Here is a 57,671-nt window from a genome sequence, read left to right as displayed (position 1 = left end):
CGCGCCCATCGGGTCACCGGCTAACTCGCCACAAATACAAACAGGTAATTGATATTGCTTACAAGTATCATGAATTTGTTTTAATGCCATGATCACCGCAGGGTGCATTGATTCATAGACATCGGATACTCGTGAATTGTTCCGATCAACCGCTAATAAATATTGGGTTAAGTCGTTGGTACCGACTGAAACAAAGTCGACCTTATGCGCAATCAGCGGCAGTATGTACAGCATGGATGGCACTTCAATCATGATACCAACGCGAGGCATACGCACTCGGTTATCAAGCTCATGCACTTCATCATACGCTTGTTCAATCAACTGTAGCGCGTCATCCAACTCCTGTGCACCAGAGATCATCGGCAGCAAAATACTCAAGTTATGGCTTTCACAGCTCGCACGTAGCATGGCACGTAACTGAATAATAAAGATGTCAGGATGATCGAGCGTAAACCGAATACCACGCCAACCAAGGAATGGATTGTCCTCTTCGATAGGAAAATACGGTAAGGCCTTATCACCACCGATATCGAGTGTACGCATCACCACTTGTTTCTCTGGGTAGCTTGCCAGTACAGAACGATACTGCTTGAATTGTTCATCCTCTGACGGGAATCTTTGCTGCAACAAGAAAGAAATTTCAGTTCGATACAGCCCTACGCCATCAACGCCTTGGTTGATAGCGATGTTAGTGTCTGCACTTAAACCCGCATTAAGCAGAATTTCGACTTGCTTGTTGTCTTGCGTTTTTGCCGGTAGGTACAGCTCGCGATTGACCATAGAGGAGAGCTCACTCTCTTCTAGAATCAGCCCTCGATACTCTTTGAGCAGGCTTTTAGTCGGCTCAATAAAGATCTCACCGCTATACCCATCAACAATCGCTCGCTTGCCATTAGCTTGAGCTAGGTTGAGGTTTACCCCCATGACGGAAGGTATGCCAAGCGCTCGAGATAAAATCGCTGCGTGCGAGTTCGCCGCCCCTTCCAAGGAAATCACCGCTAAGAGCTTTTCTTTGGGAATAGACGCTAATACCGAAGCGGTTAACTCACGAACCACTAGGATAATCGGCTTATCTAACGTGCGAAGTTCATGTTCAGAGTTGTGGAGGAAATAGAGCAGCCTTTGTCCGAGCTCTCGGATGTCTTGTGCTCTCTCACGAAGATACACGTCCGACATACGAGCAAAGCGATTAGAATAACTCTCTACAACCTGTCTTAGTGCCCAATCGGCTTTATCGCCTTTCTGGATTTGGCTTTTTAGATCCTTACGCAGCATAGGATCGTTGAGTAAGTGAGTAAACAGGTCAAAGATCGCCAACGCATCTTTATTGATTTCGCTATCTAAGCGCTTTCGCATGCGCTTAAAGTCATTGAGGGCGTTTTCAACCGCTACCGCCAACAACTCATGCTCTCTCTCTATATTGAGCGTCGAAGCAGGATAAACATCGGTGAGTTCAGGCTGAGTGTTGTCCCACCATAAGTCACCAATCGCCACGCCCGATGAAGCTGCAATACCTTTAGTAGCCGGTAGCTTCTGTTGCTCTAACAGCCAATGGCCTTGAGTTTGGGCGTGCGCCACAATAACGGCAAGTTGTGCAGAGAGCGTGACAAGGAAGGATTCTTCCATCTCACTAAATAAACGTGGGGTCTTCTGTTGAATGACCAATACACCGAGCACTTGCTTGCGGTGGATAATCGGAGTACCGAGAAAAGAGTGATAGACGTTTTCTCCAAGCTCTGGAAAAAACTTATAAGCAGGGTGAGCAGACGCTTGTGCAAGGTTGATAGGTTCAGCACTTCTTTTAACAAGGCCAACCAGACCTTCGTCAAAACCAATGTGAATGCTATTGCCTTTGAAGATCAGGCCTTGAGTTGCCATCAACTCAAGGCGCTGCATATCATTATTTGCCAAATATACGGTGCAACATTCCGTCTGCATCGCACTGCATGTCTCTTTAACCAAAATATCAAGAGCCGTCGACACATCTTCAACTCTTGATACGTGTTCAACTATTTCCCTTAGTTGACTGAGCATGCTTAACCTCTACGCAATTTGCGCTTTCCTTTTATTTTTCGCTCTTTAAACGGCATTGCTAAAGATGCGAACTCTTTCATCGCTCGACGGTAAACATCTCGCTTGAAAGAAACAACTTGTCGAACTGGGTACCAGTAACTCACCCAACGCCAACCATCAAACTCAGGTGTACTTCCACGCTGCATATTGATATGCGATTCATCGCAATCTAAGCGCAAAAGGAACCACTTCTGTTTTTGTCCAATACAGACAGGTTTAGAATCCCACCGAACCAGTCGTTTGGGTAGCTTGTAGCGTAACCAATGACGACTTGTCGCGACGATCTTTACATCCTTTTTAGTAAGGCCAACCTCTTCATACAACTCGCGGTACATTGCCTGTTCCGGAGTCTCACCTTCATCTATTCCCCCTTGAGGGAATTGCCATGAATGTTGCCCGTATCGTTTAGCCCAGAAGACCTGACCATGGTTGTTACAGATTACAATACCAACATTTAATCGGTAACCATCGCCATCTATCACTGGCCAACCTCTATCTAAATTTTTAATTACTCTGATTTTTCCACATATCCCCAATCGGAGCAAACTTAGTGACGTGATAAGCGCTATATTTATGAATAATAACTAGGAATATGGATAAGTTTTGCTCAAATTCTAGTTACCCACACAATAGTGAGACATAGACCACATTTATTCACCTTTTCTGTGAATAACTATGTGAAGAATTACCCGCAATCGTTTTTTTTAATCCATAGATTCATCAACACCAAAAACAACAAATCAGTCAAAATAATTTTATTATTATATAAATCAGTAAATTAAAATAACATTCTAGTTTTAAAAAACATTAGAAATGTAAAAGATCTTTCAGAAACCTGACATGGTTAAAGATCAACCACTCCGATGTTTATCCACACTACTAAGTGAAAGATTCATTTTGAACCCCATTTGGCAAGCATTTTATCCACCATAAACCCCTGTTTATTTATCCACTAAATTAATATTTCAATTAATTACCTTTATGTCCTGTGGATAACCCTGAGTTTGATCCCTTCTCTCGCAAGGAGATCATTTCTTAACCAGTCGTCATTTGGTGATAACTTCTGATAAAATCATTTTTTTGATCATGCCTTTTATTATGAAACCAGAACCACAAACACAACAAGAGCTGTTAGAGCGCGCGTATGCCATCGCCGGAATGACCTTTAAAGAGCTCGCTGACGAAGCTGAGATGGTGATGCCAAACGACCTTAAGCGTGATAAAGGCTGGGTTGGGCAGCTATTGGAATGGCACTTGGGTGCACCTGCAGGCAGTAAGCCAGAACAAGATTTTGCCAAGCTCGGTATCGAGCTAAAAAGCATTCCGATTAGCTACTCTGGCAAGCCACTCGAAACCACCTTTGTGTGTGTTGCTCCTTTGATGGGTGTGCAAGGCATAACTTGGGAAACCAGCCACGTTCGAAACAAGCTGTCTAAGGTGTTGTGGATCCCTGTCGAGGGAGAAAGAGAGATCCCGCTAGCAGAGAGGCATGTAGGATCCCCATTATTATGGACACCTAGCCAAGCTGAAGACGAACTCTTGAAGCGAGATTGGGAAGAACTGATGGAGTTGATCGTTTTAGGCAATGTTGAACAGATAACAGCAAGACACGGTGAAGCACTGCATTTACGTCCGAAGGCTGCTAACAGTCGTGTGTTAACGGAAGCTTACGGTGCAAGCGGAAAACCTATCAAAACTAAACCACGTGGTTTCTATCTGCGAACTCAATTCACCCATAAATTACTGACAACACATTACGCATAGATCGTTTAATCGAGCCTCGATAGCCAAAACTATCAGTGCGTTAAAAAACAGTCTGGAATTAGAATCAATATCTCGCTACCAACGCCTCTTAATGAGGTTTGAGCGCCAGTTCAATATCACAGTAGCTTTGGCTTGGCTCATTACCAAACTCATCATAGGCGTTGTGTAAGCGAAGATACGCCTTTTCAAAGCCGAGCCGGAGTAACTCCTCTTTCACTTGATCCAAGGATCCAAAGTGAAGCGGCTCGCCGTCTTGCTTTACCGGTTCTAGCTTATGTTTGTACTCCACCGCCAATAGATATTCTGAAATATCAGAACAGCCAATAACGTACACTTTGGGTGTTTGATAAGAGTCTTTGTGCTCTCCATGTAACCACATGTCTAACTGATGCTTTTGCATAACCGGCCTCCCTTGCTCTCTATAGCTTAGTAGAACTCTATTTCTTTACTAGGGCACGTTGATTTTTCTCGATTAAAAAAACAAAAAAGAGAAGCCAATGCTTCTCTTTTTTGTCCAGTTCTAGTTCAAAAGCGCTCACTTTTGACACCTAACTATCACCGTCAATGATTTAGGGGGTTGAAAGGTGCGATCAACCCCGCAGATTACGTCGGTATTCGCGCACTTAAGACACGACGAAGGTGACGTACTCGACGTTCAATCGTGACGACTTCTGGTTCAGAAAAACCAATCGGTCGACCGTCAGCTTCAAGACCAATATCTCTTAGTAAGTGAGTATTGTTCCATGGTAGATCATATGAACTGCGACGAACTTTTCGTTGCCATTCACGCTCTTCACGACGAAGGTCTGCACGGATAAGGACTGTTGCTAATTTTAAATATACTGAGTGACGCATAATAACTCTCCAGTTGTTGAATAAACTGAGGAAAAATAGCGTGTTAGATCGTATGAGGGTTTCTCACTTAGCTGCTATTTTTCCGCAGCCAAATAAGGATACGGATCTATTAGTTAGGTTTATCTTGGGTGTTTCGATCGGCCATGGCTGATGTTTGTGACATAACAGTCACCATGTCAGAACACGGATCAAACGACGCGCAAATATGCTGTATAAAATCGAAATGTTTCATTTGCGCCTCCAAGCTAACTAAGAAATCCAAAAAGAAATGGGGTAGTGAAAGCAGACAAGTCTTTGTTAAAACGCTGCTTTCACGGTTAAAGTCTAACCAAGTGAGTATATTATTCAACCGCTAATTGGCTCACATTTTTAAAACAATGCATTCACCTGGAATATCAGTTGCATATTCATTTATATATAAGATATTCACTATTATTATATAAAATCACAGAACATATCTCTTAGTGACCTAGGGGGCATCTCTCAATTGTTCGAATGTGAACACAGCGACTAACAACAAAAAGAGCCACGCATGATGCGTCGCTCTTAAATTTACATTAACAGATTGAATCACTTAGCAAAGAATTCTAAATAACGCCCTCAGAAATAAGGCTGTGTTTATTCAATAAACGGTACATCGTTGCTCGTGATACTCCGAGCTCCTTAGCAGCCAACGAGACCTGTCCACCGTAAGATTCCAATACAATCAACAATGCATCGCGCTCTGAACGCTCACGAATGCTTTTCAAACTGCGACGTTCATCATTCTGTTTTGGTAAATCAAGTTGGTGATCTTCTATGATCACGGCATCCGACATCAGAACAACACGCTTTATCTGATTCATCAGCTCACGAACGTTGCCTGGCCAGTGGTAGCGATTCATTGAACGAATAGCATCCTCTGAGAAACTCTTAGCCTGAGCATTAAACTCTTTCGAGTACTCACGTAAGAAATGATTCGCTAACACAGAAATATCGCTCACACGTTCTTTTAAGCTTGGAACATGAATACGCAGAACATTGATATAGTGATAAAGCTCTTCATTGAAGTCGCCCTCGATCAACGCCTTCTCGATATCAGAGGAGTTCGCGGCCAGAATACGCACATCGACAGATTTAGGTCCATTCGCAGTTTCAATCTTACCTTCTTGTAGAAAGCGCAACAGGTTCAGTTGTTGATTGCGTGGCATCGCTAAAACATCATTAAGCAAGATGGTTCCGCCATCGGCTTCTTCCAACATACAAGGCGCAGTCGCTGACTGTGCTGATATGCCAAACACCTCGGCCTCTATTCTCATTTCAGACAAGGCACGACAGTTAACCGTTAAAAATGGTTTCTGTGCTCGCGACGAATTTTGATGAATCGAGCGTGCAATCGTCTCTTTACCAGCCCCACTCTCGCCATAAATCAAGATACTGACATCAGTCGGCCCAATACGCTTTACTTGGTCTCTCAAGCGCTTCACGGCCACAGAATCGCCTAGCAGTCCCATGTTGTTATTGATGCCGTAGTTTGGCCATACCTTCTGCTCAAGCTTAAGCATACCCAGTTGGTGACCAATGGTACTCAGCAATTGAGCATCTGGGATTGGTGCCGTGAAAAAGTCGATACAGAAGTTGACGATAAACTGGCAGATCGTATCAGAGCTTAATTGAGATTCACGGATAAAGGCGAGCCATCTCACCTGCTTGTTATTGCTCACAAGGTTAGCAATACCGTTAAGACTGAACTCATCATGACTAAGATCGACAATACCAATACATGGGCCAATATCAGCAATCAAGGCATCGGCTTTTCGTAAATCTGCACACTGGGTACACTGCCAACCCACTTGTTCTAACACTGATAACCAGGGTTCGTACGCACCACCAACGACGATAAGAGAACCTGGTAAGGAATCCATCTTAAATTGAGTTCCCATCCTTCTTCCTTATTCTATTTTTATTTAAATCAGACTAATACGAGTCACTGCTTCATCGTTCGACAAAATGCCGCGAGAGCGTATTCAGCGCAGAGACGTATAGTAGTGAGACTATCTTAGATTTTATGTCTCAATAGTAAGACTATGTCAGAAATAACGATTTTTCGAATCAAGAGTGCGGTACAGACTAGGTTTTGAAGCCCCAAAACAGAAAAAGCCACCCGAAGGTGGCTTTTTAATTACATAGGCTGTTACGCCCTATAAGCGAGAATTACGCCTGTGGACGCATTGCCGGGAACAAGATCACGTCACGGATTGTGTGCGTGTTTGTAAATAGCATCGCTAGACGGTCGATACCGATACCTTGACCCGCTGTTGGCGGTAGGCCGTGCTCTAGTGCAGTAATGTAGTCTGCATCGTAGTACATCGCTTCGTCATCACCCGCGTCTTTCGCGTTAACTTGCGCTTTGAAACGCTCGTCTTGGTCTTGTGCATCGTTAAGCTCAGAGAAACCGTTCGCTACTTCACGGCCACCGATGAAGAACTCAAAACGGTCTGTGAAGAATGGGTTGTCATCGCTACGACGTGCTAGAGGAGAAATGTCCGCTGGGTAGCCAGTGATGAACGTTGGTTGAATTAGCTGAGGCTCAGCCGTTTCACCAAAGATCTCTTCTAGAAGCTGACCACATGTCCAGAACGTTTCTACGTCTACGTGTACAGATTTTGCGATAGCAACCATCTTCTCACGGTCTTGTAGATCTGCTTCTGTTAGCGCTTGAATCTCAGCGTGCTCAGGGTTGTAGTTTTTGATTGCATCGAACATGCTCATGCGAGCGTAAGTACCACCGAACTCAACCGTTTCGTCACCGTAAGGCATAGAAGTAGAACCAAGAACGTCCATTGCTGCCGTGCTTAGCATCTCTTCTGTCAGATCCATAAGGTCTTTGTAGTCAGAGTACGCTTGGTAGAATTCCATCATAGTGAATTCTGGGTTGTGACGTGGAGATAGACCTTCGTTACGGAAGTTACGGTTGATCTCGAATACACGGTCAAAACCACCCACCACTAGACGCTTAAGGTAAAGCTCTGGTGCAACACGTAGGTACATGTCGATGTCTAGTGCATTGTGGTGAGTGATGAATGGACGTGCAGTTGCGCCACCCGGGATCACGTGCATCATTGGCGTTTCAACTTCTAGGTAGCCTTTCGCGCTCATGAAGTTACGGATTGAAGATACAAGCTTAGAACGCACGATGAATGCATTGCGAGAGTCTTCGTTCACGATTAGGTCAACGTAACGCTGACGGTAACGCATCTCTTGGTCAGTGAGACCGTGGAACTTCTCTGGTAGAGGACGAAGTGCTTTAGTCAGCAATTCAAACTCTTCCATGTTCACGTAAAGATCGCCTTTACCCGATTTATGAAGCGCACCTTTAACACCGATGATGTCACCGATATCTAGGCCTTGGTACTTCTCTTTCAGTACTTTTTGTACGTCTTTCGCTGCGTATGCTTGGATACGACCAGAAGTTTCTTGAATCGCAAGGAATGGACCACGCTTCGCCATAACACGACCAGCGATCGCAACGATGTGGTTAAGCTCTTCTAGCTCTTCCTTAGTCTTCTCACCGAATTCCGCTTGAAGATCGCCAGCTAGGTGCTCACGACGGAAGTCATTTGGGTGACCGTTAGCTTTGCAGTTTTGGCGGATGTGATCCAGCTTGCTGCGGCGCTCAGCGATTAGTTTGTTCTCTTCAGGTGAAGAAGCTTCTTGTGCGTTTTCGTTTTGAACAGCATCAGTCATTAGAGATGTACCCTGCTTTTAAAATTTGGACCGCTATATTTTTGCAAATATAGGCATTTTTACCAATATTATTGGTAAAGCTTAATAGTTGATAAAGCTTACAGACCTGATTTCAGGCTAGCTTCAATAAACTTGTCTAAGTCACCGTCAAGAACCGCTTGAGTATTACGGTTTTCGATGCCGGTGCGTAAATCTTTGATACGAGAATCATCCAGCACGTAAGAGCGGATTTGACTGCCCCAACCGATGTCTGATTTCGTCTCTTCGCTCGCTTGTTTTTCAGCATTTTGTTTTTGAATCTCAAGTTCAAAAAGCTTAGCACGTAGCTGCTTCATCGCTTGATCTTTGTTCTTATGCTGCGAACGGTCATTCTGACACTGAACCACAGTGTTAGTCGGAACGTGAGTAATACGTACCGCTGATTCCGTGGTGTTTACGTGCTGACCACCAGCGCCAGAGGCACGGTATACGTCAATACGTAGGTCAGAAGGATTAATGTCGATCGTAATGTTGTCATCAATCTCAGGATAGATAAACGCAGATGCAAACGAAGTATGACGACGACCACTTGAATCAAATGGTGACTTACGAACTAGACGGTGAACACCAGTCTCTGTGCGTAACCAACCGTAAGCATACTCACCAGAAATACGTACCGTTGCGCCTTTAAGGCCAGCAACATCACCATCCGACACTTCGATAACTTCAGTCTTGAAGCCTTTCGAATCTGCCCAACGTAAGTACATGCGCAACATCATTGAAGTCCAGTCTTGAGCTTCTGTACCGCCCGAACCTGACTGTAAATCGATGTAGCAATCTGATGCATCGTGATCACCAGAGAACATACGACGGAATTCCAGCTTCTCTAGCTTAGCTTCAAGCTCGGCCAGTTCTGGTTCAATTTCATCGAACGTTTCTTGATCTTCTTCTTCAACCGCAAGCTCTAATAGGCCATCAACATCCTCAACACCTTGGTCAAGTTGGTCGATCGTTTCTACTACCGCTTCCAATGCAGAACGTTCTTTACCTAGCGCTTGAGCACGCTCAGGTTCGTTCCATACATCCGGTTGTTCTAATTCTGCGTTTACTTCTTCTAGACGCTCTTTCTTAGCGTCATAGTCAAAGATACCCCCTCAGGATATTTGTGCGCTCAGACACATCCTGCAGACGGTTTTTTATAGGATTGATTTCAAACATTTTAGCTCATCATTTATGAGTAGAATTTAACCGAAGAATTGTACTCAAAAGTGTGACGGAGATACAGAATTTTTTAGAGTGGTGAACCAAGATTCAACAACTTAATGGGATATAAAATTGACAGGCATAAAAAACACGTAAATTTTGTAAGGACAGGAAGGAAAACAAGCCCTGTTTTTGAACAGAGCTTGTTGAATTTGGCACTATATGATGAGCATTATTGAGCCCAAAATCACTATTTGGCTTCGATATGATCAATCATCAGCTGCAAAGATTGGTTGCCACGAAACTCGTTAATATCGAGCTTAAATGCAAGGTGCACAGTTTTCACCGAAGCATCAGGCCAGCGGCGTAGGTCCACATTAAAGGCGATACCATCAATCATCACATTGGTCGGGTGACCTTTGTAGAGCGGCTCCAACATCAACTTAAGATGTTTTTCACCCACCAACTTTTGATGCAGTACTTTAAATTCACCATCGAAGATTGGCTCAGGGAAAGCTTGTCCCCACGGGCCACCTGAACGCAGCGTTTCAGCGGTGTGCATCGAGAACTCTTCTGGTAACAGCTCACCATCAGACAAGATAATGCCCTTCAGTGCTGTTTCTCCAAGTTCATTCTTCACCACATCATTGAACAGCTTGCTGAAGCGTTCAAAGTCCTTTTCCATGATGGTTAAACCAGCCGCCATTGCGTGGCCACCAAATTTAAGAATCAAGCCAGGGTTTTGAGTATCAATTCGGTCCAATGCATCACGCATGTGCAGACCCGGAATTGAACGACATGAACCTTTGATACTGCCTTCGCCGCCATCTGCAAACGCAATCACTGGGCGGTGGTATTTGTCTTTGATACGCGAAGCCAAAATACCAATCACACCTTGGTGCCAATCACGTTGGAATAGTGCCAAGCCAGAAGGTAGGTCGTCTTTACCAAATTCAAGGCGCTCACAAAAAGCCATCGCTTCTTGCTTCATACCCTCTTCGATCTCTTTACGTGTTTGGTTCAAGCCATCTAACTCACTCGCCATTCGACGAGCCGCATGGATGTTGTTACTCATTAGCAGCTCAACACCAAAAGACATGTCGTCTAATCGACCAGCTGCATTGATACGAGGACCAAGAGCAAAGCCAAAGTCAGACGCCACCAAACGCTTAGCGTCTCGCTTAGCAATTTCGATCAAGGCTTGAATGCCCGGACGAGCTTTACCCGCACGAATACGTTGCAAACCTTGATGAACTAAAATTCGGTTGTTTTCATCGAGTGGAACCACGTCGGCAACCGTACCCAGCGCCACAAGGTCAATCAGTTCCATCAACTTAGGTTCTGTCATGCCGCGCTCTGCAAACCAACCCAATTTACGCATGTGAACACACAATGCCATCATCAGGTAAAAAGCGACACCAACTCCCGCTAGGGCTTTCGAAGGAAAAGCACAACTTTCAAGGTTTGGGTTAACCATAGCATCGACCATTGGCAGTTCATTGCCCGGCAAGTGATGATCGGTAACCAGAACCTCTAGCCCTTTCTCTTTAGCAAAGCGAACACCTTCAATTGAAGATACACCGTTGTCGACCGTCATGATCACTTCAGCACCAAGCTCGATTGCCTGTTCAACAACCTCAGGGCTCAAGCCATAACCATCTTCAAAACGGTTTGGTACCAGATAGTCGACGTTAGAGCTGCCGAGCATACGTAACGCTAAAACAGACAGCGCCGAGCTGGTCGCGCCATCGGCATCAAAGTCACCAACAATGATGATGCGTTTTTGCTGCTGAATAGCTTTGAACAACAGCTCAACCGCAGCATCAATGCCGCCCAGTTTTTGATAAGAGTGCAAGCCTTTCGCTGCTGTCTCTAGTTGGTCGGCACTGTCGATTCCACGACTCACATAAATGCGCTTTAACAAGTCAGGTAAGTGAGCAGGTAAGACTGAAATGTCGACCTCAGGACGGCGTTGGATCTCTATCATATAAAAATGGGCCCGCTATCAATCAGGCCACTCCTTAAATCAAAAACATGGGGGATAAATTGGCAATACAGAAAACGAGATTATTGCTCTAAACGTTGAAGAAGTTGTGCTGGCGGTAAGTAACCACTCACCAACTCACCACTTGCTAGCACGATAGCCGGTGTGCCATTGATGCCAAGCTCACGACCCAGTTGGTATTGTTTAGCAATGATCTGCTTTTGCTCTGCTAGGTCTTTACCAGACGCTGGCATTTGACGGTTTACTTTAGCGTCATGCATCGCTGTTTTTGGATCATCTGACGCCCAGATTGCTGCCATTTGATCGGCAACTTGCCCTGTCGCACCTTGGCGTGGGTAAGCCATGTAACGAACGGTGATACCCAAATCGTTGTAGCCTTGCATTTGGCTGTGCAGACGAACACAGTAGCCGCACGTAATGTCAGTAAATACCGTCACAACATACTTTTCGTTATCGGCTTTGTATTCAATAACCGTATCCGACATCGCTGCCACTTTTTCAGCATTCAGCGGAGCTTGACGCTCAGCCAAAACATCACTGAACTTTCCGTTTTCATCCAAAGAGTAAAGAGTGCCGGCTAGAAAGTGATCGCCCTCTGGAGAAGAAAAGATAATGCCGCTGTTGGTTTGAACTTCTAAAAGACCATCGATATCCGAAGGCACAATCTTATCGACCTTAATACCGATTTTTTCAAAACGCTTAGTTAACGCAGCTGTATCAATAGCTTGAGCTGGAGCAGCTTCTACGGCTGTTGATGTTGTTTCTACTTTCGCTTCTGATGCATTACATGCAGTAATCATAAGAGGAAGCGCTAGTAGAGGAAGACGGCGTAATACGCTCATTAAGTTCACCTTAAAAATAAATGGATTTAAGCACGTGGGTGATGCTGCGCGTGAATTTGCTTCAGCCTTTCAGTCGCCACGTGAGTATAAATTTGGGTTGTCGATAAGTCACTATGCCCAAGTAACATCTGTACGACCCTGAGATCTGCGCCATAGTTCAGTAAATGCGTCGCAAAAGCGTGTCTCAATACGTGTGGTGACAACAGCTCTGTATCGATCCCAGCGACGACCGAGTAGTGCTTAATACGATACCAGAACGTCTGACGGGTCATTTGCTTGGCGCGTTTACTCGGAAAAACCACATCAGAACTGTTTTCGCCAAGTAGATGTGGACGACCTTGTTCAATAAAAGTCTCTATCCAATCCACCGCATTTTCGCCCATTGGTACTAAGCGCTCTTTGCCACCCTTACCAATAACACGCACCACGCCCTGTCTTAGGCTGATGTTTTCCATCGTCAAGCTAACCAGTTCTGTCACACGCAAACCGGTTGCATAGAGTAACTCAAGCATCGCCTTATCGCGAAGCTCAATCGGATCGTTCGGATCTGGCGCATCGAGCAAAGCATCAACCTGCTCTTCGCTCAAATCTTTCGGCAAGCGTTGCGGCAGCTTCGGGCTGATCAACAAGGCACTTGGATCATCGCCTCTGATTTTCTCGCGGTGCAAATATTGGAACAAGCGACGAATCGCCGACAACATACGGGCACGAGAGGTCTGCTTAAAATCGGCGTCGGCTAACCAGCCTTGATAATCCTGTAAACCTGAAAGGCTAATGAAGTCGAGGCGGTAATTGTTCTTTTCCATCCACGCTAATAACTTGGACAAATCGGTACGGTACGAGACAAGCGTATTCTCCGATAATCCTCGCTCCATCCACATAGCATCTAAAAACTGCTCAACGAGACCGTGGTCTGCGCTCTGCCCTTGAGGCGACTGCATAGTGTTACTCACAATATTGGAAACTGTTTTGAGAGTATGCCAGAGCAAATATGAATGCCATAAAAATTACGACTTGAGCGGATAATCGCTGCAATCGAAGTCGATTTATGGTTAGAATTCGCCATCTGAAATTAAAATCGAACGTTTGCTATGAAAATTGGATTATTTTACGGCTCAACCACCTGCTACACAGAAATGGCAGCAGAGAAAATTCGCGGCATTATTGGTGAAGACCTAGTTGATATCCATAACGTGAAAGAAAGCCCTCTTTCATTGATGGCGGACTACGACCTTTTATTGCTGGGCATCTCGACTTGGGACTTCGGTGAAATCCAAGAAGATTGGAATGAACTGTGGGAAGACATCGCAACCACGCCTATGAAAGGCAAGGTTGTGGCTCTGTTTGGTTTGGGTGACCAAGAAGGCTACGGCGAATGGTTCCTAGATGCGATGGGTCTATTGCATGATGAACTGAAAACCGCGGGTGCAGAGTTTGTTGGCTTCTGGCCAAACGATGACAGCTACGAGTTCGAAGCGTCTAAAGCGTTAACCGAAGACAAATCTCAATTCGTTGGTTTGGCGCTTGATGAAGATTCACAATACGAGCTAAGCGACGACCGTATCGCAAGCTGGGTTGAGCAAGTACTGGTTGAGTACAGCGAAAAGCTATAACCAAACAGAAGTACTCCCGGCTAAGTAGCTAACCAAGTAACTAGCTGGATATAAAAAGACCACAGAATACAAAAAGGCCTCATTACTGCGAAGTAATGAGGCCTTTTCTATTTCATCTCGAAGGACAATCTAATCTCAACGGAAGATTAAACAGTCTCTTCAGCCATCTCTTGTTCTGTTGACTTGCCAACAAAGAACATACAGATGATTGCAGCCGTTGTTGGAAGCAACCAACCCATACCGATCTCAAACAGTGGCAGCATCTCAAGTGCAGACACGTCTACACCCGCTACTTTAGCGCCATCAATAAGAGCAAACAGCAGTGACACTAATACCACTACGCGGTAAGCCGCTTTTGGATTAGGGAAACGGCTACGTAAGAATGTCAGAGCAACCAACGCGATAGCGACTGGGTACAGTGCAAACAGTACTGGAACAGACAGAGAAATCAGTTGAGAAAGACCAACGTTCGCAACGGTTGCACAAGCTACACCATTGATGATTACCCAAGTCTTGTAAGACAGAGGCGTTAGCGAGCTGAAGTAATCAGAACATGCTGACACAAGGCCAATCGCCGTAGTTAGACATGCTAATAGTACGATCACAGAAAGCACTAGCTGACCAGAAGGACCAAACAACGATTGAACGTATAGGCTTAAAATAGCACCGCCATTGTCTGCACCAGCTGCGACTGTTGCACTTGTTGCGCCTAGGAAAAATAGAGAGATGTAAACAAACGCCAGACCCGCTGCGGCAATACAACCCGCGCTAATTAGGTACTTAGTCGTCGCTGCACGGTCAGTAATGCCCTTGCTACGAATCGCATCAACAATCAGCATACCAAACATCAAAGAAGCAAAAGTATCCATGGTGTTGTAGCCTTCAAGGAAACCTTTGGTTAGTGGTTGAGTGATGTACTCACCGTGAGCCGCAAGAATATCGCCTTGAGGGTTAACGAATACAGCAATCGCCAGCACAACCAAACCAACGAACAGTGCAGGTGTTAGCACCTTACCAATGACGTCAATAAGCTTACCTTGCGACCATGAGAAGAACATCGCTACTGCAAAAAATGCAATCGAAAAGAGAGTTAGGTGAGCTTGAGAGGCATCGATGAAGAACGGTTTCACCGCCATCTCATAGGCAACAAGGCCAGTACGCGGTGCAGCAAATGCAGGACCGATAATGATAAAGATCAGTACAGCCATGATGGTTGCTGCTTTCTTAGGAAGATCTTTAGTTAAGTGACCCCAAGAGCCACCAGCCACTGCGACCGCGACGATAGTGATTAACGGCAGACCAACGGCAGTCAGCAGAAAACCAGACATCGCTGGAAGGAAGTGATCACCGGCTAATTGGCCAGCTAGAGGTGGGAAGATGATGTTACCCGCACCCAAGAAAAACGCAAAAAGCATAAAGCCCAATGCCATTATATCTGTTAGTTTTAGACTCTGTTTCACAGATAATCCTTAATTATATTTATGAATTTATGTTGTGCTTACATGAATGTTACAGCTCAAAGCTGCCAATCAATCTATAAAATAGTCGCGCATAATGACGAAACAACTGGCTAGCTGCAAGTCACCACACAAAAACACCATATAAATTTGCATATGAGAACAAAAAGCAGTGGATTCCACTAGCTATAGAAAAATAGCCACAATTATAAACTAACCATAATGCACAACAATATTTTTCCAAGCAGAACATTGATTCATACAAGCGGTTAACATTAGAGCTAATCACTTAAAATATCTCGATACTCAGAACATTAATGAAAGACAAAACAGTGCAAACTAAAAGCTTCAATTTTAAGCAATTCTCAATTTACGGCGGGAAAAGCGGTATGCCAGTCAGTACCGATGGCGTATTACTTGGCGCGTGGGTAAGCCTGCCACAAAGATCATGTGTACTCGATATTGGAACCGGGACAGGTCTGCTGGCTTTGATGGCTGCGCAGCGTTTTGAAGATGCTTCAATCTCTGCGATAGATATTGATCAACACGCTATTGATGCTGCCACTATCAATATTGAGCAGTCGCCTTGGCAAAATCGTATCTCCCTTGATCACGGCAGCGTGTTAACAGCCGACTTTCCACAAAGGTTTGATGCGATCATCTGTAACCCGCCCTACTTCAACTCTGGAGAACAGGCGCAGCAAAGCCAAAGAGCCACCGCCAGGCACACCGACAGCTTGGATCATTTAGCGCTTGCCCAGCGTTGTTTCGAGATAACAACCGACGCCGCGACTGCCAGTTTCATCCTACCGACGCCTGAGGGGGAAGGTTTTATCAAGCTTGCCGAGCAATGTGGTTGGTATCTAGCAAAACGCCTTGATGTAAAAACAACAGATAAAAAGCCAGCTAGCCGAATTTTATTCGAGTTATCTAAAGATCCTGCTTGCGAGCAAGATTTGCAGCGCGAATCGCTTACAATTCACCATCAAGGTGGTTATAGCGAAGCATTTATTGCGCTCACTAAAGATTTTTATCTCAAGATGTAGCAAATACCATGTGATCCTAATCACTAATGCTTCTATAATGTCCGACTACTCTTTTTTATCGTCTGCTTTTTGAGGCAGAAACATTTATTGCTTGTGGAGAAACAACAGTGATCAGAACCTTTGCAGAACTCGATCTAAACCAAGAGCTGCTTAAAGCAATTGACGAAATGGGCTACGAACGTCCAACACAGATACAAGCTGAAGCAATCCCACAAGCGTTAGATGGAAGAGACGTTTTGGCTTCTGCGCCAACAGGTACTGGTAAAACAGCATCATTTGTATTGCCAGCACTGCAATACCTACTGGATTTCCCACGTAAGAAATCTGGCCCTGCACGTATGCTTATCCTGACGCCAACGCGTGAGCTAGCAATGCAGATCACCGAACAAGCACGTGAGCTTGCTAAATACACCAGCCTAAATATCTTCACGATCACGGGCGGTGTGATGTACCAAGAGCACGCAGATATCTTAAGTACCACTCAAGATATCGTAGTAGCAACACCTGGCCGTTTGATGGAATACATTGAAGGCGAGCGTTTTGACTGTCGTGCGATTGAATGGCTGGTTCTAGATGAAGCCGACCGCATGCTAGACATGGGCTTTGGTCCTGTTGTTGACCGTCTGTCTGCAGAGTGTCGCTGGCGTAAACAAACTTTACTGTTCTCAGCAACGCTAGAAGGTAAAGGCATTGAAGGCTTCACTGAAGATCTACTGAAAAACCCAGCGGAGATCGATGCGAAATCATCACTTCGTGAGCGTAAGAAGATCACTCAGTGGTACCACCGTGCAGACACAGCAGAGCACAAGCTGAACATCCTAAAGCACGTCATCACAGAGCAAGCTGAGCGCAGCATCGTATTCTTGAAGACGCGTGATCGTCTAGGTGATCTACGAGCTCAACTTGAAAGCGCGCAAATTCCATGTGCGTGGATCCAAGGTGAAATGCCTCAAGATCGTCGTAACAACGCGATTGCTCGTTTCCGTGACGGCTCTGTAAACGTACTGCTAGCGACTGACGTTGCTGCTCGTGGTATCGACCTTCCAGACGTAAGCCACGTAATCAACTACGACATGCCACGTACTGCTGACGTATACCTACACCGTATTGGCCGTACTGCTCGTGCTGGTAAAAAAGGTAACGCGGTTTCTATCATTGAAGCGCACGATCAACTAATGATTGAGCGTGTGGCTCGTTACACAGACGAACCAATCAAAGAACGCTTTATTGAAGGCATGCGCCCTACGCATAAGAAAGCGGCCGTGACTAAGAAGAAGAAGCCGAAGAAAGAAGATAAGAAAGCGGTAGAGAAACAAAAAATCGCGAAGAAGAAAAAAATCGCGAAGAAAAAGAAAGCAGCAAAGAAGAAGTAATCTACCAGCTTCAACGATTCAATAAAAAAGCCCCATGCAGTTCGCTGCATGGGGCTTTTCTCTATCTGGCCTGTCTCGGTCTCTAATATTAACTACAGGCTAAAACCGAGAGCTACTCGTTAGCCAAGGACTACTAGTTTTGCTCTTCGCGCTTAAAGACAAGCTCTTTCGCGTTCGACTCTTCTTCAACGAAGTAGTAGCCCGCCGTATCAAACTGGGTCAGCGCCTCAACCGAGTCGATCTTGTTCTCGATGATGTAGCGAGCCATCATGCCACGCGCTTTCTTCGCGTAGAAACTGATCACCTTGTACTGACCGTTCTTGCAGTCTTTGAATACAGGGGTAATCACTTGGCCATCCAAGTTCTTCGGCTTCACGGCTTTAAAGTATTCGTTCGACGCTAGATTGATCAACACATTGTCGCCTTGAGCATTCAACGCTTCATTGAGCTTGTCTGTGATGATGTTGCCCCAGAACTGGTACAAGTTAGTACCACGAGCATTGGCTAAGCGTGTACCCATCTCTAGGCGGTATGGCTGCATCAAATCTAATGGCTTAAGCAAGCCATATAACCCAGAAAGCATGCGCAGGTGGTCTTGTGCGTAGTCAAAATCTTCATCCGATAGCGTTTCAGCGTCTAGGCCAGTGTATACATCGCCTTTAAAGGCTAGGATTGCTTGGCGTGCGTTGTCTTGGGTAAAGGTCTCGCTCCACTGCTCAAAGCGCGCTACGTTCAACCCTGCGATTTTATCGCTGACTTTCATCAGTGCAGAAATATCTACTGGCGTCAGTTTGCGGCACTCTTCAATCAGCTCAGCAGAGTGTTCAACAAACTCAGGCTGACTAAAGCGTTCCGTCGCTAATGGTGATTCGTAATCAAGTGTTTTGGCTGGAGAAACGACAACTAACATAACTTTACCCTAATCGGTTATCTAACTGGATGCTGCTAGAGTATAGAAAAAACATCAACTTGTCTTTATGACTCTTCCTATTACTTTGATAGGGAGAATGAGCTTCGATAGGGAGAATGAGCTTCGATAGACAGAATGAGACAAATGACAGGCAAACAAAAAGGCTAAGGTCGAAACCTTAGCCTTTCTAATCACTTTAGGATGAGCCGTTTATCGCTCCAACAAGATTACTTCTTGTTGTTGTCCCAAATACCGTCTTCCAGCTGAGACTTAAGCTCTGGGAAGTCATTCGAATCGAATGTTGGTACTTTACCCGCGTCTAGTTGGCGGTTGTAGTCTTTCGCTAGCTTAATCACGATACCTGATAGCAGGATAATCGCCACCAAGTTAACAATCGCCATTAGGCCCATCGATACGTCAGCCAGTGCCCATACCGTTGGTAACGTCGCTAGAGAACCGAACATAACCATACCCAGAACAACGATACGGAACAGCACTAGGCCCTTCTTGTTGTTGTGCTCAAGGAAGATAAGGTTCGTTTCAGCGTACGAGTAGTTTGCAATGATTGAAGTGAAAGCGAAGAAGAAAATCGCTACCGCTACAAAAATGCCGCCCCATTCGCCCACTTGTGCTGTTAGTGCACGTTGCGTTAGTTCGATACCCGTTACTTCACCGTGTGGTACATACTCACCAGACATCAGGATGATTGCGACTGTTGCTGAACAGATAACAATGGTATCCATGAACACGCCTAGCATTTGCACGTAACCTTGTGATGCTGGGTGCGGTGGGTAAGGCGTAGCAGAAGCTGCTGCGTTTGGCGCAGAACCCATACCCGCTTCGTTCGAGAACAAACCACGTTTGATGCCGTTAATCATCGCTTGTGCGATTGCGTAACCTAGGCCACCCGCTGCTGCTTCTTGCAGACCGAATGCACTCTTGAAGATAAGAGCCAGTACTTCAGGCACTTTCTCGATGTTCGCGAACATCACGTACATAGCGATCGCTAGGTAAGCCAATGCCATGATTGGAACGATGATTTCTGCTGTGCGTGCAATCTTACGGATACCACCGAAGATAACGAACGCAGAGATGATTACGATACCAACACCAACGTAGCTACGCTCAAGGTCGAATGCCGTATTCATTGCGCTTGCAATCGCGTTCGCTTGAACCGCGTTGAATACAAGACCAAATGCAATGATGAGGAAGATAGAGAATAGAACCCCCATCCAACGCATGCCTAGGCCTTTCTCCATGTAGTATGCAGGGCCGCCGCGGTAGTTACCGTCGTTATCACGCGTTTTGTATAGCTGTGCCAGTGTGCTTTCTGCAAACGATGTTGCCATACCTAGCATTGCGATTAGCCACATCCAGAAGATAGCACCAGGGCCACCAGCGGTTAGTGCTACAGCAACACCTGCCATGTTACCCGTACCTACACGAGCAGCGAGACTAGTACAAAGAGCTTGGAAAGAAGAGATACCAGCACTGTCTGCTTTACGGCTGTTTCTAAGAACAGAGAACATGTGGCCGAAATGGCGGAATTGAATGAAGCCTAGTCGTACAGTGAAGTAGATACCCACACCAACCAGTAAGTAAACTAAGATAGATCCCCAAAGGAGATCGTTCATCAAATTGATTAAGTCTGTCACGTGAACCTCGTAATTGAGTTTAAGCACCGATCATGCTTCCTAGCCTTCCTCTTAATCGCCTATGCCTCTGTCAATGTTGTGTCGGCACTCTTGTTATATTCTTGCGGCGATTGAGACTGTAAATGTCGCTTCATGCATCCATTTTACGTATCAGTGTATTTTTTGACGGGCGGATAATGCAGCGAGACGGCCTAAAAATCAATATGCAAATACACTTATATTAAAATGACATTTCACTAATAACACACCTTTTGTTAACACAACTTTCAACAATGCAGCCCAATAAAAGTCACATTATCGGGACATAATATCAACAACAGCCACGGCACTACCCCAACAAGAACACCATCCTATAAAAATGACGTCAGCCTAGGTTTTACAAGGTATAGTGAAGATCTTCGTTTTTTTCTAGGCCAATGAGATCCCTATACCGCACGGTACCATGTGCACTTCAATGCATTGTAGTCAAAACGCTATTCCATTCGCACAATGAATTAACATTCAATAACCCCCAATTTAATCGTTTACTTAGGTTTGTTTGCCTGTTTTTTATACATAATAATTCTCACAATGTGTGAGCATGCATAAGAAAATAGAACAAAAGCTTCATGGATTTGAAACAAATGAGAAACAAATCAAAGTTATTGTGAACCTAAATATGATATTTATTGGTTCGTAAGAACTAGTCCCACGGAAGGAGATATGGCTTATGGATAGCTTTCAATTCGATGAAGTATCAGAACTAGAAATGCCTCGTGTAACTCAAAAATCACGCTCGAAACCACTCAAGCGTAAGTGGCGTGAAATCGAAGCCATCAACGATCGTAGGCAGCTTGAGAAAGAGCTGAGAGAGATGAACCTAGGTCTTGATTTTAGCCTTGACGATATAAAACTTTAATCAGCACGATAAGAAATCAGATAGCAAAAGGCACCTATATAGGTGCCTTTTTTATTTTTTGAGGTAGTTAATCCGCTCAAAGCGCCATTTGGAAACCAACCCTCTAATATAGAGGACACCTAAAATAGGTGCACCTCAACATTACAACGGGCTAAACACACTCTTGTTCATTTTGTCGAACCCGAGCCGCGAGTTGGCGATATTGATCGGCGATGGTCTCTCCAAAAACAGGGTCATCTTCCGGTTGAAGCCATTGAGACTCCACTTCTTGCCAATCTTTCACCGTGAACGCCTCAACAATCATGGGTAGCACATGCTTCTCTTCATATTCCATGTGCTTTCGCTGAGCCTTAACAAACGCTTCAAGCTGCTCAATAAAGACTTGCTGAGGAACCACCGCATCTTGAAGGATCATATCGACCAAACCTAAAAAGTCCGCCGTTTTCTCAGAAAGCAATTGATGCTCTAACTCCAAGTCTTCAATCGCTTGCTCGCTGCCATATTGCTTAAGATAGTAGCGATAAATGACGTCTTCTTTAGGGTGATGCACTTTGTCTGAATGGTTCATAAGGTAATGAACCACCTCTGCGATCAGGCTATAGTTTATTTCTCGCTCCTGTTTCAGAAACTCTAACTTACTGTTGAGTATCGCGAGTAAACGAGCCATATAGCCATGCTCTCGTCTTATCCTTTCAATCATCATAGTATTGCACTCCATTACACCTACTATTTATAAGTGTATACGAATATGCTGATTTATGATTTGACCCTGCTCAGAAAACCACCAACCTACACTTCTGTTGGTAAACGCCAGTCAATAGGTTGTTGATCCATAGAAGAAAGCAGCTTGTTGGTTGTAGAGAAATGCTGACAACCGAAGAATCCACGGCGTGCCGATAATGGCGATGGGTGAGGTGCAACCAACACATGATGCTTGTCGTCATCAATCGCTTGACCTTTCTTCTGGGCGTGTGCGCCCCACAACAAAAAGATGATCGGTTCAGAGCGCTGATTGAGCTCAGCAATAATGGCATCGGTAAAGGTTTCCCAGCCACACTTAGCATGTGAGTGTGCTTTTGCCTCTTCGACTGTAAGGACTGTGTTCAACATCAACACCCCTTGCGATGCCCAAGAATCGAGATAACCATGACTAGGAATCTCAAAGCCCTCTATATCTTGTGCAAGCTCTTTGTACATATTGCGTAGAGAAGGTGGGATTTTCACACCAGGAAGCACTGAGAATGCTAAGCCGTGAGCTTGGTTAGCACCGTGATAAGGATCTTGCCCTAAGATAACCACTCGCACGGATTCGAAAGGCGTCATATCAAAGGCACTGAACACCTGTTCTTGTGGCGGGTAGACGGTTTTACCACTATTACGTTGCTGTTCAACAAACGCGAGGACACTCTGAAAGTACTCTTTATCACGTTCATCATTAATAATGGATTCCCAAGTCTTTGGTGCGGTCATCGTTTTACTTCCCAATCATCAAGGTTTCTAGCGGCTTTCGCCAGACAAAAAAATAGCTGTATCGGCTAACTGTCCTAAATAAGGCTCTAGTTATACCTCATACAGCTATCAATAAACATGATGTGTAGGGTTCACTTGTTGATGAATCATAATAATCAGTTCAAGTTGTGCTTATCTCGATTAACCACTTTTCTGCTGTGTACGATGGTGGCCGTGGTTATGCACGTGACGGTTTGGTGTAGGTAAACGGCGTGCGACAGCAATAGTTGAAGTTTGGGTGATTGAATACATAAAGGCACCTCCTCTAAGACATCGTGAACTACATATTCACTTTAATACTATGAAAGAAAGGTGCCAATTTTTAGAAATAGACGGAAATAAATTTCCCCCTCTATTATTACGCTTGTTCGCTCGCTAGCGTTGCTGAGCGATGAAACATTCTAAGTTGTTGAATTTCCTCTTTCCAGATCGTCGAATCAATGGTTTCCAAGATAAGAGGGATACCATTAAAGCGAGAATCAGAGGCAATATACTCAAAACAATCCCAGCCAATTTCGCCTTTTCCTAAAGAATGGTGTCGATCGACTCGGCTCGCGAACTCAGCTTTTGAATCATTGATGTGCATTGCTCTTAGATAGTGCATACCCACGATGCGGTCGAACTCAGCAAAAGTATGCTCACACGCCTCTTTTGTACGTAAGTCATAGCCAGCAGTAAACGTATGGCAGGTGTCTAAGCACACACCAACACGTGACTTATCTTCTACCTGTTCGATAATCTCTGCTAGATGTTCAAACTTCCAACCCAGATTAGTGCCCTGCCCAGACGTATTCTCGATCACTGCGATTACGTCAGGTACCGCTTGATGAGCTAGGTTGATCGATTCAGCGATCTTCGCCAAACATTCGCTTTCTGAGATTTTCTTTAAATGACTCCCAGGATGAAAATTCAAAAGCGTTAATCCAAGTTGATTACAACGCTCCATTTCATCAATAAAAGCCGCGCGTGATTTCTCTAGCTTCTCTTCTTCTGGTGCTCCTAGGTTAATAAGGTAGGAGTCATGAGGAAGAATGTGCTCAGCACCGAAGCCCAACATTTTGCAATTAGCTTTAAAGGCACTAATGGTTTTCGCTTCTAGCGGTTTTGCCGCCCACTGTCTCTGGTTCTTGGTAAACAGTGCAAACGCATTGGCGCCAATTTCACGTGCACGCATAGGCGCCTGATCAACTCCACCAGCAGCCGAGACATGAGCGCCAATAAACTTAATATTTGTTTCCGGTTTTGAGGATGAATTATTGTTTGTCATTAAATCACTTTACACTTTCAGAATGCTTAATAAATAAAGGGTCGTATCGGTTGTAGTTCAATAAAAACACAACAAATGTAGTAAACTTACAACAAATATGACTGTTAAATATTTTTTATACTTTAAAATATTTTGTAATTACTTTGTTTTCAAAGGTTTTATTGATTTACCTCAATATAATCACCTTTGTAAAAATATGGTTTTTGGTTGTTTTTTGACTTAAATCAATGTTAACCTTACTAATATTAGGTATATATTACCCAGCTCAATAAAAATCGAAAGTTAACACCATAATCAAACCACATTCAGTGGACTAGGAGATAGTTATGATCCAAGGTATTCAAATTACTAAAGCAGCAAACGATGACCTACTAAACTCAATCTGGCTACTAGATAGCGAGAAGAATGAAGCTCGTTGTGTTGTTGCTACTGCAGGTTTCGAAGCTGACCAAGTTATCTCAGCTGCAGACCTAGGCGAGTACGAAAGCCGTGAAGTTGCAATCGAAGCAGCACCACGCATCGAAGGTGGTCAACACCTAAACGTTAACGTTCTTAAGCGTGAAACGCTAGAAGACGCAGTTGCTCACCCAGAGAACTACCCACAGCTAACTATCCGTGTATCGGGTTACGCTGTACGTTTCAACTCTCTAACAACTGAACAGCAACGTGACGTTATCGCACGTACGTTCACTGAGTCTCTATAATTTTTAGAGCTTAAATTAGAATACAAAAACGGCGCTCATTGAGCGCCGTTTTTATTTGTTCGAAAAACAAATGGACGTTACGGTTGAACTCGACGAAGCACAGCTTTTAGCGCTTCAAAATCGTTATCAAGATCTTCAGACAACAATTCCATCGCCGCGTGCTTTGCTAGCGGGCCAGGCAGTTCGATATCAGAACCTAGGATGTCATCAACCACTTCTTTGAATTTCGCTGGGTGTGCTGTACACAGGAACAAGCCAGTTTCGTTCTCTTGCAGTTGCTCTTCCAGTAGACGGTAAGCAATCGCACCATGTGGTTCACATAGGTAACCTTGTGCTTTTAGGTCGCGAACTGACTCAGCGCTCTGCTCGTCAGATACTTTACCTTTGCCTAGTGTATCTAAGCCCCAACCTTTCAGTTGGCAAAGCTCTTCGATACGAGGCCAGTTGTTTGGTTGGCTTACGTCCATCGCGTTCGATGTTGTCGCAACAGTCGGTTTTGGATCCCACTGACCTGTTTCTAGGTAACGAGGAACAGTGTCATTTTCGTTAGTTGCTGCGATAAAACGCTTAACAGGTAGACCTAGCGCTTTAGCCAATAGACCAGCCGTTAGGTTACCAAAGTTACCACTTGGTACAGAGATAACGAGGTTTTCACGTTGCTCTTTAGTCAGCTGAGAAGCCGCCTCAAAGTAGTAACAGATCTGAGCCATTAAACGGCTGATGTTGATCGAGTTTGCCGAGTTAAGACCGATCTCTTTACGCAGTTCAGCGTCATCAAATGAGTCTTTAACTAGAGCCTGACACGCATCAAAGTCACCATCAATCGCCACAGTGTGGATGTTCTTGCCAAGCGTACAGAACAGCTTCTCTTGCAGTGGGCTGATCTTGCCTTTCGGGTAAAGAATCACAACATTGATGTCTTCCATGCCGTAGAAAGCATGCGCAACCGCCGCACCAGTATCACCTGATGTTGCCGTTAAGATAGTGATTTGACCACCATCAGAAACAGCTGCTAAAGATTGAGCCATAAAGCGGCCACCGAAATCTTTAAACGCCAGTGTTGGACCGTGGAAAAGCTCAAGCGCGTAAACGCCGTCTTTTACTTGGTTGATTGGTGCAGGGAATTGGAACGCTGCATCCACCATTTGGTCGATCTGTTCTTTTGGTAATTCATCACCAATCAATGCTGACAGAATCTTTGAGCTACGAGGGACAAAGTCCTCTGCTAGCAGCGCATCGATATCATCAAACTTTGGCAGTTCAGATGGGAAAAATAGACCTTGATTACGGCCTAAGCCTTGACGAACGGCTTGGCCAAAAGAGACTTGTTCATCATTTTCTTTGATGTTGTACAGTTTCATAACTCACTTCCTGTAACGATCGAACCCTGCTTATCTAGGCGACAAACGTGAACGAATCCTTCTTCATTTTGTACGTAATTTTGTTCTAACCAGCGTGCAACACGCTCGGCGACATCTTGTTCTTTGCAAATGCTAAATAGAGTTGGACCACTACCAGAAATACCAGTAGCCAGTGCCCCAGCTGACAGCGCGTATTTACGAGCATCAGCAAACCCTGGAAGCAGTTTCTCACGATATGGTTCAGCGATCACGTCTTTGATCATCTTCGCCGCCAGTTCAGGTTGACCTGAATGACACGCGTGGATAAAGCCCGCTAAGTGACGACCATGAGCAATAATATCCTGACGACGATATTGAGATGGTAGGATCTCTCTCGCTTCAGCCGTTGAAACCTTAATACCCGGATAAGCCATTACCCAGTACCAGTCGTCAAAACACGGTACTTCTTGGCTGATGATGCCTAGCTCTTCAAGCATGAGCTGCACACCACCAAGGTAACATGGCGCAACGTTATCGTAGTGGATACCACCTGAAATCTTGCCTTCCATTTCACCCATCAGAGCAAGCAGTTCAGTTTCATTCAGGGGCTGACCGTGAAAACGGTTTAGCGCATCCAGTGCCGCGACGATTGAACATGCACTAGAACCCAAACCTGAACCGATAGGCATGTTCTTTTCTAGTGTCATTTCTAAAGGCTTTAGCGTAACGCCTTTTTTATCAAGCTCTCTCGAGAACACCACCCAGCAGTCGTAAACGATGTTTTCTTTTGCTTCAGTTGGCAGCTTAGAAACAAAGCTGCCTGCAGTTTTAAGTGAGAATGGTTCATCACCGGCTTTAACCATAACTCGGTCACCTAGCAGCGTGCCATCCACTGGAGACACAGCGGCCCCCAGCACATCAAACCCTACACTGACATTACCGATTGATGCAGGAGCATAAACGACAACATCCATATCACTTGAACTCATTCTTAAACTCCTAATTTCCAACCAAGAGTACGCATCACATCAGAGAATACGCCAGCAGCTGTTACTTCAGTACCCGCGCCGTAGCCACGCAGTACTAGAGGGATTGGTTGGTAGTAACGGCTGTAGAATGCTAATGCGTTCTCGCCATCTTTAATCTTGAACATTGGGTCGTCGCCATCAACAGCAGCGATACGAACCTTACACTTACCTTCAGCGATTTCACCCACATAACGAAGTACTTTACCTTCTTCTGCTGCGATAGCTGACTGCTCTTTGAAGTAAGCATCCGCTTCTGGTAGGCGAGCCATGAACTCTTCAACCGTACCTGAATCATCAAAACCCGGTGGCAGAGCTTGGTCTACTTCAACATCTTCAAGTTCAAGCGCCATGCCTGCTTCACGAGCAAGAATAAGCAACTTACGCGCCACATCCATACCAGATAGATCATCTCGAGGATCCGGTTCAGTGAAGCCGTTATCTTTTGCAATATTGGTTGCCTGGCTCAGTGTCATACCTTCATCAAGCTTGCCGAAGATGTAAGACAGTGAACCTGAAAGAATGCCGTTGAACTTCTCAAGTTCATCACCTGCAGAGATAAGGTTCTGTAGGTTTTCGATGACCGGTAGACCTGCACCTACTGTTGTCTCGTACATCAGCTTACGACGTGAGTTGCGTGCAACTTCACGAAGCTGATGGTAGTAAGCCATGCTTGCTGTGTTTGCTTTCTTGTTTGGTGTTACTACGTGGAAACCAGCCGCTAGGAAATCAGCGTACTGCGCCGCAATACCTTCGCTAGACGTACAATCAACCAATACTGGGTTGATGATGTGGTTACGTTGAACCAAAGCCGCTAAACGCGCTAGGCTGAACTCTTCAGTCGCACTCGACATACGGTCACGCCACTGCTCTAACGGTAGACCATCGCTGTCTAGCAACAAACCTTTACTGTTTGCTAAACCACATACGCGAATCACGATGCCTTTTTCAGCCAGTTTGCCTTGCTGACGTTGGATCTGGTCAACAAGCTCGCCACCAACACCGCCGACACCCACAACGAATACATCTAGGAAGTGCTTAGAGTTAAATAGGTTCTCGTGACACGCTTTGATTGCTTCAGAGATTTTGTCTTCAGGGATAACCGCTGAAATAGCGCGCTCTGAAGAACCTTGAGCAATAGCAACAATGTTGACGTTCACTTCAGCTAAAGAAGAGAAGAACTGAGATGCTACGCCACGTGAAGTGCGCATACCGTCACCCACCAGCGTTACAATCGCAACGTCATCCATGAACTCAACCGGCTCTAACAGGCCATCTTTAAGTTCAAGTTCAAACGCGTCTGACAACACTTGTTTCGCTTTCACCTTATCAGCCGATTCAATACAGAAGCTGATGCTGTACTCAGAAGAAGATTGAGTAATAAGGACAATAGAAACGCCAGCAGAAGACATCGCGCCGAATACACGACTCGCCATACCTACCATGCCCTTCATGCCTGGGCCTGATACGTTAACCATGGTTAGGTCACTTAGCGTCGTAATACCTTTGATTGCTAGGTTATCTTCGCCAGTGTCTTGGCCAATCAAAGTACCTGCGCCTTGTGGGTTGAAGCTGTTTTTGATCAGACAAGGAATGTGGAATTGCGCAATAGGAGCAATGGTTTTCGGGTGTAGAACCGAAGCACCAAAGTAAGAAAGCTCCATCGCCTCTTGGTAGCTAAGAGACTTGAGCAGACGAGCATCATCAACTAAGCGTGGGTCACAGTTGTAAACGCCATCGACATCAGTCCAGATTTCACAGCAATCAGCACGTAGACACGCCGCTAACACAGCCGCTGAGTAGTCAGAACCATTACGACCTAGTGTGACTAGCTCACCTTTTTCATTACCCGCAGTAAAGCCAGGCATGATGTTAACGTGACCTTTAGGAAGTGGAGATTGTTGGAAGTTCTGAGTAGAGACATCCACATCGACCATAGCTTCAAGGTGATCGCCTTTAGCGTATAGGTATTGGACAGGGTCAATCAGGCTTGCTGGTTGGCCTTTCGCTTCCAGTACCGCTTTCATTAACTGGATAGAGATTCGCTCACCTTTACTGATGATGCGAGCATTAACGTGGTTCGGGCACATACCAAGTAGGTTGATGCCATTCACGAACTGCTTTAGCTGAGCAAGAGAGGTATCCACCTGCTCTTGAAACGCGGCACCATCGATAGAAGGCACGACCGCTTTGATCTCTGCAAACAGTGTGTTAAATGAAGATTCGATCTCTGTAATCTGTGCGTCAGCTTCACCATTTTTCAGTGCAGCTTCAATAACAGCGACCAACTTATTGGTTGTTTTTCCTGGAGCCGATAGTACAACGGCTAGCTCTTCTTGCTGGGCATTATTAGCGATGATATCAGCCGCTCGTAAAAAACGATCTGCATCAGCTAATGATGAACCTCCAAACTTTAAAACGCGCATCCCTTTCTCCATAAGTCATAAAAATGGTACAAAAAAAGGCCTGTATCTTGTTGGATACAGGCCTTTTTTTTAAAATCCGTTACTTAGCAGCCTGCCCCAACAATGTTAATGTCGGTAATAATAATGGTTGTGGTCATTACTAGGTGGCTTACGTGCTGCATATCAAATTCTCTGCTTGTGCTTTACTCTACGTGTATCAATTTTTACCACTGGACGTCAATGAAAAGTTGCGTTTTTTTTACATTCGCACCGTTTTTCAGAGCAAACCGTCATTTAAGGGATAAAACACCCTGTATAAACCTTCACTTAAGATACTGGATTTACTCATTGAACAGGCAATAGTGATCAGTTGCATATATAGTCATAACAAAATGCTATATCGATTGTGCAGCGAACGTACAAGTTCTGTGCTTTAATTGAACGATAACGTTCGAAGAACAATAATAATGACATCAGGAGTGGGAAATGAAGAGATTACTTATTCTTTTGGCTTTTGCTATGCCTGTTGTTTGTTCAGCGAATAGCTTGCCTCTACTACCCAGCCAGATCGATAGTTCTTCTCATAAATTCTTTATCTCCACACAAAACGCGTCGAGTGAAAGCTTCGATACTTGGAAGATAGACAGTGGCTACTCTTATAGCTTGTTTTCAGATGTGGATCTTTACGTCGGTACACGTATCAATAGTGCGGCACTGAAACAGGAAAGTGGATTCTTGAGTGGTGTCAGTTATCAGTTCTCAGAAAGAGTCTCTTTTAACAGTTCTCTACACACCTATAAAGACGAGACCGAAGACAATGAGAAATCGGTAGCCGCAGAGGTTTCCAGCCGAGTGCAACTAACAGATAACCTAGATTTGCATGCCACCCTTGATTATGAAGAGTGGCAGCAAGGTGTTGAAGTGGGACTAGGGTTTCGCTTTTAGTCTCTTTAGCTTGTTCTTTATTAACAGATTAGTGCGGATTGAGATCCAAACTTTTAGTACATCACAAACCATTCCCCGTTTAGTACATCACAAACCATTCCCCGTTCTAATCTATCAACGGCATTCAATTTGAGTCAGTTACGATTCAATTAACAGCTCAGATGAAATTAACACGCCATTCCAATCGGCATAAATATAGTCACCAGGCTGAATCAGTTGATTATGTATAGAGAGTGTCACATTCACTTGGCCGACACCGCGTTTCTCTGTTTTGAATGGCGATGCACCTAACGCCTGAACGCCAAGGTCCATTTGCGACATCATGCCTACATCACGCACCGCACCGTTTACAATCACGCCTTCCCAACCGTTTTCTATCGCGAGAATAGCGAGTTGATCGCCAAGCAGCGCCTTCTGGCATGAGCCATTTCCGTCAACGACAAGCACTTTGCCACAGCCGTCGGTCTCTAAAACCTCGCGAACCTTGGAATTATCGTGATAACAACGAACTGTTACAATTTTTCCAAAGAACGCACCACGTTGGCCGAAGTTCTGCAATGGCATGTTCAGTAGGGTGACTTCGCTTTCAAACTCATCACACAAGTCGGGTGTTATATCGTGCATATATCCTCCGTGAGTAAGGCGTTACCGGTTATGTCAGGCTAGCCTCTATGCTTTTATATGTTATTAAAATTAATCCTTTGTTTTCATTGTTCTATGCTCAATTTATTACTCAATAAAAGTTGATTGAGCATATTTATCTACTAGACTCTTAAGACAGCTTTCAGCTTCCTTGGTTCATAATCCGGTCTGTAGCAGGCAAGATGTGCGAAGCATCTCGAATAATCATTCTTGTTTTGGTGCTAAATAGTCACCATAACATTGGTTAAGTTGTAGCCATACTATTAAAGTTTGTTGCGATACGGCAATTGATGTAAATCAACAAAGTGAATGGAATTAACATTCTCGCGTTGTTAGCATGCTGTTAACATTATAGAATCCACTCCAATCACTAAAAGAATGATTGAAAGGCGTACTGGATCTACGTTATTGGGCAATACTTCAAGGAAGGCAGATAGCTGGAAGTAAGTGTTTTTTTGAAAACTTTAAGTTATCATCAAAAATACATTACCTGTATGTTATGTTTTTGCCTAGAATTTATTCTATTAGCACAGTTTCGTCACAAATTTAGGTACCGCCAAATGCAAACCCCGCAGATTCTTATCGTTGAAGATGAGCAAGTAACTCGTAACACTCTAAAGAGTATTTTTGAAGCAGAGGGATATGCTGTTTTTGAGGCTAGCGACGGTGAAGAGATGCACCAAGTGCTATCTGACAACCAAGTTAACCTTGTAATTATGGACATCAACCTTCCAGGTAAGAATGGCCTACTACTTGCGCGTGAACTACGTGAGCAAGCAAACGTAGCGCTTATGTTCTTAACTGGTCGTGATAATGAAGTTGATAAGATCCTTGGCCTAGAGATCGGCGCTGATGACTACATCACTAAGCCTTTCAACCCTCGTGAACTGACTATCCGTGCACGCAACCTTCTGAACCGTTCAATGAGCACAAGCTCTGTTCAAGAAGAGAAGCGTAGCGTTGAGAAGTATGAGTTCAACGGTTGGGTACTAGATATCAACAGTCGTTCTCTGGTTAGCCCAGATGGCGAAGGCTACAAGCTACCTCGTTCAGAGTTCCGTGCTCTACTTCACTTCTGTGAGAACCCAGGTAAGATCCAAACACGTGCTGACCTTCTTAAGAAGATGACTGGCCGTGAGCTTAAGCCACACGATCGTACTGTAGACGTAACAATCCGTCGTATTCGTAAGCACTTTGAATCTGTTTCTGGTACGCCAGAAATCATCGCAACGATTCACGGTGAAGGCTACCGCTTTTGTGGTGACCTAGAAGACTAATTCGATTCGCGCCTCTTACCATTTAGCACTACTCACCAGTAAGTGTTTTGAACACTAGAAGCGTCATCAATAGTTATTAAAAAGGGAGAATGCCAACGCATTCTCCCTTTTTTATTGTTCTTAATTGGATAAGATTTTAGTAAACCGTATCCACCTTAACGTCTTTCTCTACTAACCACTTCACGGTTTCGCCATCTTTAAGTTCCACCGCCACATCAACAGGCTTGTCACTGTCGATTTCTAGCTGCCATACAAACGCGACTTCCCATTGAGTTTCACTGTGTGTTCTTAAATCAAGATCGTCAGCCGTTACCAACAAGGTGTCTGCACCCTGTTTAACCGTAACACTTTCAACCGCAAGCGTTGCTGGCAGTTGTGAGTCTGACTCTAGGTAGATAGCACCATGTAGGGTCTTATCTTGAGTCTCGCCAATCGTTGGCATCTTGTTGTGCCAAAGGTTGCTTTTCATGGTAACTGTTGCTGCAGATACTTCGACTTGATTATCTTGCTGCCATTCTACTTGTGGCGCAGAACAACCCGCTAATGCCACTACACATGCGGCGAATGCTAATTTTTTCATTATTCTTCTACCTTTGATTTAACCAACTCTTTAAAACTTCAATGTCATTCTGGTATTCGTTATTTATCTCATCAACCCAATCTGAAATGTTCTCCCACCACGCAGGCAAATCTGGAGATTGAGCTTTCTGGGCAACTTGTTGGATGCGTTTCAGACCAATAGAACCTGCAGCACCTTTAATCTTATGTGCCTCAGAAACGATACTGGCTTTATCTTTCGCGACCATGTTGGAGTTCAATATTTCCATATACTCCGGCATCATATCTTCGAACATCGCGATGTTATCCAAAACCGGTTTCGGTCCAACAATATCAACATAAGACTCTAGCATATCAATATCAAGCAAAGTGGTATCAATTTCTGAAAGAAAAGGCTTACTCGCGTCGACTTTATCAATGCTCTCAACCTTATCGGTGCCCGCTACCTTCTCAATTACCTCTGGTGCATCTTCGATAAGTTCACTGATGACATCTTGGATAGCTCGAACCGACAAAGGTTTACTGATCGCTTCGTCCATGCCTTTCTGGAAGTACTCTTGCTTGTTGTTTAATACGTTCGCAGTTAACGCCACCAAAGGCGGTAGCTGGCTGTATTTCTCGCGGTAGTATTGAGCAATATCGAAACCCGTCATATCTGGCAGTTGGATATCCAACAACACCAAATCATAGTCTTCAGGATTGAAAGCAATTTGCGCCTCTTTACCCGTCATCACGACTGTCACTTCATGGCCAAGGCTTTCAAGTAGAGAGCGAGCCACTGTGATATTGAGTTCAATGTCTTCGACCATAAAGATCTTAAGATTCGACTGTTTTCTTGGCGTTTTGATCAGAGCCTGAGTATCGTGATTCACTGGAACTCGAATCGAAACCATAAAGGTACTGCCAAAGCCCTCTTCACTGATGACTTCAATGTGGCCATCCATCATATTAATTAGCTGTTGAGAGACAGCGAGACCAATACCCGTGCCGACAGCGTGCAAGTTGTCCGTGCCCGATTTCACCTGATAGTACATCGCGAAGATCTTCTCGATTTCACTTTCAGGGATACCAATACCAGTATCTTCCACTTCCATCGTAATGTTGGCAAAGTCACCATCAATGTCGGCGCTGACTGTCATCACCACTCCACCATCTTTGGTGAACTTCATCGCGTTACTAACAAGGTTCCACAGTACCTGTCTAAGACGAGTACCATCCACCTCAACAGCAGCTGGAAGATCAGACAATCTTTCTAGATCGAACCTTAACCCTTTCTGCTCAGCCATCAACGCAGAGATACTTTCGATCTCGACAACGAAATCTTCAAAGTTAATAGGCGTAGGGAAGAGTTCAAGCTTACGGCGGTCGAACTTATCCATATCAATAATATCGTTGAAGATATTACCCAGTGTCACCGCGCTCACCTTGATGGTTTGCATCTGCTTGCGCTGTTCGGTGGTCAGTTGGCTATCAAGCAGCATGCGGCTCAAGCCAATGATGCCGTTGAGCGGCGTTCTTAACTCGTGGCTAATAGTTGAGATAAAGGTGGTCTTATCGCGGCTGGCTTTTTCTAACGACTCTTGATGCTCTTTACGTTCAGTAATATCGCGGCCAAAACCAACCAAGCCCAAGTGACGACCATCTTTGCTGTAGAAAGGCACTTTACGCAGTTCGAAGTAACTCTTGCGGCCATCTGGGTATTCAAGCCATTGGTCATAAGTCAGTGCTTGGTTGTCAGCAAATACTTTCTTATCGGTTTCAACAACTTGCTGAGCGACCTCTTTACTGTAAACATCCCAAGGAGTTAAACCAACTAGCTCTTTTTCTGTTTTACCAGTGAGCTCTTCAACCGCACGGTTACAACCAGAGAACACACCATCTTCATTACGGTAGTAAATAAGGTCAGGCGAGGCATCGATAAACGAGCGTAACAGTGCAGTACGTTCTGCGAGTTCAAGCTGAGTACGCTCGCGCTGGAACACCTCGTTTTCGAGATCTTGCATTGCTTCTGCGCGCGCTTCTTCCGCTTTTTCACGCTCTTCAATTTCTTGATTAAGCTTCTCGATATTGAGCTGCATTTTATTGTTGAGTTCTTGGTCTCGCTCACGCATGTCGCCAAGTTTAGAGACCAATTTCGCTAACCTTTGACGTGATTCTTCCAACTGGTCCACGACCACTGACAGAAAATAAACCGCCCAAGGCGTGATCACTAAACCGAAGAAAACTGAACGGACAATGTCGATGTCATCAACATTGCCTTTGAGTGCAAGGGTGATACCGACTTGCACAACAACAGCGAGGGCAACAAGCGCTAGGGCGAGTAAGATAGAAAAGCGGACAATCCCCAGTTTTACGAGTAGATCCACGTAATACTGGGCAAGATTTTTCATGGGTTTCATTTAGCGCTCCATGCGATAAGACTAGCAACATTCTACCCTGTTTGAAGATGGGAGGTAAGCTAGCTACATCACACGCAGCAAGTGTTCAGCGGTAATTTCGAAGGTTAATTAACCAATACAAATACTAACTAAGCAAAAATAGCCGGGGATAATCAAATTGCCAATTTTATAGCGTTAGCGAATTGAGTATGGATGCACCATTGAACGGTTGCGACCGTCTGATTTCGCTTGATACAACGCACTATCAGCCAAGGCAACAGCCGATTCCATTTCATCATCAGGTGTAGGAATGTAAGAGATAATACCAATACTCACCGTGATGAATTCAGAGACTGTCGACTTCTCATGCGCAAGTTCCAATTTTAGGACTTCATCATGAATACGCTGCGCCACCAGCTGAGCACCTTCGGTCGTTGTATTTGGCAGAATAAAGCCGAACTCTTCACCACCATAACGAGCCACACAATCAGATGAACGATTCAACACCTGCTTAAATGCCTGAGAAACCTGAATCAAAGCATCATCGCCTTGTTGGTGTCCGTAAAAGTCGTTGTAGCCTTTAAAGAAGTCGATATCACATAGCATGATCGTCAGTGGCAGCTTCTCACGCACATGATAATGCCACAGTGTAGAGAGCTGTTCATCGAAACGACGTCGGTTAGACACTTTAGTCAGGCTATCCATAAAGCTGAGGCGTTCAAGTTCAAGGTTGGCTTCTTCAAGCTTTTGTTCTGCTAGATAACGCTCTGTAATATCACGCGCCATGATCAACACACCATTAGTGCTCGATGCTGGATCTCTAAACGGTGATTTGACTACATCATACCAAGTAAATGTTCCATCACTTGAGACCACTTTGTCGATATAACGCAGTGATTTACTTTGATGAAGCACTTGATGATCGGTTTCTGATATTCGCGTATAGATGCTATGTGGCACCACATCTTGTAAACGTTTACCGATCAAGTCACTGACTTCAGAGATACCCAGCGCAGCCACAAATGGTTTATTACACGCTTGATAAACCATGTTTTCATTAAAGATACCAATCGAGTCTGGGCTGGCCTCCAGGAGGTTTTGCAAGATGGTGTCACGCTGCGCAAGTGCCACTTCGGTATCTTTTCGCTTCTCCATCTCGCCACGCAGTTTCTGCTGCATGTCATGCCAATCGGTCACATCATGACTAATAGAGAGCGTGCCGATGGTTTCTCCATCTTGGGAAAGCAGCACACTTTGGTAGGTTTCAAGCAAGCAGCTTTTTCCATCTTGATCTGTAGTCCAAGAGCGTTCACTTACACGACCTTTTAATACTCCACCAGAAACACTCAGGGTGCCCTCTTCAGCACGACCATGCCAAAACTTTTTAAACGAGCGATTACTCGTCACTAACTGACCTTTCTGATCTTTCACGTAGATCAGCTCAGACAAAGAATCCAAAGCGGTACGAGCAACATTCAGTTCTCGAACTTCTTGGGACAGTTCTTCGTTAGTGTTTTTATAAGGTGAGGCGTGAATCATCCAAGCCTGCTTATTTCTAAAATGGATCTTACGACCGATCAAGTTGATCTTGAACGACTCAAATTCAGAAAGCGCCCACAGGGAGACCTGCTCGAAGGCTCGAGAGTTGATGTGGTTGGTTAAGTAGTGACGAAAGCTGTTCTCGCTTTCCACAGTAGGAAAGCGAAAATTAACACCGATTTGGCGGATACCAAGCAACTGCATGGCTTGGCGATTGGCATAGAGTATTTCGCCACTTCGAACATCAACAAAGTAGAGTGGCGACGGGGTAGCAAGTAGAAGCGTTTCGATATGCGACTGATAACGAGAATAGAGATGCCAGCAGATGAGAGCAATCAGCAATACAACAACGATATAAATACCGTAGCCATACGCCCTGTCCCACAACCAAGTCATTACCAGTTCCATTTACTCTCAATCTATACCATAAAATCTATTAGGGAAATGTTACCACTATTTATTGGTTTTATCTGCTGTTACCTACAGTCACCCATTTCTATTAATTGGCCGCGTTTAAAACAGGCAACGTGTACTCGAATGCAGAGCCCGTTTTGATGCCTTGAGCACCGGTTTTATCCAACGAACGACCTATTTCAGTCATCGCTAACCAGCGGTTCTCACACCATAAAGGAGAAAGTAAGGTTGGGCGTCTCGCCGCTGAAGAAACACGGTGATAAACCACGTCCGCAGGAGTGCGTTGAATGATCTCACTCGCGATATCGATGTACTCTTCGAGGCTTGGGGCTTCTAGCTTTCCTGCCTTCCACGCCTTAGCCATGGTACTGCCCTCTACTATATGAAGGCCGTGCAGCTTAATACCATCGGTGCCAACGGCTAATACCTTGTCTAAGGTTTCAAGGTTATCCGCTTTGGTTTCTTTTGGTAGGCCAACAATCAGATGAGTACACACCTTGATACCTAAAGCGCGTGCGCGTTGGGTGATCGTTTCATACACTGCAAAATCGTGGCCGCGGTTAATTCGCTTGAGGGTTTTATCATTGGCGGTTTGCAGGCCAAGCTCGAGCCAAATCTCATAGCCTTGTTTAACGTAGCCCGCTAACAGATCCAACACCGCATCAGGCACACAGTCTGGTCGCGTACCAACACAAAGGCCGACGATCTCTGCACCGGGTGCTTTTAGCGCCTCTTCATACATATTCTTGAGCACTTGCACCTCAGCATAAGTGCTGGTGTACGCCTGAAAGTAAGCCAGGTACTTCTTGGCACGAGCAATCTCACCCGCACGATCTTTTAGCTGGTCAGCAATACTTTGAATTTGAGTTTGTTCATCGGCAAAGGAAGCCACGTTACAAAACGTGCAACCTCCACGGCCAATTGTCCCGTCTCGGTTTGGGCAGCTGAAACCACCATGAAGCGTCAGCTTGTGAACCTTCTCGCCATAACGGCGTTGAAGGTCTTGGCCGATAGTATTGACCAACTCGTGTAATTGCATATTTTCAAAGCACTCAAGTAAATAAGAATGAATATCAGTCTTTTTTGAAAAAAAATTACATCCCTGCAAAATTCGACCAATTAGTTTACTCAAGGCTTTTTGCGAGCAACCTAACAAATATCAATAAACATGCAAAAAATCGGCTCTATTTGCCTAATGTTGCACATTTGTTAGGCATTAAATTCAAAATAAAACGAAAAAAATGGTCTACATGGGTCAACTTTCATTGCAATTCGCCTAGACAAAATTGTAGGATACTTACACATATTGGCTATTTTTGAGTATTTACTTACAACGAAAACTTGCTAATAAGTCGGTGATATCTAACTCCCACCTATATAAACCACTAGTTTGTGGTTAAAAATAAACAGGTATCACTAAGGATTGTTTTTCTCGCAATACTTTTCCTGCGAGATACGGAAAGGATTCAAACCGCCAGCATAGGCAGGTTTAGACCCATAAATATAAAAGGACAAGGCTGACTTTATACAAATAAGTTGCGCCTAGATTTAACTGGAAGGATGTATCTATGGTAGATCAAGAGCAGAACTCACAGGGTCTGTATACTCCTGAATTGGAGCATGACGCTTGTGGTATCGGTTTTGTTGCGCATCTAAAGAATCGCAAATCTCATGATGTAGTAACTCAAGCACTCGATATGCTTGCACGTATGGAACACCGTGGCGGTCAAGGCTGCGATCCGTGTTCTGGTGATGGTGCAGGTATCCTGCTACAGAAGCCGCACGAATTCTTACTAGAAGAAGCCGTAAAGCTTGGAATTAAGCTGCCATCTTTTGAAAAATATGGTGTTGGTGTTGTACTTTTCCCTAAAGATGAACACAAACGTGCACAGTGTCGTGACATTCTAGAACGCAATGCACAACGCCTTGAGTTAGAAGTTATCGGTTACCGTGAACTTCCAACGGACAATTCAATGATTGGTGCTGACCCACTAAGCACTGAACCTCAATTTGAACACGTATTTATTTCTGGCGGCCCAGGTATCACACCAGAAGAGCTTGAGCGTAAACTGTATGTTCTACGTAACTACACGGTTCGTGTATGCCTAGAAAGCGTTTCAAATATCGGTGATGACTTCTACATCAACTCTATGTCTTACAAGACATTGGTGTACAAAGGTCAGCTAACAACTGAACAAGTTCCTCAGTACTTCCTAGATCTGCAAAACCCAACCATGGTGACAGCTCTAGCACTAGTACACTCTCGCTTCTCTACCAATACATTCCCACGTTGGCGTCTAGCTCAGCCTTTCCGTTACATCGCGCACAATGGCGAAATCAATACGGTTCGCGGCAACCTGAACTGGATGAAAGCACGTGAAGCAATCCTAGAATCGGATCTGTTTACACAAGCTGAAATCGACATGCTGCTTCCTATCTGTCAGGAAGGTAGTTCGGATTCATCAAACTTCGATATGGCACTTGAGCTACTTGTTCTTTCAGGTCGTACTCTGCCACACGCGTTGATGATGATGATCCCGGAAGCATGGCAAGAAAACAAAAACATGGATCCAACTCGTCGTGCGTTCTACCAGTACCACGCGAACGTAATGGAACCATGGGATGGCCCAGCATCAGTATGTTTCACCGATGGTGTTCAAGTAGGTGCAACACTTGACCGTAATGGTCTGCGTCCTTCTCGCTACACAGTAACTAAAGACGACTTCCTAGTAATGGCGTCTGAGTCTGGTGTTGTTGAGATTGCACCTGAAAACGTTGAGTACCGTGGTCGTCTACAACCAGGTCGTATCTTCGTTGCTGACCTTGAGCAAGGCCGCATCATTTCTGATGAAGAAGTGAAAGACAGCATTGCTAAAGCACAACCTTACGAAAAGTGGGTTGAAGAGAACCTTCTGAGCCTGAAAAAGCTACCGGATGCGAGCAACGAATTTAGCCAACCTTCTCCAGAGAAACTACTACACAAACAACAATCGTTTGGCGTGAGTTCTGAAGAAGTAAACGAAATCATTCTACCTCTTGCGAAAACAGGCTACGAGCCACTTTCTGCAATGGGTGCTGACTGGCCGCTAGCGATTCTTTCTCACCAATCGCAGCACCTTTCAAACTACTTCAAACAGTTGTTTGCACAAGTAACTAACCCGCCGATCGACCCGATTCGTGAGCGCATGGTTATGTCTCTGAACACTTACCTAGGTAAAGACCAGAACTTACTTGCTGAAACACCTGAGCACTGTCAAAAAGTAGAACTTGAGTCTCCAGTACTGTCTAACTCTGAGTTAGAAAAACTGCGTGCAATCGATAACGAGCACCTTCAGGCGAAGACGCTGGATATCGTATTCCAAGCAAATGGCGACCAAGGTAAGTTAGAGCGCGCACTTAAGCGTATCTGCCAATACGCAGAAGACGCAGTGATTGATGGCTACTCTATCATCCTACTGACAGACCGTGCGGTTAACTCTAACCATGCCGCTATTCCAGCAATGCTGGCGGTTGGCGCGGTTCACCACCACCTAATCCGTAAAGGTCTACGTGCTAAGTGTGACATCGTTGTTGAAACGGGCGACGCTCGTGAGACACACCACTTTGCAACGCTTATCGGTTATGGTGCAAACGCAGTTAACCCATACCTAGTTATTGAAACGATTGTTGAACTGCAACGTACTAAGAAGCTAGATCCAAACGTACACCCACGTGAGTTATTCGATAACTACCGTAAAGGTGTTAACGGCGGTCTACTTAAGATCTTCTCTAAGATGGGGATCTCTACGCTGCAGTCTTACCACGGTGCACAAATCTTTGAAGCACTTGGTGTTAGCAAATCAGTGGTTGAAAAATACTTCACAGGTACTGTTTCTCGTATCCAAGGTCTAACGATCGACGATATCGCGCGAGAAGTATTGGTTCGTCACCGTGTTGGTTACCCAGCTCGTGAAATTCCAGCTCAGATCCTTGATGTTGGTGGTGTTTACCAGTGGAAACAACGTGGTGAGAAACACTTATTCAACCCAGAAACGATTTCTCTACTTCAAGAATCGACGCGTAACAAAGATTACGGTCAGTTCAAGAAGTACGCAAAAGCAGTTGATGACCAAGGCGACAACGCAGCAACGCTACGTAGCCAACTGGACTTCATCAAGAACCCTGCAGGCTCTATTCCTCTAGCAGAAGTAGAACCAATCGAGAACATTCTTAAGCGTTTCGCAACCGGCGCAATGAGCTTTGGTTCAATCTCGCATGAGGCTCACTCAACACTGGCTGTTGCGATGAACCGCATTGGCGCGAAATCAAACTCAGGTGAAGGTGGTGAAGATCCAGCACGTTTCGAACGTAAAGAAAACGGCGACTGGGAACGTTCAGCAATCAAACAGGTGGCTTCTGGTCGCTTTGGTGTAACGTCTTACTACCTATCTAACGCTGATGAGCTACAAATCAAGATGGCTCAAGGTGCGAAACCGGGCGAAGGTGGTCAACTACCTGGTGATAAGGTTGATGACTGGATCGGCGCAACGCGTCACTCGACTCCGGGCGTAGGTCTTATCTCGCCACCGCCACACCACGATATCTACTCAATCGAAGATTTGGCTCAGCTGATCTACGATCTGAAAAACGCGAACCGTAACGGTCGTGTCAACGTGAAGCTAGTATCAGAAGCTGGCGTAGGTACGATTGCATCGGGTGTAGCGAAAGCGAAAGCTGACGTGGTACTTATCGCAGGTTTTGATGGTGGTACGGGTGCATCTCCGATGTCTTCTATCCGTCACACAGGTCTGCCTTGGGAACTAGGTCTAGCAGAAACGCACCAAACACTACTGAAAAACGGCCTACGTAACCGTATCGTTGTTCAGTCTGATGGTCAGATGAAAACACCACGTGACCTTGCAGTAGCAACGTTACTTGGCGCGGAAGAATGGGGCGTAGCAACAGCAGCATTGGTTGTTGAAGGCTGTATCATGATGCGTAAGTGTCACAAGAATACCTGTCCTGTTGGTATCGCAACACAAAACAAAACTCTGCGTGAGCGTTTCGACGGCCGCGTAGAAGACGTAGTGACTTTCTTCCAATACATGGCTGAAGGTCTGCGTGAAGTAATGGCTGAACTTGGCTTCCGCTCTATCGATGAGATGGTAGGTCAATCGCACAAACTTAAAGTTCGTGACGACATCGGCCACTGGAAGTACAAGAACCTAGATCTAACACCTGTACTGCACATTGAGCAGGCTCGTGAAGAAGATGGTATCTACAACCAGACACAACAAAACCACAACCTAGAAGACGTTCTAGACCGCAAGTTGATTCAAGCGGCAATTCCAGCGCTTGAGAAAGGTGAAACCGTGAATGCGACCTTCCCTATCATCAACACAGACCGCTCTGCGGGTACCATGCTGTCGAACGAAATCTCGAAGGTTTACAAAGACCAAGGTTTACCACAGCCAATGAACGTTAAGTTCCACGGTAGTGCTGGCCAATCTTTCGGTGCGTTCCTTGCGAAAGGCGTTAAGTTCGAAGTAGAAGGCGACGCGAACGATTACTGGGGTAAAGGTCTGTCTGGCGGTACTTTGGTACTGTACCCAGATGCGAAGTCTTCTATCGTTGCTGAAGATAACATCGTGGTTGGTAACGTATGTTTCTACGGTGCAACCTCAGGTGAATCTTTCATTCGCGGTATGGCTGGTGAACGTTTCTGTGTTCGTAACTCAGGTGCGAAGGTTGTTGTTGAGGGCGTTGGTGACCACGGTTGTGAATACATGACTGGCGGTGTTGCCGTTATCCTTGGCTCAACAGGTCGTAACTTTGCTGCGGGTATGAGTGGCGGTGTCGCTTATGTTTGGGACAAAGCTGGTGACTTCGAAACCAAGCTTAACCCAGAACTTGTAGACCTAGATCCAATTGAACAAGAAGATAAAGATCTTCTACTAGATATGCTAACCAAGCACGTTGAATTCACAGGAAGTGAAGTTGCTCAGTCTTTCCTAGACAACTTTGAAGCAAGTATTGCATCACTGATTAAAGTTATGCCACGCGACTACAAAGCAGTTCTTGAGAAGCGTAAAGCTGAAGCACAACAGGCACAAACGGAAGAAGTGGAGGCAGTATAATGGGTAAGCCTACTGGATTTTTAGAACACGGTCGCGAGCTTCCAAAGAAGCTCGACCCATCGGTTCGTATCGAAGACAACAAAGAGTTCGTACTTAACGAAGAGTTTGGTGAAAAGATCAATACTCAAGCCTCTCGTTGTATGGACTGTGGCGTACCTTTCTGTCACAACGGCTGTCCGATTGGTAACATCATCCCAGAATTCAATGATGCGGTTTACCGTGACAGCTGGGAAGAGGCTTGGAATATCCTAAGCTCTACCAACAACTTCCCTGAGTTTACCGGTCGTGTTTGTCCTGCTCCTTGTGAAAGTGCCTGTGTTCTTGGTATCAACCAAGACCCAATCACTATCTGTAATATCGAGAAAACGATTGTCGAAACTGCGTACCGTGAAGGGTACGCAAAACCTAAAACACCACGCTCTCGCACAGGTAAAACTGTCGCAGTTATCGGTTCAGGTCCTGCTGGCCTAGCCGCAGCTGAGCAGCTAAACAGCGCTGGTCACTCGGTAACGGTATTTGAACGTGACGAGAAAGTCGGTGGTCTACTTCGCTTCGGTATCCCAGATTTCAAACTGGGTATGGACGTGATTGATCGTAAGATCAACTTAATGGCTGAAGCTGGCGTTGAGTTTAAAGTTAACCAACACATCGGTGTTGATGTTAATGCTCAACAGTTACGCCAAGAGTTTGATGTGGTATTGCTAACGGGTGGTTCTACGGTTCCACGCGACTTGCCAATCCCTGGTCGTGAGTTGAAAGGCGTTCACTTTGCCATGGAATTCCTTGGTCAAAACAACCGCCGTGCTAACAACCTAGATCTTAAAACAGAAGAGATTCACGCTAAAGATAAGCACGTTGTGGTTATCGGTGGTGGTGATACTGGTTCTGACTGTGTGGGCACATCAAACCGTCATAAGGCAGCGAGCATTACTCAGGTTGAGATCATGCCGATCCCACCAGAGAAGCGCCCTGCAAACATGCCTTGGCCTCAATACCCAATGATCATGAAAACCACCACTTCTCACGAAGAAGGTTGTGAACGTCACTGGAACATCTTAACCAAAGAGTTCATCGGTAACGAGCAAGGTCAAGTGACGGGTCTACGTATTGCTGACATCGTTTGGCAAGATGCGAAACCAGGTGAGCGTCCAGGCTTTGATGAAGTCGCGAACTCTGAACGTGTTATTCCTTGTGACATGGCATTCCTAGCAATGGGCTTCTTACACCCGGAGCCAACCGGCGTGCTTGCTCAACTAGACATTAAACTGGACGAGCGCGGTAACGTCGCTTCTGAAGGTTTTGCAACGAACCAGAAAGGCGTTTTCGCTGCTGGTGATATGCGTACTGGTCAATCTCTAGTTGTACGTTGTATTAATGAAGGTCGTGAATGTGCAATTGCCATTGATGACTTCTTAATGGGTAACTCAAACTTAGAAGCGAAAGCTGATTCACTCATGCTTTCCGCATAATATTTCTCGGGCTAACGTCAATTACGTTAGCCTAGAGGAAAAGCAATACCCTTCCTAACTTTTATATTTGGCTAGCACTCGATGCTAGCCTTTTTTCTATCTGGCATTTGTCGTTTTCAAAATCATCCTGTTGTATATGTTAAATCTCGTTAACATTCAACTTATATATCTCATTGATATCCATCGACTATTTTAGATTATTAAGTGGCTAATCGCGTTTATGCATGATAATTAACCATGAACTTGACCTTAAACACAATTAGCTATACGTTGTAAAGCTGATGAAAATAAAATCAATCGGTTTTGTTAACACAACCAATAACGTTTTAACTGGCTAAAGCAAACTATCAGTTTATAAAAAACAACAAGTATATGAATAGTTAGTCATTTACTGTCTGGATGACAGAGAAGCAAAAGGGAGAATTGCAATGGCTCTATATGATCCTAGTCTTGAAAAAGACAACTGTGGATTTGGTTTAATAGCGCAAATGGAAGGCCAACCTAGTCATAAGTTGGTAAGAACTGCTATTTCAGCCCTCGATCGCATGACACACCGTGGTGGTATCGCTGCGGATGGTAAAACCGGGGATGGCTGTGGCTTATTACTACAGAAGCCTGACTCTTATCTCAGAATTATTGCTGAAGAGAATAACTTCAAGCTCGGCAAGCAATACGCTGTCGGCATGATTTTCTTCAGCCAAGATCCAATCAAAGCGCAATCCGCGCAAGACATCGTCAATAAAGAGCTCGCTCAAGAGACCTTAACGGTTGCAGGTTGGCGCGTAGTACCGACCAACACCGACGTATTAGGTCCGATTGCCAAAGATTCAGTTCCCAATATTCAGCAAGTGTTTATCTCGGCCCCCGCGGGTTGGCGTGAACGCGATATTGAACGACGCCTTTATATCGCTCGTCGCAGAATTGAAAAACAGATCACCGAAGACAAAGGTTTCTATATTTGTAGCCTTTCAACACAAGTCATGGTTTACAAAGGCTTGTGTATGCCGGCTGATCTTCCGCGATTTTACCTCGATCTTGCTGACTTACGTATGGAATCGGCGATATGTCTGTTCCACCAGCGTTTCTCAACCAATACTCAGCCACGTTGGCCACTGGCTCAACCATTCCGCTATTTAGCGCACAATGGTGAGATCAATACCATTGAAGGTAACCGACAATGGGCTAAGGCTCGTGCCTATAAATTCTCTTCGCCGTTGCTGCCAGATTTACAAACCGCCGCACCCTTTGTGAATGAGACAGGCTCAGATTCATCAAGCCTAGATAACATGCTCGACCTGTTCCTTGCCGGTGGTATGGATGTGTTCCGAGCGATGCGCATGCTTGTGCCGCCCGCTTGGCAAAACCACCCAGATATGGACCCAGATCTACGTGCATTCTACGACTTCAACTCCAAGCACATGGAACCGTGGGATGGCCCTGCAGGTATCGTACTTTCTGATGGTCGTTACGCTGCGTGTAACCTCGATAGAAATGGCCTGCGTCCTGCGCGTTATGTCATCACCAAAGACAACCTGATCACCTTGGCATCTGAGGTCGGTATCTGGAACTACGCGCCAGATGAAGTGGCAGAGAAAGGGCGTGTCGGCCCAGGTGAATTGCTCGTCATAGATACTCGCCGCGGCAAGCTATGGCAATCTAATGAGATCGACAATGACCTCAAAGGCCGCCACCCATATAAAGAGTGGATGGAAAAGAACGTTCACAAGTTAACGCCATTTTCTGCGCTGCAAGATGACCAAGTGGGTAAGCGTAGCTTTGACGATGATACGCTCAAGACCTACCAAAAACAGTTTGCGATGAGCAACGAAGAGTCCGACCAAGTGCTGCGTGTGCTTGGTGATATGGGGCAAGAAGCAGTAGGCTCAATGGGCGACGACACGCCAATGGCTGTGCTCTCTTCAAAAGAACGCTTGGTCACTGATTACTTCCGTCAAAAGTTTGCACAAGTCACCAACCCACCGATTGATCCATTGCGTGAAAAACACGTGATGTCTTTGGCGACCAGTATTGGTAAAGAGATGAACGTGTTCTGTGAAACAGACGGTCACGCCTATCGTGTCACGTTTGATTCACCAGTACTGCTTTACTCAGACATGCAGCAGCTTCTGCAGTTGAGTCAAAAACATTATCGTCATGTCATTCTCAGCATGCACTACGACCCGAATAACCAAGATCTAGAACAAGCAATCAAAGCAGTATGTGATAGCGCCGAACAAGAAGTCAGCGAAGGTGCGGTTTTAGTTGTGCTGTCGGACAAAGGTTTAGAGAAAGGAAAACTACCGATCCCTGCAGCCATGTTGGTTGGTGCGGTGCAAACAAGGCTTGCTGATACCAACCTGCGTTGTGATGCCAACATCGTTGTTGAGACAGCAACAGCTCGTGACCCACACCAGTTCGCAGTGCTACTTGGCTTCGGTGCGACTGCGGTTTACCCGTACCTTGCTTATGAAGCATTAGGTAAAATGTTGGATGATGGCTCTTTAGATAAAGATTATCGTGCCGCAATGCAAAATTACCAAAACGGCATCAACAAAGGTCTGTACAAGATCATGTCGAAGATGGGAATTTCAACCATTGCCTCTTATCGCTGTTCACAGCTTTTCGAAGCCGTTGGCCTTCATTCCGATGTTGTTGAGCTCTGTTTCCGCGGAGTTACCACTCGAATCCAAGGCGCAAGCTTTAGCGATTTCCAGCAAGATATCTATAACTTATCTCGTAAAGCCTGGACTAAGCGTAAGCCAATCGAGCACGGTGGTTTACTCAAATACGTACACGGCGGCGAATATCACGCCTATAACCCTGATGTGGTTGGCACTCTGCAAACTGCAGTAAAAACAGGTGAGACATCGGATTATCTCTCTTTTGCTAAGCAAGTAAATGCTCGTCCAGCTGCGATGTTACGCGACTTAATGAGCCTCAAAAAAGCCGATCAGCCTCTACCACTAGAGCAAGTCGAGCCTAACAGCGATCTGTTTAAACGCTTCGACTCTGCGGCAATGTCGATCGGTGCTTTGAGCCCAGAAGCGCATGAAGCATTAGCAATGGCGATGAACCGCTTGGGTGGTTACTCAAACTCTGGTGAAGGTGGTGAAGACCCTCGACGCTTTGGTACTGACCGTAACTCTCGTATCAAGCAGATAGCTTCCGGTCGTTTTGGTGTGACGCCACATTACTTAACCAATGCGGATGTTTTGCAGATCAAGGTCGCGCAAGGTGCGAAGCCTGGAGAAGGTGGTCAACTGCCCGGCCATAAAGTTACCGCAGAAATCGCTAAGCTGAGATATTCAGTTCAAGGGGTGACACTGATCTCCCCTCCTCCACATCACGATATTTATTCTATCGAGGATCTAGCGCAGCTGATTTTCGACCTTAAACAAGTGAACCCTAAAGCCTTGGTTTCAGTAAAGTTAGTATCGGAACCGGGTGTAGGCACGATTGCAACTGGTGTAGCGAAAGCCTATGCCGATCTGATCACCATTTCTGGCTACGATGGCGGTACCGCGGCAAGCCCTCTAACCTCGGTAAAATACGCAGGTTGCCCTTGGGAGCTTGGCTTAGCAGAAACTCAACAAGCACTGGTTGCTAACGGGCTTCGTCATAAGATCCGCCTGCAAGTCGATGGTGGTTTAAAAACTGGCCTTGATGTGATTAAAGGTGCGATTCTCGGTGCAGAAAGCTTTGGTTTTGGTACCGCGCCAATGGTCGCAATGGGTTGTAAGTTCTTACGAATTTGTCACCTAAACAACTGTGCGACGGGTGTTGCGACTCAAGATGAAACACTACGCCGCGAATACTTCAAAGGCCTGCCAGACATGGTGGTGAACTACTTTACAGGCCTAGCCGATGAAGTTCGCCAATACCTTGCAGAACTCGGCGTAGAAAAACTCACGGACCTGATTGGTCGTACTGACTTACTTGAAGCCGTTCAAGGCCTCACCGCGAAACAGAACAAGCTCGATCTCTCTTCAATACTCGAAGCTCCGGTATCTCCAGAAGGTCACCCACTGTTTTGGACCGAGCCAAACGCACCATTTGATAAAGCTCAGCTCAACCAGCAGATTCTGGATGATGCACTCGATGCAATTGAGAAACGTCAATCCACCAGCCTTTACTACAACGTGATCAACACAGACCGCTCGATTGGTGCTCGTATCTCTGGTGAAATTGCTAAGCGATACGGCAACCAAGGGATGGCAGGTTCACCAATCAAGTTATATCTCGACGGTACAGCAGGCCAATCTTTTGCGGTTTGGAACGCAGGCGGCGTTGAGCTTTACCTAACAGGCGATGCCAATGACTATGTTGGCAAAGGCATGGCTGGCGGCAAAGTGGTTATCAAGCCTCACCAAGGCACCGCATTTACTTGTAACGAAGCGACCATCATAGGCAACACCTGTCTGTATGGCGCAACTGGAGGCAAGCTGTTTGCAGCTGGTACGGCTGGCGAACGATTTGGCGTACGTAACTCAGGTACGGTTGCTGTGATTGAAGGCGCTGGTGACAACGCCTGTGAATACATGACCGGCGGTATTGTTGCCATTCTTGGCGCAACTGGCGTCAACTTCGGTGCGGGTATGACAGGTGGCTTCGCTTATGTCATGGATAAGAACGAAGACTTCCAAGGTCGAGTAAATAACGAGTCGGTCGAGGCACTTTCTCTGTCTGACTTATTTATCCACCAAGAACATCTGCGTGGCTTAATTGCAGAGCACTTAGAAGAGACTGGCTCAGTACACGCTGAAGCTATTCTGGCGAACTTTGATGAATGGATTCCAAAGTTCTACCTAGTGAAGCCAAAGACGGCGGATCTGAACACCTTGCTCGGCCACCAAAGCCGCAGCTCAGCTGAACTTCGTGTTCAAGCGCAATAATTGGAAGGAGCCAATAATGAGCCAGAATGTATACCAATTTATTGATGTGAATCGCGTAGACCCAGCGAAGAAACCAATCAAGATACGTAAGATTGAGTTTGTAGAGATCTACGAACCTTTCACTAAACAGCAAGCGAAAGCGCAAGCAGACCGTTGTTTAGACTGTGGTAACCCATACTGTGAATGGAAATGTCCTGTTCACAACTACATCCCTCAGTGGCTTAAGCTTGCCAATGAAGGGCGCATTATCGAAGCCGCTGAACTGTCTCACCAAACCAACAGCCTGCCTGAGGTTTGCGGTCGAGTTTGCCCTCAAGACCGCTTGTGTGAGGGCTCTTGTACCCTCAATGACGATTTCGGTGCCGTAACCATTGGCAATATTGAAAAGTACATTACCGACAAAGCCTTTGAGATGGGTTGGAAGCCTGACATGTCTCACGTTGAGTGGACTGATAAAAAGGTCGCGATCATCGGTGCGGGGCCAGCAGGTCTAGCGGCGGCTGACATCCTAGTTCGTAATGGCGTAAAAGCCGTTGTGTTTGACCGCTATCCGGAGATCGGTGGCCTACTGACGTTTGGTATTCCATCGTTCAAGCTTGAGAAAGGCATCATGGAAAATCGTCGCCGTATCTTTAGCGAGATGGGCGTCGAGTTCCAAATGAATACCGAAGTCGGCAAAGATGTACAACTTCAGCAACTCGTCGATGACTACGACGCTGTTTTCCTTGGTGTCGGCACCTATAAAAACATGCGTGCGGGTTTAGACAACGAAGATGCACCGGGCGTTTATGATGCTCTGCCATTCTTGATTTCTAATACCTACAAGGTCATGGAACTGGAAAACCCAACCCCATTTATCGATATGCAAGGTAAGAAAGTCGTCGTGCTTGGTGGTGGTGATACGGCGATGGACTGCGTTCGAACCTCTATTCGTCAGAATGCGGCAGATGTGGTGTGTGCTTACCGCCGAGATGAAGCCAACATGCCAGGTTCTCGCCGTGAGGTAAAAAATGCACGTGAAGAGGGGGTGAAGTTCAAGTTCAACCTACAACCTATCGGCTTAGAGCTTAACAGCGCTGGTCATGTGGTTGGTGTGAAATTCGTGAAAACCGCTTTGGGTGAGCCTGATGAAGCAGGCCGTCGTCGTCCAGAACCTGTCGAAGGCAGTGAGCATGTTCTTGAAGCAGATGCCGTTATCATGGCATTTGGTTTCCAACCTCATGCGATGGAATGGCTAGAACCTTTCGGTGTGGAGCTCGATCAGTGGGGTCGCATCAAGGCTCCTAACAAACAAGAGTTTCAATACCAAACCACCAACAGCAAGATCTTTGCAGGTGGTGATGCGGTTCGAGGATCTGACTTAGTGGTGACCGCTATCGATGAAGGCCGCAAAGCCGCGGAAGGGATATTAGATTACTTAGAAGTGTGATTAGGTTTCCTTTATTACTCAGTTCGTTACTATAAAAAAGGATCCAATTATGGATCCTTTTTTGAATTAGATACGTTTATCACAAGCACAACAAAAATACGTAAAACAATCGCAGACAAACCAATGCCGATAACTACAATTAGAATTAAAAACAAGCCATAGGAAACACTATGAAAAAAGCCGCTCTCCTCTCGCTATCACTTTTAACGTTAACCGCTTGCAGCCAAGGAATCACGGACATGAAAGACAGAACTTCATCACCTTGTGGAGACAAACCAAATTGCGTATCAACTCAAGATGATCGTGAGCAGCATGCATTGGCCGCATTTGAGTTATCAGATTCAGCAAACCTAGATGCGATTGAGCAGGTTGCACTCACCTTACCAGGGTCGAAAACCGCGAGTAAAACAGAAGAAGATTATCTGCGTGTTGAATGCACCTCTCGCATCATGCGTTTTGTCGATGACTTAGAACTTAAAATCACCGATGGCAAACTGATCGTACGTTCAGAGTCTCGTACTGGCCATTCTGATTTTGGCGTAAACCGAAAACGAGCTGAACAACTTCGTGCTAGCTTGAAAAGCGAAGGCCTAATCAAATAGATAAAAGAATACGCAGATAAATCGCTACTATTCGGATGAGAAGTGCCTCTGGGCAGTCGCTCGACACTTCTTATCCATGCTACAATTTCGCTCTACTGTTTAAATATTATTTATTAAGAGACTACACATGAAAATCGGCATCATTGGCGCAATGGAGCAAGAAGTTGCGATCCTAAAAGCAGCAATTTCAGACATTACTGAAGTTAATAAAGGCGGTTGTACCTTTTTCTCTGGTCAGCTAAATGGTGTTGACGTTGTTTTGCTTCAATCTGGCATTGGTAAAGTAGCAGCGGCTATTGGTACTTCAATCCTACTAAGCGAATACCAACCAGATGTCGTTCTTAACACGGGCTCTGCTGGCGGTTTTGATTCAACACTGAACCTTGGCGATGTGGTTATCTCAACTGAAGTTCGTCACCACGATGCAGACGTTACAGCTTTCGGTTACGAAATCGGCCAAATGGCAGGTCAGCCTGCAGCGTTCAAAGCTGACGACAAACTGATGGCTGTTGCTGAACAAGCTCTAGCACAAATGGAAGATAAGCATGCCGTTCGCGGTCTTATCTGTACTGGCGACGCATTTGTTTGCACAGCAGAACGCCAAGAATTCATCCGCAAGCACTTCCCATCTGTTGTTGCTGTAGAGATGGAAGCATCGGCTATCGCTCAAGCTTGTCACCAATTCCAAGTACCATTCGTGGTTGTTCGTGCAATCTCTGATGTTGCAGACAAAGAATCACCAATGAGCTTCGAAGAGTTCCTGCCACTAGCAGCGCAAAGCTCTTCTGAAATGGTTATCAAGATGGTTGCCCTACTAAAGTAAGCGACTAGACATGCAAACACTGTTTGATCAGGTATTTGCAAATGGCGTGCTCCTTGTGATGTGGGGAGCACTGCTTTTTCATTTAATTTTACCTATCCCCCATGCCGCACACCCCACTACCTTATGGCATAAGTTTGCTGAACTTTTAGCAACCAAGGTTAATAACAACCACAACTATTCCCAAAGCTTAATCTCAGGCACATTAGCCTGGGGGTTAATGGTACTGCCAACTCTGGTTATTCTCTTGGCACTGCAACCATTGGTTTGGCAATCTCAACTGTTTGAATTGGCACTGTTATTACTCGCGATTGATTGGCGCAATAATGAAAAGCTGGCTAACCAACTGATCAAAGCTCTTGGTCGAGAAGATAAAGCGGCCGCTCGTCAGTTACTGGCTCCGATTATCAATCGTCAGACCGAATCACTTTCGTCACTTGGCCTCGGCAAAGCCGCCACAGAAACCATAATCATGGGTTACGCTCGTAATGTGGTTTGTGTTTTATTCTGGTACGCCATTGGTGGTGGAATCGCCGCTTTAATGTATCGCCTGATTGTCGAATTAGCGCGAGCGTGGTCACCAAGCCGTAAGCAGTTCTCTCCATTTGGATCAACGGCAATCAAGATAGTCGCGATTCTAGAATTTATACCAATGCGCTTATTTGCCTTGATGATTGTATGTGGTGATAAAGCGTCTCACACGTTCAAGATGATGTTAGTCCAAAGTCGCTCTTGGCCACTGCCCGGCCCTGCCTGGTTGATCACGGCCGTTGGCAACAAGCTGGAGTTATCATTAGGTGGCCCTGCGATTTACGACAACACCAAAGCCATTCGCGCGAAATTAGGCGGAAGAATCGCACCGTCAGCTCTGCATCTATCTCAGGTTCAGAAACTACTCTTTGGTCGCATCGCTATCTGGATCTTTTTACAAAGCCTAGCCTTACTATTTATTCACCAAGGGATTTAGAGTGAAACCTTCAGCACTTGTTACAAGCCTTACTATTTTGTCTTCCAGCTTATGGCTGCCTTTATCATTTGCAGAAGAAGCACCACTGACTCAAGAACAAGTACAGCCGGCTCAACGCGTGGTCAGCCTTGCTCCTCATGCCACTGAACTCGCGTACAGCGCAGGTTTAGGTAACAACCTTGTCGCCGTAAGTGAACGAAGTGATTACCCACCACAAGCCGATAAGCTTGAAAAAGTAGCAAACTATCAAGGCATCAAGGTTGAGAAGATCATCGCACTTCAGCCTGATTTGATTCTTGCGTGGCCAGCTGGAAACCCGCCCAGAGAACTCGCGAAACTAAAGCAATTTGGTTTTAATATTTACTACTCGAAAACTAAAAGCCTAGACAGCATTGCGACCAATATTGAACAACTCAGCCAATACTCCAGTGATCCGAGTATTGGCGAAAATAATGCCAAGCAATACAAAGAACAACTCAACGCATTGAGACTAAAATATAAAGATGCCGAACCCGTAGACTACTTTTATCAGCTCAGTGAGAAGCCAATCATCACTGTTGCTCAAGGACACTGGCCAAGTGAGGTGTTTGAGTTTTGTGGCGGTCACAATATTTTCGAAGACAGTGCTTCCCCTTACCCGCAAGTTGGCATTGAGCAAGTTGTATTAAGGAAACCGCAAGTGATCTTCACTTCTCAGCATGCAATTGAGAATGGAACCATGTGGCAAACATGGGAAGATGAGATCCCAGCAGTCGCTCAAAATCAGATTTGGTCACTCAACTCTGACTGGATTAATCGCCCGACGACGAGAACTTTGAAAGCGATCCAACAAGTATGCGATTTCTTCGATAGAGCTAGGCAAAATCACTAACTATTTGCTGCGTTTTTTCGTACAATTCGCCACCGACCTGTCCCTACAATTTCAACCATAAGAGCACCAGTATCATGGACTCCATGCTGCTTTATATTATCGATTTATTTGGCACTGCCATTTTTGCTGTCTCAGGCGTATTTGTCGCTGGCCGTCTTAAGATGGATCCCTTTGGTGTCGCTGTTTTAGGCAGTGTAACCGCGATTGGCGGCGGTACAATTCGTGACATGGCATTGGGTGCAACTCCCGTGTTTTGGATCACCGATACCACCTACCTTTGGGTCATCATTACCACCTGCTTGCTGACCATGATTATTGTAAGACGCCCGAAACGTCTGGCTTGGTGGATATTGCCGGTATGTGATGCGATTGGCCTAGCGGTGTTTGTTGGCATTGGTGTAGAAAAAGCACTTATCTATCAAGATTCAGCACTAGTGGCGATCATCATGGGTGTCATCACCGGTTGCGGTGGCGGTATTATCCGCGACGTGCTTGCCCGTGAAGTGCCAATGATTCTAAGAAGTGAAGTCTACGCGACCGCTTGTATCATTGGTGGCGCTTTCCATACCATGGCGATCAGCATGGGGCACGATTCAGAAACTGCATTTCTGGCCGGCGTGTTCTCAACACTATTGATCAGGCTTGGCGCTATTCGTTGGCATTTATCATTGCCGACCTTCGCCATCAAATAAGCTATCGTTACAAAGTGAAAGGCTCCGCAAAGGGGCCTCTATCATCTACATTTTAGTGTGAACTAAGCAGCCTTCACGAAATGACCTGCTACGAAATACCAATCCCTTCCAATTTTCATCATTGATTTGTGTGCGTTTACTCGCACACGTTTAAGAGGCCTCTCTCGTACACAAATTGCAAAATATCTCCAAGTCAGTCGAACCAAGATAAATAAGTGGGGGGATTGAGGTTAGCCCCCCCCCCCCTTAATTACACCTGTATAAGCTATCGCTCACAAACGGTAAAGTTAAATATTGGAATAAATATAAAGGTGCTGCTCACCACATAGCCATAGACTCAACAGAACTCAGGACCTTTAGAGAGAGTGAGTAAAAGATGAAAAACATGGCTCGAAAAGCAGAGAACATAGCGTAAGCTTTGACGTTGATATCCACGAAGCCATTAGTTATTAGATTAGCCTTGTAAAGCTTGGCGATAATGAGGTGATGCCAACATTATTTATTTCTTTACGTAGAAAGATCCGCGCCGTCTCAGAGGGGGGAGACTTACGACACAAAAATTCAGCACTTTGGAAAGACGGACATCCCAGAAATGAAAGAGTAACAGCTCTGAAAAATGGGATTATAACGGAGTGGAAAGCCAAGCTTGGTTATCACTACCTGAAATCGCAATGCCGCGATATAAAGGGCTATTCAGTGGTCAATTAAGCTTGAGATATTACAACGTTCAAGGGGCAAATCTTGTCGTTAATATATGATTATATTGAAATTCACCTCATTATCACGCCGAAAAACTGGTTAAGTTCGAAGATTACAAACCTCAAATTGCAACAAAAAGAATCAATTAGACACTCTCTCACAAAAAAACTTACCATCTGGTTAGTAAAAAAAGTGACCGCCATCAAACTTTCTAGTTAAAGTTCCTTATCTACAACCATAAGCTCACTCAATCAAAATAAACCCATCGATAAAAATCTGAACAAACATCACAAAAATGGAACGCTCATCGGCACCAATAAATTATGTTACAAATGGTTTCTAGTGCAAACTCAATTTGCGCATGGCTACAATGACGCGCTCAAAAGTCAATCAGACATAAGTGTTCGAAAAAGCACTTTTAAAACTCAACTAGCCCATAGAAACTGAGTTTATAGAAACAGTACGCATCTGCTTGGCGATCAATTATCGAGCAATTGAGATGGTTATTAACCTTTAATCACGAAATAGAAATCACCCAAAATAAATTATTGACATTGGAATGGTTGTACGTAAAAAACCTGACAGAACTTTTTATTACAAATATAATTTATTACACTTCCATGACAATTAACAAAAATAAAATAAAAGTGAAACAATTAATGCATTTGACTTAATTGTTCTACGTGGATTAACCTTTTAGAACACAAACACTAATTAGGGGATTAAAATGAACGACTCAATTAAAGAAGCTAGACTTAAGAACAACATGAAGAACCCAATTGTTGCCTTAGCACTTGGCTTCTTTATTCCAGGTGCTGGTCAAATGTACGCAGGAAGCGTCATGTGGGGTATTATTAATCTAATCATTGCTATTGTATGTGCAATTACCGTGATTGCATCTCCAATTAGTTTCATCATTTGGGCTGTAGCACTATTTATGGGTTACAAAGGCACAAAAGAGTTTAACAACAAAGTATTGGATACAGCGGAAAGCCAAGCCTAGTCTTTGCAAGAGCAATCGCAAAATATATACACTCAATAGTTTGATTTAGTGGCTAGTCAAAGCCAAACTGACGACTTAAATAAAGACCTTTAACTAATATTAAAGTTACCATCATGACGATTAGAATCTTCACCATTAGCCTTGCTACTATTCTTATAACTGGCTGTGGCAACGACTCGAAAAAAGTTGAGTCTCTTGTTGAACAAGGCATCATTGAAGCAACTGGAGCTACTATGGGGCTTGTAGAAACGACCATCGATAAAATCAACTGCTCAAAGAAAAAACACCCTAATGTTAGAAATACATCATACTTTTGCGATGTATCTATCACAGTAGCAAATAAAGACTTTGGCATTGAAGAGGCAATTTCTGAATCAGGTTATTTTGACTTTGATGGTAAAGAGACAATTACCCCTCTCGACTAATTTCAATCTATTAATTTAAAACACAAAATAGAACAATCGATTATCAAATGACATAGTTCAAGCTTTTTTATCAAAATTTAAATAACATATGGTGACCAAAATTATCTAAATTATTTTTGGTCACTACCTATTGCTATGAAAAATATATTTAAAAAGATCACCGTAAATCTTTAAATAATATAAAGCCTATGGTGATATCTTATATGAAATATATAAAATTAATTTTACCATGTTTAGCCACTTTCATGATTTTTTGGGGCAACACGGCGTTGTTGATCAAATCA

At 45.0% G+C, this 57,671-nt stretch carries 43 protein-coding genes, 2 pseudogenes and 1 other annotated feature (1 of these 46 running past the window's edge); of the genes and pseudogenes, 21 read left to right on the top strand and 24 right to left on the bottom strand.

The window, feature by feature from the left end; translation table 11 throughout:
* Together ptsP and rppH are read right to left on the bottom strand one after the other, a co-directional pair.
* Positions 1-2,034, bottom strand: the 5' portion of a protein-coding gene (gene ptsP / locus AB4585_RS01960) for a phosphoenolpyruvate--protein phosphotransferase (RefSeq protein WP_017059336.1). It extends 216 nt beyond the left edge of the window; only the first 2,034 of its 2,250 coding nucleotides appear in the window; it begins with the start codon at positions 2,032-2,034; its stop codon lies off the left edge, out of view.
* 2 nt (positions 2,035-2,036) lie between these two features.
* The gene (rppH, locus tag AB4585_RS01955) at positions 2,037-2,555 is read right to left on the bottom strand and encodes an RNA pyrophosphohydrolase (RefSeq protein ID WP_017059335.1); all 519 of its coding nucleotides are present in this window, start codon (positions 2,553-2,555) and stop codon (positions 2,037-2,039) included.
* A 616-nt stretch (positions 2,556-3,171) separates the two neighbouring features.
* Here rppH and mutH point away from each other — a divergent pair.
* A complete protein-coding gene (gene mutH, locus AB4585_RS01950) occupies positions 3,172-3,837 on the top strand; it encodes a DNA mismatch repair endonuclease MutH (protein WP_032546406.1) in 666 nt (221 codons plus the stop codon).
* Between the two features lie 88 nt (positions 3,838-3,925).
* On the opposite strand, the gene AB4585_RS01945 is transcribed toward mutH, so the two are convergent.
* From AB4585_RS01945 to xerD, 8 genes are all read right to left on the bottom strand, one after another.
* Positions 3,926-4,237: a DUF6482 family protein gene (locus tag AB4585_RS01945; protein ID WP_004735016.1), complete on the bottom strand. Its 312-nt coding sequence runs from the start codon at positions 4,235-4,237 to the stop codon at positions 3,926-3,928.
* Between the two features lie 203 nt (positions 4,238-4,440).
* Entirely contained in the window at positions 4,441-4,692 is a 252-nt protein-coding gene (locus AB4585_RS01940) for a hypothetical protein (RefSeq protein WP_004735015.1), read from the bottom strand.
* Positions 4,693-5,279: 587 nt separating this feature from the next.
* Positions 5,280-6,614, bottom strand: a complete 1,335-nt coding sequence (vpsR, locus tag AB4585_RS01935; RefSeq protein WP_136973917.1) for a cyclic-di-GMP-binding transcriptional regulator VpsR — start codon at positions 6,612-6,614, stop codon at positions 5,280-5,282.
* Positions 6,615-6,885: 271 nt separating this feature from the next.
* Positions 6,886-8,418, bottom strand: a complete 1,533-nt coding sequence (gene lysS / locus AB4585_RS01930) for a lysine--tRNA ligase (RefSeq protein ID WP_372155291.1) — start codon at positions 8,416-8,418, stop codon at positions 6,886-6,888.
* Between the two features lie 98 nt (positions 8,419-8,516).
* Positions 8,517-9,615, bottom strand: a protein-coding gene (gene prfB, locus AB4585_RS01925; protein ID WP_100208942.1) for a peptide chain release factor 2 whose coding sequence is annotated in 2 segments (ribosomal slippage) — positions 8,517-9,539 and positions 9,541-9,615 — 1,098 coding nt in all. Because the reading frame shifts where the segments join, the coding sequence is not laid out codon by codon here.
* Positions 9,616-9,850: 235 nt separating this feature from the next.
* A complete protein-coding gene (gene recJ / locus AB4585_RS01920) occupies positions 9,851-11,587 on the bottom strand; it encodes a single-stranded-DNA-specific exonuclease RecJ (RefSeq protein ID WP_017059329.1) in 1,737 nt (578 codons plus the stop codon).
* 80 nt (positions 11,588-11,667) lie between these two features.
* On the bottom strand, positions 11,668-12,447 hold the full coding sequence (locus AB4585_RS01915; protein ID WP_017062874.1) for a thioredoxin fold domain-containing protein: 780 nt from the start codon (positions 12,445-12,447) through the stop codon (positions 11,668-11,670).
* A 26-nt stretch (positions 12,448-12,473) separates the two neighbouring features.
* Positions 12,474-13,388 (bottom strand): site-specific tyrosine recombinase XerD, encoded by a 915-nt coding sequence (gene xerD, locus AB4585_RS01910; protein WP_017059327.1) that lies wholly within the window; start codon positions 13,386-13,388, stop codon positions 12,474-12,476.
* Between the two features lie 150 nt (positions 13,389-13,538).
* Between xerD and fldB the strand changes: the two genes are divergently transcribed.
* Positions 13,539-14,060 carry a flavodoxin FldB gene (gene fldB, locus AB4585_RS01905; protein WP_017062875.1) on the top strand — a complete coding sequence of 174 codons (522 nt, stop codon included), beginning with the start codon at positions 13,539-13,541 and terminating at the stop codon, positions 14,058-14,060.
* A 146-nt stretch (positions 14,061-14,206) separates the two neighbouring features.
* Here the strand turns inward: fldB and brnQ are convergent, their stop codons facing one another.
* Entirely contained in the window at positions 14,207-15,520 is a 1,314-nt protein-coding gene (gene brnQ, locus AB4585_RS01900) for a branched-chain amino acid transport system II carrier protein (RefSeq protein WP_372155295.1), read from the bottom strand.
* A 314-nt stretch (positions 15,521-15,834) separates the two neighbouring features.
* Here brnQ and AB4585_RS01895 point away from each other — a divergent pair, with 314 nt between their 5' ends.
* Positions 15,835-16,563, top strand: coding sequence for a tRNA1(Val) (adenine(37)-N6)-methyltransferase (locus tag AB4585_RS01895; RefSeq protein WP_372155297.1), 729 nt, complete (start codon positions 15,835-15,837; stop codon positions 16,561-16,563).
* Positions 16,564-16,670: 107 nt separating this feature from the next.
* Positions 16,671-17,936: an ATP-dependent RNA helicase SrmB gene (srmB, locus tag AB4585_RS01890; protein WP_017059323.1), complete on the top strand. Its 1,266-nt coding sequence runs from the start codon at positions 16,671-16,673 to the stop codon at positions 17,934-17,936.
* Between the two features lie 133 nt (positions 17,937-18,069).
* Here the strand turns inward: srmB and yaaA are convergent, their stop codons facing one another.
* Positions 18,070-18,846 (bottom strand): peroxide stress protein YaaA, encoded by a 777-nt coding sequence (gene yaaA, locus AB4585_RS01885; RefSeq protein WP_017059322.1) that lies wholly within the window; start codon positions 18,844-18,846, stop codon positions 18,070-18,072.
* Positions 18,847-19,073: 227 nt separating this feature from the next.
* Positions 19,074-20,501, bottom strand: coding sequence for a sodium:alanine symporter family protein (locus tag AB4585_RS01880; RefSeq protein ID WP_032545312.1), 1,428 nt, complete (start codon positions 20,499-20,501; stop codon positions 19,074-19,076).
* Between the two features lie 709 nt (positions 20,502-21,210).
* Here AB4585_RS01880 and AB4585_RS01875 point away from each other — a divergent pair.
* Entirely contained in the window at positions 21,211-21,399 is a 189-nt protein-coding gene (locus AB4585_RS01875) for a DUF3545 family protein (protein WP_017059319.1), read from the top strand.
* Positions 21,400-21,550: 151 nt separating this feature from the next.
* On the opposite strand, the gene AB4585_RS01870 is transcribed toward AB4585_RS01875, so the two are convergent.
* The 3 genes from AB4585_RS01870 to nfo form a co-directional block, all read right to left on the bottom strand.
* Complete coding sequence (locus AB4585_RS01870) at positions 21,551-22,102, bottom strand: hemerythrin domain-containing protein (RefSeq protein WP_017070073.1); 552 nt, start codon at positions 22,100-22,102, stop codon at positions 21,551-21,553.
* Between the two features lie 86 nt (positions 22,103-22,188).
* Positions 22,189-22,869 (bottom strand): uracil-DNA glycosylase, encoded by a 681-nt coding sequence (gene ung / locus AB4585_RS01865; RefSeq protein ID WP_017059317.1) that lies wholly within the window; start codon positions 22,867-22,869, stop codon positions 22,189-22,191.
* Positions 22,870-23,266: 397 nt separating this feature from the next.
* Positions 23,267-24,175, bottom strand: a complete 909-nt coding sequence (gene nfo / locus AB4585_RS01860; protein ID WP_017062881.1) for a deoxyribonuclease IV — start codon at positions 24,173-24,175, stop codon at positions 23,267-23,269.
* Between the two features lie 326 nt (positions 24,176-24,501).
* On the opposite strand from nfo, the gene grcA reads away from it, so the two are divergent.
* Positions 24,502-24,879 (top strand): autonomous glycyl radical cofactor GrcA, encoded by a 378-nt coding sequence (gene grcA / locus AB4585_RS01855; RefSeq protein ID WP_017059315.1) that lies wholly within the window; start codon positions 24,502-24,504, stop codon positions 24,877-24,879.
* 77 nt (positions 24,880-24,956) lie between these two features.
* Here the strand turns inward: grcA and thrC are convergent, their stop codons facing one another.
* From thrC to thrA, 3 genes are read right to left on the bottom strand one after another with little or no spacing between them, the layout of a single operon-like run.
* Entirely contained in the window at positions 24,957-26,240 is a 1,284-nt protein-coding gene (gene thrC, locus AB4585_RS01850) for a threonine synthase (protein WP_017059314.1), read from the bottom strand.
* Positions 26,237-27,193, bottom strand: a complete 957-nt coding sequence (gene thrB / locus AB4585_RS01845; protein WP_032545653.1) for a homoserine kinase — start codon at positions 27,191-27,193, stop codon at positions 26,237-26,239. The genes thrC and thrB overlap by 4 nt, the downstream gene beginning before the upstream one ends.
* A gap of 17 nt (positions 27,194-27,210) precedes the next feature.
* Positions 27,211-29,670 carry a bifunctional aspartate kinase/homoserine dehydrogenase I gene (thrA, locus tag AB4585_RS01840; protein ID WP_017059312.1) on the bottom strand — a complete coding sequence of 820 codons (2,460 nt, stop codon included), beginning with the start codon at positions 29,668-29,670 and terminating at the stop codon, positions 27,211-27,213.
* Between the two features lie 29 nt (positions 29,671-29,699).
* Positions 29,700-29,818, bottom strand: a sequence feature (Thr leader region).
* 317 nt (positions 29,819-30,135) lie between these two features.
* On the opposite strand from thrA, the gene AB4585_RS01835 reads away from it, so the two are divergent.
* The gene (locus tag AB4585_RS01835) at positions 30,136-30,594 is read left to right on the top strand and encodes a hypothetical protein (protein WP_017070076.1); all 459 of its coding nucleotides are present in this window, start codon (positions 30,136-30,138) and stop codon (positions 30,592-30,594) included.
* 138 nt (positions 30,595-30,732) lie between these two features.
* Here the strand turns inward: AB4585_RS01835 and AB4585_RS01830 are convergent, their stop codons facing one another.
* Complete coding sequence (locus tag AB4585_RS01830) at positions 30,733-31,218, bottom strand: putative 4-hydroxy-4-methyl-2-oxoglutarate aldolase (protein WP_017059310.1); 486 nt, start codon at positions 31,216-31,218, stop codon at positions 30,733-30,735.
* Positions 31,219-31,265: 47 nt separating this feature from the next.
* On the opposite strand from AB4585_RS01830, the pseudogene AB4585_RS01825 reads away from it, so the two are divergent.
* Positions 31,266-31,367, top strand: a pseudogene (locus AB4585_RS01825) (ribonuclease activity regulator protein RraA); the annotation flags it as partial.
* A 429-nt stretch (positions 31,368-31,796) separates the two neighbouring features.
* Entirely contained in the window at positions 31,797-32,513 is a 717-nt protein-coding gene (gene arcA, locus AB4585_RS01820) for a two-component system response regulator ArcA (protein ID WP_004741534.1), read from the top strand.
* Between the two features lie 136 nt (positions 32,514-32,649).
* Here arcA and AB4585_RS01815 read toward each other — a convergent pair whose 3' ends face one another.
* The 4 genes from AB4585_RS01815 to AB4585_RS01800 all read right to left on the bottom strand — a co-directional run bounded on the left by AB4585_RS01815 (position 32,650) and on the right by AB4585_RS01800 (position 38,441).
* Positions 32,650-33,093, bottom strand: a complete 444-nt coding sequence (locus AB4585_RS01815) for a hypothetical protein (RefSeq protein ID WP_017062884.1) — start codon at positions 33,091-33,093, stop codon at positions 32,650-32,652.
* A 7-nt stretch (positions 33,094-33,100) separates the two neighbouring features.
* A complete protein-coding gene (gene arcB, locus AB4585_RS01810) occupies positions 33,101-35,470 on the bottom strand; it encodes an aerobic respiration two-component sensor histidine kinase ArcB (protein WP_372155299.1) in 2,370 nt (789 codons plus the stop codon).
* Positions 35,471-35,644: 174 nt separating this feature from the next.
* The gene (locus AB4585_RS01805) at positions 35,645-37,396 is read right to left on the bottom strand and encodes a diguanylate cyclase domain-containing protein (RefSeq protein WP_017059307.1); all 1,752 of its coding nucleotides are present in this window, start codon (positions 37,394-37,396) and stop codon (positions 35,645-35,647) included.
* A gap of 91 nt (positions 37,397-37,487) precedes the next feature.
* Entirely contained in the window at positions 37,488-38,441 is a 954-nt protein-coding gene (locus AB4585_RS01800; RefSeq protein WP_017059306.1) for a TIGR01212 family radical SAM protein, read from the bottom strand.
* Between the two features lie 529 nt (positions 38,442-38,970).
* On the opposite strand from AB4585_RS01800, the gene gltB (AB4585_RS01795) reads away from it, so the two are divergent.
* From gltB (AB4585_RS01795) to AB4585_RS01740, 12 genes and pseudogenes are all read left to right on the top strand, one after another.
* Positions 38,971-43,518 carry a glutamate synthase large subunit gene (gene gltB, locus AB4585_RS01795; RefSeq protein ID WP_372083386.1) on the top strand — a complete coding sequence of 1,516 codons (4,548 nt, stop codon included), beginning with the start codon at positions 38,971-38,973 and terminating at the stop codon, positions 43,516-43,518.
* A complete protein-coding gene (locus tag AB4585_RS01790) occupies positions 43,518-44,987 on the top strand; it encodes a glutamate synthase subunit beta (protein WP_017066517.1) in 1,470 nt (489 codons plus the stop codon). The genes gltB (AB4585_RS01795) and AB4585_RS01790 overlap by 1 nt, the downstream gene beginning before the upstream one ends.
* A 428-nt stretch (positions 44,988-45,415) precedes the next feature.
* Positions 45,416-49,879, top strand: coding sequence for a glutamate synthase large subunit (gene gltB, locus AB4585_RS01785; RefSeq protein ID WP_372155301.1), 4,464 nt, complete (start codon positions 45,416-45,418; stop codon positions 49,877-49,879).
* 16 nt (positions 49,880-49,895) lie between these two features.
* Positions 49,896-51,308, top strand: a complete 1,413-nt coding sequence (locus AB4585_RS01780; protein WP_372072700.1) for an FAD-dependent oxidoreductase — start codon at positions 49,896-49,898, stop codon at positions 51,306-51,308.
* Between the two features lie 170 nt (positions 51,309-51,478).
* Complete coding sequence (locus AB4585_RS01775) at positions 51,479-51,910, top strand: DUF1499 domain-containing protein (RefSeq protein WP_372155303.1); 432 nt, start codon at positions 51,479-51,481, stop codon at positions 51,908-51,910.
* A gap of 127 nt (positions 51,911-52,037) precedes the next feature.
* Entirely contained in the window at positions 52,038-52,733 is a 696-nt protein-coding gene (gene mtnN / locus AB4585_RS01770; RefSeq protein WP_372155305.1) for a 5'-methylthioadenosine/S-adenosylhomocysteine nucleosidase, read from the top strand.
* Between the two features lie 10 nt (positions 52,734-52,743).
* Complete coding sequence (locus tag AB4585_RS01765) at positions 52,744-53,697, top strand: cobalamin biosynthesis family protein (RefSeq protein ID WP_372155307.1); 954 nt, start codon at positions 52,744-52,746, stop codon at positions 53,695-53,697.
* Position 53,698: 1 nt separating this feature from the next.
* Entirely contained in the window at positions 53,699-54,568 is an 870-nt protein-coding gene (gene btuF, locus AB4585_RS01760; protein ID WP_372169274.1) for a vitamin B12 ABC transporter substrate-binding protein BtuF, read from the top strand.
* Between the two features lie 74 nt (positions 54,569-54,642).
* Positions 54,643-55,260 carry a TRIC cation channel family protein gene (locus AB4585_RS01755; protein ID WP_016789753.1) on the top strand — a complete coding sequence of 206 codons (618 nt, stop codon included), beginning with the start codon at positions 54,643-54,645 and terminating at the stop codon, positions 55,258-55,260.
* A gap of 248 nt (positions 55,261-55,508) precedes the next feature.
* Positions 55,509-56,018: pseudogene (locus tag AB4585_RS01750) on the top strand (IS5/IS1182 family transposase); the annotation flags it as partial.
* A gap of 668 nt (positions 56,019-56,686) precedes the next feature.
* The gene (locus AB4585_RS01745; protein WP_017066511.1) at positions 56,687-56,962 is read left to right on the top strand and encodes a hypothetical protein; all 276 of its coding nucleotides are present in this window, start codon (positions 56,687-56,689) and stop codon (positions 56,960-56,962) included.
* 113 nt (positions 56,963-57,075) lie between these two features.
* A complete protein-coding gene (locus AB4585_RS01740) occupies positions 57,076-57,387 on the top strand; it encodes a hypothetical protein (protein WP_102428212.1) in 312 nt (103 codons plus the stop codon).
* Positions 57,388-57,671: the final 284 nt, after the last annotated feature.

Origin of the sequence: Vibrio sp. 10N.222.49.C9, assembly GCF_041474985.1 — a bacterium.
Lineage (GTDB): Bacteria > Pseudomonadota > Gammaproteobacteria > Enterobacterales > Vibrionaceae > Vibrio > Vibrio crassostreae_C.
The sequence above is the reverse complement of the archived record's forward strand: the minus strand, read 5'-3'. Positions and strand labels throughout refer to the sequence as shown.

What these genes read in the sequence shown, in the direction of transcription:
- thrA (WP_017059312.1), bottom strand. Translation starts at nt 29,670, where the DNA reads ATGCGCGTTTTAAAGTTTGGAGGTTCATCATTAGCTGATGCAGATCGT.
- thrC (WP_017059314.1), bottom strand. Translation starts at nt 26,240, where the DNA reads ATGAAACTGTACAACATCAAAGAAAATGATGAACAAGTCTCTTTTGGC.
- gltB (WP_372155301.1), top strand. Translation starts at nt 45,416, where the DNA reads ATGGCTCTATATGATCCTAGTCTTGAAAAAGACAACTGTGGATTTGGT.
- AB4585_RS01875 (WP_017059319.1), top strand. Translation starts at nt 21,211, where the DNA reads ATGGATAGCTTTCAATTCGATGAAGTATCAGAACTAGAAATGCCTCGT.
- gltB (WP_372083386.1), top strand. Translation starts at nt 38,971, where the DNA reads ATGGTAGATCAAGAGCAGAACTCACAGGGTCTGTATACTCCTGAATTG.
- AB4585_RS01805 (WP_017059307.1), bottom strand. Translation starts at nt 37,396, where the DNA reads ATGGAACTGGTAATGACTTGGTTGTGGGACAGGGCGTATGGCTACGGT.
- grcA (WP_017059315.1), top strand. Translation starts at nt 24,502, where the DNA reads ATGATCCAAGGTATTCAAATTACTAAAGCAGCAAACGATGACCTACTA.
- AB4585_RS01800 (WP_017059306.1), bottom strand. Translation starts at nt 38,441, where the DNA reads ATGCAATTACACGAGTTGGTCAATACTATCGGCCAAGACCTTCAACGC.
- arcB (WP_372155299.1), bottom strand. Translation starts at nt 35,470, where the DNA reads ATGAAACCCATGAAAAATCTTGCCCAGTATTACGTGGATCTACTCGTA.
- nfo (WP_017062881.1), bottom strand. Translation starts at nt 24,175, where the DNA reads ATGACAAACAATAATTCATCCTCAAAACCGGAAACAAATATTAAGTTT.
- AB4585_RS01895 (WP_372155297.1), top strand. Translation starts at nt 15,835, where the DNA reads ATGAAAGACAAAACAGTGCAAACTAAAAGCTTCAATTTTAAGCAATTC.
- vpsR (WP_136973917.1), bottom strand. Translation starts at nt 6,614, where the DNA reads ATGGGAACTCAATTTAAGATGGATTCCTTACCAGGTTCTCTTATCGTC.
- AB4585_RS01765 (WP_372155307.1), top strand. Translation starts at nt 52,744, where the DNA reads ATGCAAACACTGTTTGATCAGGTATTTGCAAATGGCGTGCTCCTTGTG.
- AB4585_RS01745 (WP_017066511.1), top strand. Translation starts at nt 56,687, where the DNA reads ATGAACGACTCAATTAAAGAAGCTAGACTTAAGAACAACATGAAGAAC.
- AB4585_RS01830 (WP_017059310.1), bottom strand. Translation starts at nt 31,218, where the DNA reads ATGCACGATATAACACCCGACTTGTGTGATGAGTTTGAAAGCGAAGTC.
- AB4585_RS01790 (WP_017066517.1), top strand. Translation starts at nt 43,518, where the DNA reads ATGGGTAAGCCTACTGGATTTTTAGAACACGGTCGCGAGCTTCCAAAG.
- ung (WP_017059317.1), bottom strand. Translation starts at nt 22,869, where the DNA reads ATGACCGCACCAAAGACTTGGGAATCCATTATTAATGATGAACGTGAT.
- AB4585_RS01940 (WP_004735015.1), bottom strand. Translation starts at nt 4,692, where the DNA reads ATGCGTCACTCAGTATATTTAAAATTAGCAACAGTCCTTATCCGTGCA.
- AB4585_RS01835 (WP_017070076.1), top strand. Translation starts at nt 30,136, where the DNA reads ATGAAGAGATTACTTATTCTTTTGGCTTTTGCTATGCCTGTTGTTTGT.
- arcA (WP_004741534.1), top strand. Translation starts at nt 31,797, where the DNA reads ATGCAAACCCCGCAGATTCTTATCGTTGAAGATGAGCAAGTAACTCGT.
- AB4585_RS01780 (WP_372072700.1), top strand. Translation starts at nt 49,896, where the DNA reads ATGAGCCAGAATGTATACCAATTTATTGATGTGAATCGCGTAGACCCA.
- yaaA (WP_017059322.1), bottom strand. Translation starts at nt 18,846, where the DNA reads ATGTTAGTTGTCGTTTCTCCAGCCAAAACACTTGATTACGAATCACCA.
- AB4585_RS01945 (WP_004735016.1), bottom strand. Translation starts at nt 4,237, where the DNA reads ATGCAAAAGCATCAGTTAGACATGTGGTTACATGGAGAGCACAAAGAC.
- AB4585_RS01740 (WP_102428212.1), top strand. Translation starts at nt 57,076, where the DNA reads ATGACGATTAGAATCTTCACCATTAGCCTTGCTACTATTCTTATAACT.
- xerD (WP_017059327.1), bottom strand. Translation starts at nt 13,388, where the DNA reads ATGCAGTCGCCTCAAGGGCAGAGCGCAGACCACGGTCTCGTTGAGCAG.
- AB4585_RS01775 (WP_372155303.1), top strand. Translation starts at nt 51,479, where the DNA reads ATGAAAAAAGCCGCTCTCCTCTCGCTATCACTTTTAACGTTAACCGCT.
- AB4585_RS01915 (WP_017062874.1), bottom strand. Translation starts at nt 12,447, where the DNA reads ATGAGCGTATTACGCCGTCTTCCTCTACTAGCGCTTCCTCTTATGATT.
- fldB (WP_017062875.1), top strand. Translation starts at nt 13,539, where the DNA reads ATGAAAATTGGATTATTTTACGGCTCAACCACCTGCTACACAGAAATG.
- AB4585_RS01815 (WP_017062884.1), bottom strand. Translation starts at nt 33,093, where the DNA reads ATGAAAAAATTAGCATTCGCCGCATGTGTAGTGGCATTAGCGGGTTGT.
- recJ (WP_017059329.1), bottom strand. Translation starts at nt 11,587, where the DNA reads ATGATAGAGATCCAACGCCGTCCTGAGGTCGACATTTCAGTCTTACCT.
- AB4585_RS01870 (WP_017070073.1), bottom strand. Translation starts at nt 22,102, where the DNA reads ATGATGATTGAAAGGATAAGACGAGAGCATGGCTATATGGCTCGTTTA.
- lysS (WP_372155291.1), bottom strand. Translation starts at nt 8,418, where the DNA reads ATGACTGATGCTGTTCAAAACGAAAACGCACAAGAAGCTTCTTCACCT.
- thrB (WP_032545653.1), bottom strand. Translation starts at nt 27,193, where the DNA reads ATGGATGTTGTCGTTTATGCTCCTGCATCAATCGGTAATGTCAGTGTA.
- mutH (WP_032546406.1), top strand. Translation starts at nt 3,172, where the DNA reads ATGAAACCAGAACCACAAACACAACAAGAGCTGTTAGAGCGCGCGTAT.
- mtnN (WP_372155305.1), top strand. Translation starts at nt 52,038, where the DNA reads ATGAAAATCGGCATCATTGGCGCAATGGAGCAAGAAGTTGCGATCCTA.
- AB4585_RS01755 (WP_016789753.1), top strand. Translation starts at nt 54,643, where the DNA reads ATGGACTCCATGCTGCTTTATATTATCGATTTATTTGGCACTGCCATT.